Origin of the sequence: Rhizobium sp. SJZ105, from assembly GCF_007828365.1 — a bacterium.
Classification (GTDB): Bacteria; Pseudomonadota; Alphaproteobacteria; order Rhizobiales; family Rhizobiaceae; genus Agrobacterium; species Agrobacterium tumefaciens.
On the sequence record NZ_VIUP01000015.1, the window covers coordinates 1 to 54601 of the forward strand.

At 57.4% G+C, this 54601-nt stretch carries 64 protein-coding genes and 3 pseudogenes (1 of these 67 cut by a window edge); 36 read left to right on the forward strand and 31 right to left on the reverse strand.

Annotated features, from left to right (window positions below; all coding sequences use genetic code 11):
- The first annotated feature begins 276 nt into the window (after positions 1 to 276).
- Entirely contained in the window at positions 277 to 507 is a 231-nt protein-coding gene (gene vapB / locus FB593_RS24530) for a type II toxin-antitoxin system VapB family antitoxin (RefSeq protein WP_003519381.1), read from the forward strand.
- Complete coding sequence (vapC, locus tag FB593_RS24535; RefSeq protein ID WP_145167158.1) at positions 507 to 908, forward strand: type II toxin-antitoxin system tRNA(fMet)-specific endonuclease VapC; 402 nt, start codon at positions 507 to 509, stop codon at positions 906 to 908. Before vapB ends, vapC begins: the two co-directional genes overlap by 1 nt.
- A gap of 67 nt (positions 909 to 975) precedes the next feature.
- Here vapC and FB593_RS24540 read toward each other — a convergent pair whose 3' ends face one another.
- Complete coding sequence (locus FB593_RS24540; protein ID WP_145167159.1) at positions 976 to 2109, reverse strand: DUF4238 domain-containing protein; 1134 nt, start codon at positions 2107 to 2109, stop codon at positions 976 to 978.
- On the reverse strand, positions 2106 to 3014 hold the full coding sequence (locus FB593_RS24545) for a nucleotidyltransferase and HEPN domain-containing protein (protein WP_003519386.1): 909 nt from the start codon (positions 3012 to 3014) through the stop codon (positions 2106 to 2108). The genes FB593_RS24540 and FB593_RS24545 overlap by 4 nt, the downstream gene beginning before the upstream one ends.
- 235 nt (positions 3015 to 3249) lie before the next feature.
- On the opposite strand from FB593_RS24545, the gene FB593_RS24550 reads away from it, so the two are divergent.
- Positions 3250 to 4251 (forward strand): alpha/beta hydrolase, encoded by a 1002-nt coding sequence (locus FB593_RS24550; protein ID WP_244420546.1) that lies wholly within the window; start codon positions 3250 to 3252, stop codon positions 4249 to 4251.
- A 45-nt stretch (positions 4252 to 4296) separates the two neighbouring features.
- On the opposite strand, the gene FB593_RS24555 is transcribed toward FB593_RS24550, so the two are convergent.
- Entirely contained in the window at positions 4297 to 5106 is an 810-nt protein-coding gene (locus FB593_RS24555) for an SDR family NAD(P)-dependent oxidoreductase (RefSeq protein ID WP_111802017.1), read from the reverse strand.
- 46 nt (positions 5107 to 5152) lie between these two features.
- Here FB593_RS24555 and FB593_RS24560 point away from each other — a divergent pair, with 46 nt between their 5' ends.
- From FB593_RS24560 to FB593_RS24580, 5 genes are all read left to right on the forward strand, one after another.
- A complete protein-coding gene (locus FB593_RS24560) occupies positions 5153 to 5533 on the forward strand; it encodes a winged helix-turn-helix transcriptional regulator (protein WP_145167160.1) in 381 nt (126 codons plus the stop codon).
- A 159-nt stretch (positions 5534 to 5692) separates the two neighbouring features.
- Positions 5693 to 6226 (forward strand): TetR/AcrR family transcriptional regulator, encoded by a 534-nt coding sequence (locus FB593_RS24565; RefSeq protein ID WP_111802018.1) that lies wholly within the window; start codon positions 5693 to 5695, stop codon positions 6224 to 6226.
- An 80-nt stretch (positions 6227 to 6306) separates the two neighbouring features.
- A complete protein-coding gene (locus tag FB593_RS24570; protein WP_112154508.1) occupies positions 6307 to 7725 on the forward strand; it encodes an MFS transporter in 1419 nt (472 codons plus the stop codon).
- A gap of 88 nt (positions 7726 to 7813) precedes the next feature.
- Positions 7814 to 8569 carry an SDR family oxidoreductase gene (locus FB593_RS24575; RefSeq protein WP_111791020.1) on the forward strand — a complete coding sequence of 252 codons (756 nt, stop codon included), beginning with the start codon at positions 7814 to 7816 and terminating at the stop codon, positions 8567 to 8569.
- 268 nt (positions 8570 to 8837) lie between these two features.
- Positions 8838 to 9527, forward strand: a complete 690-nt coding sequence (locus tag FB593_RS24580) for an aspartate/glutamate racemase family protein (protein ID WP_111802020.1) — start codon at positions 8838 to 8840, stop codon at positions 9525 to 9527.
- A 51-nt stretch (positions 9528 to 9578) separates the two neighbouring features.
- On the opposite strand, the gene FB593_RS24585 is transcribed toward FB593_RS24580, so the two are convergent.
- Positions 9579 to 10490, reverse strand: a complete 912-nt coding sequence (locus tag FB593_RS24585) for an AraC family transcriptional regulator (protein ID WP_111795965.1) — start codon at positions 10488 to 10490, stop codon at positions 9579 to 9581.
- A gap of 93 nt (positions 10491 to 10583) precedes the next feature.
- On the opposite strand from FB593_RS24585, the gene FB593_RS24590 reads away from it, so the two are divergent.
- The 8 genes from FB593_RS24590 to FB593_RS24625 all read left to right on the forward strand — a co-directional run bounded on the left by FB593_RS24590 (position 10584) and on the right by FB593_RS24625 (position 15825).
- The gene (locus FB593_RS24590; RefSeq protein ID WP_111802412.1) at positions 10584 to 11411 is read left to right on the forward strand and encodes an oxidoreductase; all 828 of its coding nucleotides are present in this window, start codon (positions 10584 to 10586) and stop codon (positions 11409 to 11411) included.
- A gap of 55 nt (positions 11412 to 11466) precedes the next feature.
- Entirely contained in the window at positions 11467 to 12057 is a 591-nt protein-coding gene (locus tag FB593_RS24595; RefSeq protein ID WP_145167161.1) for a TetR/AcrR family transcriptional regulator, read from the forward strand.
- Positions 12058 to 12124: 67 nt separating this feature from the next.
- Positions 12125 to 12751 (forward strand): hypothetical protein, encoded by a 627-nt coding sequence (locus tag FB593_RS24600; protein ID WP_145167162.1) that lies wholly within the window; start codon positions 12125 to 12127, stop codon positions 12749 to 12751.
- A 108-nt stretch (positions 12752 to 12859) separates the two neighbouring features.
- A complete protein-coding gene (locus FB593_RS24605) occupies positions 12860 to 13714 on the forward strand; it encodes a cytochrome b/b6 domain-containing protein (RefSeq protein ID WP_145167163.1) in 855 nt (284 codons plus the stop codon).
- Positions 13711 to 14487, forward strand: coding sequence for a molybdopterin-binding protein (locus tag FB593_RS24610; protein WP_111802416.1), 777 nt, complete (start codon positions 13711 to 13713; stop codon positions 14485 to 14487). The genes FB593_RS24605 and FB593_RS24610 overlap by 4 nt, the downstream gene beginning before the upstream one ends.
- Before the next feature lie 34 nt (positions 14488 to 14521).
- Positions 14522 to 14851 carry a hypothetical protein gene (locus FB593_RS24615; protein WP_145167164.1) on the forward strand — a complete coding sequence of 110 codons (330 nt, stop codon included), beginning with the start codon at positions 14522 to 14524 and terminating at the stop codon, positions 14849 to 14851.
- Between the two features lie 51 nt (positions 14852 to 14902).
- A complete protein-coding gene (locus FB593_RS24620; protein ID WP_145167165.1) occupies positions 14903 to 15487 on the forward strand; it encodes a DUF308 domain-containing protein in 585 nt (194 codons plus the stop codon).
- 41 nt (positions 15488 to 15528) lie between these two features.
- A complete protein-coding gene (locus FB593_RS24625) occupies positions 15529 to 15825 on the forward strand; it encodes a chorismate mutase (RefSeq protein WP_111791012.1) in 297 nt (98 codons plus the stop codon).
- 67 nt (positions 15826 to 15892) lie between these two features.
- On the opposite strand, the gene FB593_RS24630 is transcribed toward FB593_RS24625, so the two are convergent.
- Positions 15893 to 16756: a LysR family transcriptional regulator gene (locus FB593_RS24630; protein WP_145167166.1), complete on the reverse strand. Its 864-nt coding sequence runs from the start codon at positions 16754 to 16756 to the stop codon at positions 15893 to 15895.
- A gap of 108 nt (positions 16757 to 16864) precedes the next feature.
- On the opposite strand from FB593_RS24630, the gene FB593_RS24635 reads away from it, so the two are divergent.
- The 7 genes from FB593_RS24635 to FB593_RS24665 all read left to right on the forward strand — a co-directional run bounded on the left by FB593_RS24635 (position 16865) and on the right by FB593_RS24665 (position 22325).
- On the forward strand, positions 16865 to 17689 hold the full coding sequence (locus tag FB593_RS24635) for an oxidoreductase (RefSeq protein WP_145167167.1): 825 nt from the start codon (positions 16865 to 16867) through the stop codon (positions 17687 to 17689).
- A 46-nt stretch (positions 17690 to 17735) separates the two neighbouring features.
- On the forward strand, positions 17736 to 18584 hold the full coding sequence (locus FB593_RS24640; RefSeq protein WP_145167168.1) for an alpha/beta fold hydrolase: 849 nt from the start codon (positions 17736 to 17738) through the stop codon (positions 18582 to 18584).
- 65 nt (positions 18585 to 18649) lie between these two features.
- Positions 18650 to 19180 (forward strand): VOC family protein, encoded by a 531-nt coding sequence (locus FB593_RS24645; protein ID WP_003519145.1) that lies wholly within the window; start codon positions 18650 to 18652, stop codon positions 19178 to 19180.
- Positions 19177 to 19911: a L,D-transpeptidase gene (locus FB593_RS24650; protein WP_414896267.1), complete on the forward strand. Its 735-nt coding sequence runs from the start codon at positions 19177 to 19179 to the stop codon at positions 19909 to 19911. The genes FB593_RS24645 and FB593_RS24650 overlap by 4 nt, the downstream gene beginning before the upstream one ends.
- A 107-nt stretch (positions 19912 to 20018) precedes the next feature.
- A complete protein-coding gene (locus FB593_RS24655; protein ID WP_145167169.1) occupies positions 20019 to 20777 on the forward strand; it encodes an alpha/beta fold hydrolase in 759 nt (252 codons plus the stop codon).
- A 386-nt stretch (positions 20778 to 21163) separates the two neighbouring features.
- The gene (locus FB593_RS24660) at positions 21164 to 21811 is read left to right on the forward strand and encodes a LysE family translocator (RefSeq protein ID WP_145167170.1); all 648 of its coding nucleotides are present in this window, start codon (positions 21164 to 21166) and stop codon (positions 21809 to 21811) included.
- Positions 21812 to 21896: 85 nt separating this feature from the next.
- Positions 21897 to 22325, forward strand: coding sequence for a RidA family protein (locus FB593_RS24665; RefSeq protein ID WP_035253014.1), 429 nt, complete (start codon positions 21897 to 21899; stop codon positions 22323 to 22325).
- Here FB593_RS24665 and FB593_RS24670 read toward each other — a convergent pair.
- From FB593_RS24670 to FB593_RS24685, 4 genes and pseudogenes are all read right to left on the reverse strand, one after another.
- A pseudogene (locus tag FB593_RS24670) lies at positions 22312 to 22563 on the reverse strand (sigma factor); the annotation flags it as partial. The gene FB593_RS24665 and the pseudogene FB593_RS24670 sit on opposite strands and share 14 nt — an antisense overlap.
- 630 nt (positions 22564 to 23193) lie before the next feature.
- Positions 23194 to 23508 carry an addiction module antidote protein gene (locus FB593_RS24675; RefSeq protein ID WP_003519136.1) on the reverse strand — a complete coding sequence of 105 codons (315 nt, stop codon included), beginning with the start codon at positions 23506 to 23508 and terminating at the stop codon, positions 23194 to 23196.
- A 4-nt stretch (positions 23509 to 23512) separates the two neighbouring features.
- Complete coding sequence (locus FB593_RS24680; RefSeq protein WP_003519134.1) at positions 23513 to 23809, reverse strand: type II toxin-antitoxin system RelE/ParE family toxin; 297 nt, start codon at positions 23807 to 23809, stop codon at positions 23513 to 23515.
- A 554-nt stretch (positions 23810 to 24363) separates the two neighbouring features.
- On the reverse strand, positions 24364 to 24795 hold the full coding sequence (locus FB593_RS24685) for a winged helix-turn-helix transcriptional regulator (protein WP_145167171.1): 432 nt from the start codon (positions 24793 to 24795) through the stop codon (positions 24364 to 24366).
- Positions 24796 to 24922: 127 nt separating this feature from the next.
- Here FB593_RS24685 and FB593_RS24690 point away from each other — a divergent pair, with 127 nt between their 5' ends.
- The 3 genes and pseudogenes from FB593_RS24690 (at position 24923) to FB593_RS24700 (ending at position 26962) form a co-directional block, all read left to right on the forward strand.
- Complete coding sequence (locus tag FB593_RS24690; RefSeq protein ID WP_003519127.1) at positions 24923 to 25219, forward strand: YciI family protein; 297 nt, start codon at positions 24923 to 24925, stop codon at positions 25217 to 25219.
- A 69-nt stretch (positions 25220 to 25288) separates the two neighbouring features.
- Positions 25289 to 26068, forward strand: coding sequence for an SDR family NAD(P)-dependent oxidoreductase (locus FB593_RS24695; RefSeq protein WP_003519125.1), 780 nt, complete (start codon positions 25289 to 25291; stop codon positions 26066 to 26068).
- Positions 26069 to 26147: 79 nt separating this feature from the next.
- Positions 26148 to 26962: pseudogene (locus FB593_RS24700) on the forward strand (oxidoreductase).
- Positions 26963 to 27310: 348 nt separating this feature from the next.
- On the opposite strand, the gene FB593_RS27730 reads toward FB593_RS24700, so the two are convergent.
- Positions 27311 to 27532, reverse strand: coding sequence for a hypothetical protein (locus FB593_RS27730; RefSeq protein WP_210246044.1), 222 nt, complete (start codon positions 27530 to 27532; stop codon positions 27311 to 27313).
- Between the two features lie 237 nt (positions 27533 to 27769).
- Positions 27770 to 27994, reverse strand: coding sequence for an NAD(P)-binding domain-containing protein (locus FB593_RS27735; RefSeq protein ID WP_210246045.1), 225 nt, complete (start codon positions 27992 to 27994; stop codon positions 27770 to 27772).
- Between the two features lie 256 nt (positions 27995 to 28250).
- Here FB593_RS27735 and FB593_RS24710 point away from each other — a divergent pair, with 256 nt between their 5' ends.
- Positions 28251 to 28562 carry a helix-turn-helix domain-containing protein gene (locus tag FB593_RS24710; protein WP_145167172.1) on the forward strand — a complete coding sequence of 104 codons (312 nt, stop codon included), beginning with the start codon at positions 28251 to 28253 and terminating at the stop codon, positions 28560 to 28562.
- Positions 28555 to 29808: a type II toxin-antitoxin system HipA family toxin gene (locus FB593_RS24715; protein WP_145167196.1), complete on the forward strand. Its 1254-nt coding sequence runs from the start codon at positions 28555 to 28557 to the stop codon at positions 29806 to 29808. Before FB593_RS24710 ends, FB593_RS24715 begins: the two co-directional genes overlap by 8 nt.
- Positions 29809 to 29936: 128 nt before the next feature.
- Here the strand turns inward: FB593_RS24715 and FB593_RS24720 are convergent, their stop codons facing one another.
- Positions 29937 to 30329: a winged helix-turn-helix transcriptional regulator gene (locus tag FB593_RS24720; RefSeq protein ID WP_145167173.1), complete on the reverse strand. Its 393-nt coding sequence runs from the start codon at positions 30327 to 30329 to the stop codon at positions 29937 to 29939.
- Between the two features lie 81 nt (positions 30330 to 30410).
- Between FB593_RS24720 and FB593_RS24725 the strand changes: the two genes are divergently transcribed.
- The gene (locus tag FB593_RS24725; RefSeq protein WP_145167174.1) at positions 30411 to 31142 is read left to right on the forward strand and encodes an SDR family NAD(P)-dependent oxidoreductase; all 732 of its coding nucleotides are present in this window, start codon (positions 30411 to 30413) and stop codon (positions 31140 to 31142) included.
- A gap of 131 nt (positions 31143 to 31273) precedes the next feature.
- On the opposite strand, the gene FB593_RS27945 is transcribed toward FB593_RS24725, so the two are convergent.
- Positions 31274 to 31741: an alpha/beta fold hydrolase gene (locus FB593_RS27945; RefSeq protein WP_414896268.1), complete on the reverse strand. Its 468-nt coding sequence runs from the start codon at positions 31739 to 31741 to the stop codon at positions 31274 to 31276.
- Between FB593_RS27945 and FB593_RS27950 the strand changes: the two genes are divergently transcribed.
- Positions 31732 to 31839, forward strand: coding sequence for a hypothetical protein (locus FB593_RS27950; protein WP_321186320.1), 108 nt, complete (start codon positions 31732 to 31734; stop codon positions 31837 to 31839). The two genes, FB593_RS27945 and FB593_RS27950, sit on opposite strands and share 10 nt — an antisense overlap.
- Positions 31840 to 31890: 51 nt before the next feature.
- Here the strand turns inward: FB593_RS27950 and FB593_RS24735 are convergent, their stop codons facing one another.
- From FB593_RS24735 to FB593_RS24780, 10 genes are all read right to left on the reverse strand, one after another.
- Positions 31891 to 32904 carry a nucleotidyl transferase AbiEii/AbiGii toxin family protein gene (locus tag FB593_RS24735; protein ID WP_145167175.1) on the reverse strand — a complete coding sequence of 338 codons (1014 nt, stop codon included), beginning with the start codon at positions 32902 to 32904 and terminating at the stop codon, positions 31891 to 31893.
- Entirely contained in the window at positions 32897 to 33490 is a 594-nt protein-coding gene (locus FB593_RS24740) for a DUF6088 family protein (RefSeq protein WP_038496305.1), read from the reverse strand. Before FB593_RS24740 ends, FB593_RS24735 begins: the two co-directional genes overlap by 8 nt.
- Before the next feature lie 192 nt (positions 33491 to 33682).
- The gene (locus FB593_RS24745; RefSeq protein WP_321186321.1) at positions 33683 to 34507 is read right to left on the reverse strand and encodes a Pnap_2097 family protein; all 825 of its coding nucleotides are present in this window, start codon (positions 34505 to 34507) and stop codon (positions 33683 to 33685) included.
- Positions 34504 to 35760, reverse strand: a complete 1257-nt coding sequence (locus FB593_RS24750; protein WP_145167176.1) for an MSMEG_0569 family flavin-dependent oxidoreductase — start codon at positions 35758 to 35760, stop codon at positions 34504 to 34506. The genes FB593_RS24745 and FB593_RS24750 overlap by 4 nt, the downstream gene beginning before the upstream one ends.
- Before the next feature lie 11 nt (positions 35761 to 35771).
- Positions 35772 to 36050, reverse strand: coding sequence for an MSMEG_0570 family nitrogen starvation response protein (locus tag FB593_RS24755; RefSeq protein WP_038496314.1), 279 nt, complete (start codon positions 36048 to 36050; stop codon positions 35772 to 35774).
- Positions 36043 to 37014, reverse strand: coding sequence for a sll0787 family AIR synthase-like protein (locus FB593_RS24760; protein WP_145167177.1), 972 nt, complete (start codon positions 37012 to 37014; stop codon positions 36043 to 36045). The genes FB593_RS24755 and FB593_RS24760 overlap by 8 nt, the downstream gene beginning before the upstream one ends.
- Positions 37014 to 37553: an MSMEG_0567/Sll0786 family nitrogen starvation N-acetyltransferase gene (locus FB593_RS24765; protein WP_145167178.1), complete on the reverse strand. Its 540-nt coding sequence runs from the start codon at positions 37551 to 37553 to the stop codon at positions 37014 to 37016. The genes FB593_RS24760 and FB593_RS24765 overlap by 1 nt, the downstream gene beginning before the upstream one ends.
- Positions 37550 to 38668 carry an MSMEG_0568 family radical SAM protein gene (locus tag FB593_RS24770; RefSeq protein WP_003519070.1) on the reverse strand — a complete coding sequence of 373 codons (1119 nt, stop codon included), beginning with the start codon at positions 38666 to 38668 and terminating at the stop codon, positions 37550 to 37552. The genes FB593_RS24765 and FB593_RS24770 overlap by 4 nt, the downstream gene beginning before the upstream one ends.
- Positions 38661 to 39650, reverse strand: a complete 990-nt coding sequence (locus FB593_RS24775) for a Nit6803 family nitrilase (RefSeq protein WP_145167179.1) — start codon at positions 39648 to 39650, stop codon at positions 38661 to 38663. Before FB593_RS24775 ends, FB593_RS24770 begins: the two co-directional genes overlap by 8 nt.
- A gap of 68 nt (positions 39651 to 39718) precedes the next feature.
- The gene (locus FB593_RS24780) at positions 39719 to 40201 is read right to left on the reverse strand and encodes an MSMEG_0572/Sll0783 family nitrogen starvation response protein (protein ID WP_145167180.1); all 483 of its coding nucleotides are present in this window, start codon (positions 40199 to 40201) and stop codon (positions 39719 to 39721) included.
- Between the two features lie 260 nt (positions 40202 to 40461).
- Between FB593_RS24780 and FB593_RS24785 the strand changes: the two genes are divergently transcribed.
- Entirely contained in the window at positions 40462 to 41832 is a 1371-nt protein-coding gene (locus FB593_RS24785; RefSeq protein WP_038496328.1) for a PLP-dependent aminotransferase family protein, read from the forward strand.
- 289 nt (positions 41833 to 42121) lie between these two features.
- On the opposite strand, the gene FB593_RS24790 is transcribed toward FB593_RS24785, so the two are convergent.
- A complete protein-coding gene (locus FB593_RS24790; protein WP_145167181.1) occupies positions 42122 to 42544 on the reverse strand; it encodes a VOC family protein in 423 nt (140 codons plus the stop codon).
- Between the two features lie 634 nt (positions 42545 to 43178).
- On the opposite strand from FB593_RS24790, the gene FB593_RS24795 reads away from it, so the two are divergent.
- The 3 genes from FB593_RS24795 to FB593_RS24805 all read left to right on the forward strand — a co-directional run bounded on the left by FB593_RS24795 (position 43179) and on the right by FB593_RS24805 (position 45114).
- Positions 43179 to 43643 carry a DUF1348 family protein gene (locus tag FB593_RS24795; protein ID WP_003519063.1) on the forward strand — a complete coding sequence of 155 codons (465 nt, stop codon included), beginning with the start codon at positions 43179 to 43181 and terminating at the stop codon, positions 43641 to 43643.
- Between the two features lie 2 nt (positions 43644 to 43645).
- Entirely contained in the window at positions 43646 to 44248 is a 603-nt protein-coding gene (locus FB593_RS24800; protein ID WP_145167182.1) for a TetR/AcrR family transcriptional regulator, read from the forward strand.
- 176 nt (positions 44249 to 44424) lie between these two features.
- On the forward strand, positions 44425 to 45114 hold the full coding sequence (locus FB593_RS24805; RefSeq protein ID WP_145167183.1) for an aspartate/glutamate racemase family protein: 690 nt from the start codon (positions 44425 to 44427) through the stop codon (positions 45112 to 45114).
- Positions 45115 to 45165: 51 nt separating this feature from the next.
- Here the strand turns inward: FB593_RS24805 and FB593_RS24810 are convergent.
- The 7 genes and pseudogenes from FB593_RS24810 to FB593_RS24840 all read right to left on the reverse strand — a co-directional run.
- A pseudogene (locus FB593_RS24810) lies at positions 45166 to 45417 on the reverse strand (helix-turn-helix domain-containing protein); the annotation flags it as partial.
- A 14-nt stretch (positions 45418 to 45431) separates the two neighbouring features.
- Positions 45432 to 46784 (reverse strand): cytosine deaminase, encoded by a 1353-nt coding sequence (locus FB593_RS24815; protein WP_145167184.1) that lies wholly within the window; start codon positions 46782 to 46784, stop codon positions 45432 to 45434.
- 31 nt (positions 46785 to 46815) lie between these two features.
- Positions 46816 to 47787 carry a LysR family transcriptional regulator gene (locus tag FB593_RS24820; protein WP_145167185.1) on the reverse strand — a complete coding sequence of 324 codons (972 nt, stop codon included), beginning with the start codon at positions 47785 to 47787 and terminating at the stop codon, positions 46816 to 46818.
- Between the two features lie 2 nt (positions 47788 to 47789).
- On the reverse strand, positions 47790 to 48785 hold the full coding sequence (locus FB593_RS24825; RefSeq protein ID WP_145167186.1) for an isopenicillin N synthase family dioxygenase: 996 nt from the start codon (positions 48783 to 48785) through the stop codon (positions 47790 to 47792).
- 86 nt (positions 48786 to 48871) lie between these two features.
- Positions 48872 to 49669 (reverse strand): ABC transporter permease, encoded by a 798-nt coding sequence (locus tag FB593_RS24830; RefSeq protein WP_145167198.1) that lies wholly within the window; start codon positions 49667 to 49669, stop codon positions 48872 to 48874.
- Between the two features lie 4 nt (positions 49670 to 49673).
- The gene (locus FB593_RS24835) at positions 49674 to 50447 is read right to left on the reverse strand and encodes an ABC transporter ATP-binding protein (RefSeq protein WP_145167187.1); all 774 of its coding nucleotides are present in this window, start codon (positions 50445 to 50447) and stop codon (positions 49674 to 49676) included.
- Between the two features lie 5 nt (positions 50448 to 50452).
- Positions 50453 to 51442, reverse strand: a complete 990-nt coding sequence (locus FB593_RS24840) for an ABC transporter substrate-binding protein (RefSeq protein WP_145167188.1) — start codon at positions 51440 to 51442, stop codon at positions 50453 to 50455.
- A 1198-nt stretch (positions 51443 to 52640) separates the two neighbouring features.
- Between FB593_RS24840 and FB593_RS24855 the strand changes: the two genes are divergently transcribed.
- Both FB593_RS24855 and FB593_RS24860 read left to right on the forward strand, forming a co-directional pair.
- Positions 52641 to 54197 (forward strand): ABC transporter substrate-binding protein, encoded by a 1557-nt coding sequence (locus tag FB593_RS24855; protein WP_145167191.1) that lies wholly within the window; start codon positions 52641 to 52643, stop codon positions 54195 to 54197.
- 150 nt (positions 54198 to 54347) lie between these two features.
- Positions 54348 to 54601: the beginning of an ABC transporter permease gene (locus FB593_RS24860; protein ID WP_162633831.1), read on the forward strand. It continues 718 nt past the right edge of the window; 254 of the gene's 972 nt are visible here — the first part of the coding sequence; it begins with the start codon at positions 54348 to 54350; the stop codon falls past the right edge of the window.

Consider the following 54601-nt stretch of genomic DNA (forward strand, 5'->3'; position numbering starts at 1 on the left):
CATCAAATTATCATTGGGATCACTCAGTCCCATCGAGTATCGCAGAAGTCTTGGCCTTAGCGTCTAAATCAGTCCAAGTTTTTATCCGCATCCCCGCCGGCTCAGTTCCGCATGGAAACCAACACTTACGGTTCGATTCCGTTCAAGGCGAAGACGACTGGTTGCAATGCTGATCGCATGTGCCTAAGCAGGCCCATAATGTATATCCCATTGACATATCCCAAGCAAAGAACTATATAGGCTACGCAGTTATTGATGCAATCCGGAGGGATGTAGATGGAGCAAGGTGCAGTATTCCAGAGCAATCGGAGCCAGGCAATACGTTTGCCAAAGGCGGTCGCATTGCCCGATGACGTAAAGCGTGTCGATATCGTTGCGGTGGGACGCACTCGCATCATCGCACCAGCCGGTGAGATCTGGGACAGTTGGTTTGAAGGGGCGGAGGTGACATCCGACTTTATGATTGAGCGTGACCAGGCAGCTCCGCAGGAGCGCGAGGCATTCTAATGCTAAAGTATATGCTGGATACCAACATCTGTATTTTTACGATCAAGAATCGACATCAGGAAGTGCGCGACGCGTTCAATCGCTCACATGATCAGCTTTGCATCAGCTCGGTCAGCCTAATGGAATTGATTTACGGAGCGGAAAAGTCAGCCAGTCCAGAAAAGAACCTTTCTGTTGTGGAGGGCTTCGCGGCGCGCCTCGAGGTGCTGCCATACGATGAATTAGCAGCAAGCCATACGGGTCAATTGCGGGCCGAACTGGCGCGCAGTGGCACTCCGATCGGTCCATATGATCAGTTGATTGCGGGGCACGCGCGCTCGCGCGGATTGGTTATGGTTACCAATAATCGTCGTGAATTTGATCGCGTACCCGGATTACGAGTGGAAGACTGGACTTCCTAGTTTCAAAAATGGATCACCTGACGGATCCCATAAGCATTCAACTACCGGGTCGTCGCACAATATCCCATTAAAGCGAAGACGCTGGCGAGGGGCAATTTCTACTCTCGAGCCAGTCCTTCATTATGTCGGGCGGATCACAGGGAATCCGTGATAATGAATCGATCTGCGCCTTCGAGCGTCCAGCGATAAGATATGCCTGCTTGGCCATGGCTTCGTTCATGCGCCTAACATCCATGGCCGTTAGGTGGTCTGTGTGCACACCCCGAGTATCGCAGTAGCCGACTGCCACGTCAGGCGCGATTGGCATGAACTGCACCCTACGTGCGCCCGTCATCTCGCCACGTGAACTAATCAATGCATCACCGCTCATATCGTCACCGAGAATGAACGATGTTTTAGGTGGTGCTACGTAGATGACCAATCCCAGGTTTCTGAACTCTTCCATCATTTCGTCAGGCATCGGATCAGCCTGCGCAGCGATGCGGGCGTTGTTCATCTCACGCAGAGTATTCTTTGGGTCAGTTTCCCAGGCTTTGATGTGCTCAAGCCACTGCTGTTCTGAAGCGATCTCTTTTATTACGGCCAGCAAGTCCTCTGGTTTAAGAAAGCGCTTGTGCCAAGCCACGGTGCGTTTCTGAGCATGGTAGACGTAGGTGTGCCATAGGTCCCAGTGGGTCCGATTCATGATCGGCGTCAAGCCATGGCGAACTATGTTTAGGAACTCCTGGATAAAGGGCGCCGCGAGGGTCTCCAGTCGACCGAACCAATGCTCAATTGAATGGTCGCGCGCACCGTTTTTGTCGATAATCGTATATAGGTGATCCTCAACGAAGAGGTTTGATGGCTTTGTGATCCGAACGTAGCCATTGTTCATACCCCGGCGCCAAAAGTACAGGCCTCCACTCTCATTTTTGAAGTTTCGTTGCACCATGCGTGGAACGTAGTGATGACGATGTGGCGCGTTGCCCGACATTTGCGTAAATCTCAAAAAGCTGGCCGCCACGATATTTCTACCCAAGAGAATAATAAAGAGGGGGCGGAATGGTTGCCGCTCACAATCGGTTACCCTCTGCCTTCCAAATGCATGTGGGGTGCGCAAACTGGGGCCCATCAATAACGGGTCGCGGATTATAATCCCATCAAGAGCGAAACAAAACCAGGCGGTTGTGCTACCCGGCACCCGTTGCATCACCGCCGTCATGACTTCGCTACCTGCTGCAGTTTGTTTATGTGCTCGCGGCAGAGCGCCTCGATCAGGGCGTGAAGTTCTGCCGTTCGGTCCTGAAGCCAGGCGAGTGCCTCTTCGGAAATTTCGAAACGCTTCGAATAGCGGGCTTTGACGTAGGCCTCATTGAGAATGTTGTACCATGCGGTAAACCGCTGATGGTCCCTCGGCCATATGTCGACCAAACGGCGGTCGCGATCCTCCGAAAGTCCGCGCAGAAATTTGAGATTGTGCGATGCGGGGGTGTAGTTGGTGAGCGTCAACAGATAACAGGAGTAGGCAGTTTCCACCGCTTGGTGAAGTATGAAAGCTGCGTGATTTGGTTGATCATCCGCTATTGCGTACCGTGCTAACTGAAGGAAGTAGCTCGCACTGCTGAATTGCTTTCCAAAATGCTCCTCCGCCACTCTTAGGGCATCGGCAGGGCTGAGAGGCTTGGGCTCGGCGAGCGGTCGGTCATCGAATTCGTAGAGAACTATGCCTTCCCGGGCGAGATCAACGAAGAAGGCTTGGCCATCATGCAAGAAGTTGCTGATCTCGCGGGCACCATGCATGATAAGACCAACGGGTGTTTCGATCTCCTTGTCCCACATCAGCCGGTCAATGGCTTTGTCCCAGTATTTGGGATCGGCCAGTTCCTTGTTGCTGACGATGACGAGGATGTCGAAATCTGATCGATAGCCTTTAGACGTGTGCGGCTCGTCCACCCAGGTGCCACGGGCATATGAACCGAACAGGATGATTTTATAAATCCGCCCATCTTTCTTGGCTTCGGACTTCGAGCGCTCGACAATGCCGGCGAACTCTTCGTGGATGATCCGGACGACCCTTTCCAGTTCGCGCTGCTTCGTCTGCGGAAGATGTCCGATATCCGTTTTCATAGCCTAACCATCGATTCTTCTGAACGGATATTCTAGCCGTGATCGGGTGGCGATTGCTACTCCACATTGTTGTAGGGGTTGAGGGGCTAGGACGCCATTTTTCGGTTTAGGATCGAGGTCTGTCGGAATAAGAATACATGAACTACCTCCTGGTGGTCCAAGTTTCGTCCGCATCCCACCCCGCCAGAACCGTCAATATTCCATGCCGAAACACAGACATGTCGATATTCGACCAATGACAGAGCAAGAAATGAGCGATTTCAAAGGCAGCGCAGCCATCCCTTCACGGACAATTCACCCCCCACAGTCCATCAGCGTCGAAGCGCAAGCGTCACTGTCGCGTCTGGTCGACAAGGACGGCAGTCCCATCAATGCGCAGTATGAAATGCCCTCTCCGGAGGACTTTTCCGGCTGGATTAATATAAAAGCCGCAGTAGATGCGCATTACGCCGCCGCGGCAAAAGATCTTGCCGGGAGTTTGCAGTCCACAGTCGAGACAATTGTAGTCGAACAAGCAACGATCCATGTCGCGACGCCGCACGGGCAATTTGATGCTCGTAGCGCACTGATCGACCTGCATGGCGGCGCATTGGTGTTCGGAGGCGGTGAGGCCTGCCGCGTCAGTGCGCGTCGCCAGGCGCACCAGCATGTCGTTCGATGCTACGGCGTCGATTACCGGATGCCGCCTGAGCATCCATATCCGGCCGCTCTTGATGACTGCTTGGCGACGTATCGCCATGTCTTGACTGGTCATTCCCCCGACAAGGTGGTCATCTTGGGTCGATCGGCAGGCGGCAATCTGGCGACCGCCATGCTGCTGCGGGCGAGAGATGAAGGCATGCCAATGCCCGGCAGATTAGTCTTGCTCTCGCCACAGGTTGACCTCACCGAATCGGGGGACAGTTTCCAAACAAACCAGATGATTGATCTCGTTCTGCCGCGCCCGCTCAGATCAAACAACCTGCTCTACGCCGGTGGTGCTGATCTTTCCAATCCCTATTTATCGCCGCTCTTCGGCGATTTGGCGGGCCTTCCGCCGACATTTTTGCAGACCGGCACGCGTGACCTGTTCCTATCGAACACGGTGAGGATGCATCGAGCCTTGCGAAAAGCTGGCGTGGAAACAGAATTGCACGTCTTTGAAGCCATGCCCCATGGTGGCTTCATGGGTGGGACACCGGAAGACCAGGAACTCGAAGCGGAGATCCACCGGTTCGTCATGGCAAACTGGAACTGAGGCGGGGAACCCACACAGGTTTGGCGCAGCCCCTCTGTTGTCCTGCTACATCCCTGGCCACATTCCTCCGTCAAGTCGGAGGTTTGCTCCTGTGATATAGCCGGCAAGGGGGCTCGAGAGAAACGCAATCGCATCCGCAATCTCCTCGAGGGTTCCGACCCTTCCAAGGGGCACGTGAGCAAACATTGGCAGGATTTCTCTCTCTATGTCATTCCAGGGGGCGTCAATGGCCATCCCCCTCTCAATGGCTTTCTTACGGAATGCGGTATCCAAACTGATGCTATGCACCGTTCCAGGCGAAACGGTGTTTGCGGTGATGCCGTGTGCAGCAACGTCTTTTGCGAGCGACGCCGTCATCGCGATCATGGCTGCTTTGGCGGCAGAGTAGTCCGGTCGACTTGCAGGCGGCATCAGGGCCGTCAGGCTTGAGATGTTTATGATCCGACCCCACCGCGACGCTTTCATTGCGGGCAGAACGAGCGAGATGATCCTCACAGATGCGAGCACGTTCCTGTCATAGACAGCGGCCCACGTTTCAGAGCTTGTCGAGGTCCAATCCTCCGCCGGGGCAGATCCGCCGGCATTGTTGACCAGGATGTCGATCGAGCCTGCTGCAGCCTTTGAATCACGAACCAGACGATCGACCTGATCCGGCACTGTCAGATCGCCGAATACCGCGAAAGCATGACCTCCAGAGGATATGATATCATGCGCGACCTCCTCTGTTTTCATTCTGTCGCGACCGTGGACAAGGATCGTTGCCCCTTCCTTTGCAAGGCCTCTGGCCACGCCCTCGCCAATCCCCTTACTACTTCCCGTGACCAGTGCAACCTTGTTTTGGAGTTGTAAGTCCATGATATTTCATCCGTGTTATCGTCTCCTGCAGATATGAGGTTCGTTGATGAAACAGGCAATTACGCACTTTAAAGTGCCTGTCGAGGACAGGGCGACATGCCTCGGAGCCGACGGATCTGTCTCTCATGTCAGTAGGGTGCTTCGGATGATCACAGGACGTTGGAAACTGCCGATCCTTTTCCGATTGTTCGCCGAACCATCATTGCGGGCATCGCAGTTCATGAGAGACATACCTGGGATATCCCAGAAGATGCTAACGCAACATCTCAGGGAACTGGAAAATGACTGCCTCATAAGCCGACACGACTTTCAAGAGCAGCCTCCTCGAGTCGAATACTCGCTGAGTTCAGCAGGCCACGGGCTTATGCCGATTTTGATGGCGGTCAGGGAATTCTCTCGGGATTATCCCGTCGATCGGCGTCTATAACTAACTTGGGTGCCGAACGCTTGGCGCAACATTCCGAAAATATCGCTTGTATTATGGACTGAATGGTTCCATATTGACTCCATGGTCAAGCGCACTCAAATATCCGCGTCCGTTGGTCGCCCTCGAGAATTTGAACTCGATGAAGCAGTTCGAAAAGCAATGCAGGTATTTTGGGATCGTGGATATCACGATGCATCACTTCCCGACCTGCTTGAGGGCATGGAGCTTTCCAGGGGCAGCTTTTATAAGGCTTTTGTCGACAAGCGAGGCGTCTATCTGCGTGCCCTCGACGCTTACATCGAGGACGCCGTTCGCTCGGTCGGTGAAACGCTGCATTCCAATCCGTCGCCCAAAGCCGCAATTCGAGACGCTTTTTCTCAACAAGTGGATCAAGCATCGGGAACGGAAGGTCTGCGTGGATGCTTTGTCGTCTTTGCAGCTGTTGAAATGCTGCCAGAGGATAAAGAGGTCGCACCACGTATTTCCCGGCTGTTCAGACGGTTGCAAGATCTTTATGCGGCGGCGATCATAAGGGCCCAGGCCTTGGGCGAAATCGATCCAGGGCTGGATGAACGAACGCTCGCCAGGTTCCTCGTGTGTCAGATTCAGGGCATGCGGGTCCTGGCCAAGGCAGGAGCGGATCGCGCTGAGACGAGGGCCATGGTCGCACTGGCACTGAAGGCACTTGGCTGAACCAAATTTGGAACCAAATAGTTCCAAATGCTTAACATTGCAAACCGTCGATCGATTTTTTGGTCGATGTGGAGACACTTATGAGAGACACCAGCAATCCCGATGACAAACTCGATCCACGTCGATGGATGGCACTGGTCATCCTTTTGACCGGCGCCTTTTTGCCACCGCTCGACTTCTTCATCGTCAATGTGGCGCTGCCCTCGATCCGGGAGGATTTCAGGGCCTCTGCGTCAACGATGCAGCTGATTATCTCCGGTTACGCCACCACCTATGCTGTGATGCTGATCACTGGGGGCAGGCTTGGAGATCTCTATGGTCGACGAAATGTCTTTCTGGCTGGAATGGTCGGGTTTGCAGCCGCATCTGCCTTATGCGGGTTTGCCTGGTCTCCAGCCGCGTTGGTCGCCGGCCGTATCCTTCAGGGGTTTGCAGCGGCAATTATGGCACCGCAAGCCTTGGCTTCCATCAATGCGATTTTCCCAGACCACGAAAAATCAAAAGCCCTCAGCTTTTATGCCCTGACATTCGGGGTGGCGTCGATGGTTGGTCTGTTTCTCGGTGGTGCGTTGATTGCGCTTGATATCCTTGGTCTTGGATGGAGAGCCATCTTCCTCATCAACCTGCCGGTTATCGCGGTCGCTGCGCCGTCCGCCTTCATCATGTTGCGGGAAACCCGATCTGAGCGCCCAAGCAAACTGGATCTTGGCGGAGCATTGTTGATCGCGATTGCGCTATCTGCGCTGATTGCGCCGCTGATCGAGGGGCGGGAGCAGGGGTGGCCGATCTGGCTAATCCTGATGCTTGCCACGTCCCTCCCGTTTTTCCTCCTGTTCTGGCGACATGAGAAACACCTGGAGTCGACGGGGAAAGATCCGATTCTTGCACCTAGCCTGCTGCAAAACCGTGGACTACTGCGCGGGCTGCTGGCTGCCTTGTTCTTCTACGCCCTTGCGGCCTTCTGGCTGATATTCTCGGTCTATCAGCAGGGTGGCCTTGGTCTGACGCCTTTCGAGGCCGGGCTGGCGATCCTTCCTGCGGCCGTCGGTTTCGTCCTTGGTCCTTTTGCAAGTGAGCGCATCCTCCGCGTCTTCGGAAGATTTTCCGCCGGCGCCGGCATGGTGCTGCAAGCTGCAGGGTTGTTTGGAACGGCGGCCTTGATTTCGAATGGCCTTCCGCAATTCCTCTTTGCTGCGCTTTTTCTTATCGGAGCGGGGCAGGGGATCGCCCTTCCAAACCTGGTGAAGAGCATCGTGCAAAGGGTGGACCGAACGCAGTCAGGATTGGCCTCTGGTCTGGTCAATTCGATGTTTCAGATTGGCGGTGCGTTGGCAGCCGCAATCGTTGGCGGATTGTTCTTCTCGATCTTGGGGTCGGCCACAGACGTTCAATCCATTGGCCGAGCATACAGCGTTGCAGCGGTTGCAATTGCCATTTGTCTTCTCATCGCGGGATGGCTTTCCGTCAGCCTGACATCGCCCCAACCGTTGCGTCGATGAGCGGCCCCATAGCAGCGCATTACCAGCCGATCGCGCTGAAACGGCGTGAAACTCCCGAGCAAAACAGAGACATTCAGAGGTACTCTCCATGAACAACATCTCCACACTACCTCTTTCCGGCAAGCGCGCGCTGGTCACCGGTGCGGCACGCGGTATCGGTGCGGCAATTGCGCTAAAACTGGCCGAGGATGGTGCCGACGTTGCGATCACCTATGAGAAGTCGGTCGAGAAAGCGGAAGCTCTCGTTGCCAAGATCCGCGCCATGGGTCGAAATGCGATCGCCATCCATGCCGATGCCGCGAGCATAGCAGCCGCGATGGCTACCGTCGAACAAACTGTCGCTGAGCTCGGCGGCCTTGATATTCTGGTCAATAATGCCGGTGTCCTTTTCGCAAGTGATTTCTCCACGCAGCCACTTGAGGAGATTGATCTTCAGCTGAACGTCAATGTTCGCGGCGTCTTTCTGATCACCCAGGCAGCGCTGAAATACATCCCCAACGGAGGTCGCATCATCAGTACCGGCAGCAATGCGGGTCTGGCTGTGCCGTTCGCGGGGATCGCGGTCTATGCCGCGACCAAGTCTGCGCTGGAAAGCTTCACGCGCGGTCTCGCACGTGAGCTGGGCTCTCGGGAAATTACCGTCAATCTGGTTCGACCAGGTCCGATTGATACTGACATGAACCCTGCCGATGGCGCGCTTGCAGCCGCTATTCTGCCAAACCTGTCGATTGCTCGATATGGTAAAACCAGAGAAGTCGCTGAGGCGGTCGCCTTTCTTGCGGGGCCCGGTGCAGCCTACATCACCGGCTCAGGCATTCTCGTCGATGGCGGCATCAGTGCCTGAGCATTGATACGAGGCGGTGCCTCGCCGCTCTGTCCTGTAGGTGTAACGCGGAATTTCGGCGCGCATGGACTGCGGAGTTCCCTCCGCTGCACTGTGCGCGTAAATTTGGCGAAGCGGGCGGCGGCCATCATCCAGGAATTTCTCCACTCCGTTGGTGGTGGTTTTCCTGAGTTGCAATCGTACCAAGGTAGCAAATATGGGTGGCCTGGTTTCTGCGCAAGCGCCCGTTGAGCGGTAACAGACCTAACGTATGAACATGGAGAAACATTTGAAGACCATCGGCATACTTGGCGGAATGTCCGCGACGTCAACCCAGATTTATTACCGAGAACTCTGCAGGCTTACCCGCGAGAGCCTGGGAGGACTTCATTCTCCCGAGCTTCTCATACGGTCTGTCGACTTCGACGAAATCGAAAAGTTGCAGGCCTCCTCCGATTGGGAAGCGGCGGGCCGAATCCTCAATGAACATGCTATCGCGCTGGAGCGCGGCGGCGCCGACCTCCTCATCCTTGCGACAAACACCATGCACAAGGTGGCGGACAAGATCGTGGGCGGGGTGTCGATCCCGTTTGTGCACATCGCGGACGCAACTGCAACCGCTATCCTCGACCGCGGTTTCCGGAGGCCGGGTTTGATGGCAACCGCCTTCACCATGGAGCAGACCTTCTACACCGACCGTCTCATCGCTCAGGGGCTGTCGCCAACGATCCCTGAAGCTGATGATCGAACAGAAACCCATCGTATTATCTATGAAGAGCTGTGCCGCGACATCGTTCGCGAGGAGAGCCGCTTGACCTATGAACGGATTGCACAGCGTCTGGTCGACAAAGGCTGCGACTGTCTTATCCTCGGCTGTACCGAGGTGGGTATGCTGTTAAACCAGGATAACGTAGGCGTTCCCGTCTTCGACACGACCCTCATTCATTGCAAAGCCGCCCTTCAAGCTGCTTTACAATGACATGTTGTGTTCTGACGGTCGATCGATCGTGAGAACGGTGAGGGGCAATGGTCAAACCTGTTCGCCCAGGTGATGCCGGACCCACTTCGCTTCTTCCGATGCGGTACGCCCGAAATGCCGTCTGAAGTCGCGGCTGAATTGCGCCGGGCTGACATAGCCCACTGACGCCGCCACCTCTGCAATTGTTCCAGTCTGGCGGGCGATCATCAGTCTCGCTTCATGGAGCCGCATCGCCTTCACGTATTGCATCGGACTTGAGCCTGTCAGCTCCTTGAAATGGACATGGTAGGAAGGAACGCTCATGCCCACCGCTCTGGCGAGGTCCGCGACGGTGATTTCAGCGCCGTAGTTTTTGCGCAGCCATGCCAGGCTCCCGACCAGTTTTCCCGACGTCCCTTTCCGCTGCAGGGCGGCGATCACTGCGCCGCCTTGCGGCCCTGACATGACCCGGTAATGCAACTCACGCAGGATGGAGCCGCCAAGGACGGCGACCTCAACCGGACTGCCGAGCACCGTCAGCAAGCGCAGCAGAACGTCTTCGATACTGCTATCCATCCTGCTCGAGAAGAGCCCTTTTGGCTTGACGCTTGCAGGACCGGCGAGTTTTTCGAGCTGCGTGGCGATCTCGGCCGCCATCTGCATATCGAACTCTAAATAGACCGCGAGCAGTGGCCGCCGTGCACTGGCTGTAGATGTCATCCTAAAGGGAACGGGCACCGAAATGGCAAGATAGTGGTGCTCGTCGTAGAGGTAGATTTCCCCGTCCAGAATGCCGTGTTTGCTCCCCTGCAATACGAACACGGCGCCCGGCTTATAAAGAACCGGAATGTCATTCAGCACTGCTTCCGTGCGTAGGACACGGATGCAACCGAGCCTGGTCTGGTTGTAGCCAAGACGAGGAGCGAGTTGTCCGGCCAAGGCGGCAGACTGGTCATGTGTAGAGGGCGGCATTTTACCGTTCATAGGAATTGGCAAAAATCTAAGAGGATTTGCAATCGAACCCGCGTTGTCTCCAGATTATCTGTCACATCAACGGGTAATCAAGGAGTTTCAGAAATGTCGAGCAAAACGTTTTTCATAACAGGGGCGAACTCGGGTTTTGGGCTGGCGATAGCCACTGCTGCAATCGAAGCCGGTCATACCGTCATCGGGACCGTCCGCTCCGAATCCTCGCGCGAAGCGCTGGCAAAGACCCTCCCGGAACTGCGCCCGGTCCTCTGCGACGTCACCGATTTTGATCGTATTCCGGTCGCGGTGCAGCAAGCGGAGGAAGAGCATGGCCCGGTCGATGTGCTGATCAACAATGCCGGATATGGGCACGAGGGTGTGCTTGAGGAATCGCCGATCGAGGAGATGCGCCGCCAGTTCGACGTGAACGTGTTTGGCGCCGTTGCAGTCGCCAAGGCGTTTCTCCCAAGGTTCCGTGAGCGCCGAAGCGGCTTTATCGTCAACGTCACGTCGATGGGCGGCATGATCACCATGCCCGGCATCGCCTATTACTGCGGCAGCAAGTTCGCGTTGCAGGGTATTTCAGAGGTCATGCGTTTGGAAATGGCGCCGTTCGGTGTGCACGTAACAACCCTTTGCCCCGGCTCGTTTCGGACGGACTGGGCAGGCCGTTCCATGGTCCGCACAGAGCGTTCCATTGCTGACTATGATACCCTGTTTGATCCGATCCGCGAGGCGCGTCAGGCAGTGAGCGGCAAGCAGCTTGGAAATCCGCAAAAGCTCGCCGACGCGGTGCTGGCCCTCATCGAATCTGACAATCCCCCGCCGCAACTTCTCCTTGGCAGCGATGCGCTTAAACATGTAACGGCGCGGATCGAACGCCTGACCCAGGAAATCGAAGCTTGGAAGGGCGTGACTGTCTCCACGGACGGCTGACGCAAACCCAAAATTTGTTGTTGACGATCTGCCTACTAGAAGGTAGACAGGCTGCATGAGCAATCTTTCGACCACTTCGGACCACATTCTGGCGTCCACCCGAAACCTTCTGATAAGCGGCGGCTACAATGGCTTCAGCTACGCCGATATCTCGGAGATTGTCGGTATCCGCAAAGCAAGCATTCATCATCATTTTCCCAGCAAGGTCGATCTGGTGCGTGAGCTGGTCAAGCGTTATCGGGAGGATGGCCAGACGAGCGTGGCAGTCCTTGAGCAGAAGGTTCCGAATGCTCTGGACATCCTCAAGGCTTATGCAAACCACTGGGCTGCATGCATTGAGGATGCCAGCAGACCCTACTGTGTCTGTGCTATGCTTGCCAGTGAACTGCCATCCCTCCCCACGGAAGTCGCAACCGAGGTGACGAACTTTTTTCGCTTCATCTCCTCGTGGCTGGCTTCGGTCATGGAGCGCGGTTCCAAGCAGGGCGAACTGACCCTTACCAGTGCGCCGCATGTTGAAGCCGAAACATTTCTGGCAACCGTCTACGGGGCAATGCTTTCGGCGAGAGCCAATGGGAAGCCGGAAGTGTTCTCAATGATACTCGAACCTGCCCTCAATCGTCTCACGCCGACGGTGTCTCACTAATCCTGCGTGGCAACGCTACTCGGGTCAATCGCGTCCATCGAAACTACCAACTAGTAGGAAGATAAAAATGAGAAATACTTTCCCAGCCTTGGCCCTCGGGCTGACCAGCATCCTTTCTGTAACTGTCCTTTCAGCACCCGCATCTGCCGAAGATAAGAAAGCCGCGCCGATCCATGTCCGCGGCAGCATCGTCGACTACCAGGCGTCAACGCTCAAAGTGAAGACCCGCGAAGGTGAGATCGTCGACGTCGCCCTTGCCAACGACTGGAAAGTCGCCAGCGTTGCCAACGCAAAGGTCACCGACATCAAGCCGGGCGATTTTGTGGGTATCGCATCATTGCCAAAGGCCGACGGCGGTGATGGTGCGCTTGAGGTCCTCATTTTCCCGCCGGCAATGAAAGGCACAGGCGAGGGGAGCTACGGTTGGGATCTGAAGCCCGACAGCAGCATGACCAATGCGACGGTCGCGGATGCCGTTAAAGGTGTCGATGGCCGCACTGTCACCGTGACCTGTCATGGCAAGGAAAAAAAGATCGCCATTCCGGATGGGACACCGGTCGTGACCATCGCCGCGGCCACCAAGGATGATCTCGTTCCTGGCGCCGTTGTGTTCATCACCGCCGAAAACACTGCAACAGGCCCTATCGCCCATCAGGTGGTCGTCGGCAAGAATGGCGTGGTTTCACCCATGTGAAGACCACGCCGTCACTGGCCGGAGCAGCCGCCTTACTGCTTCGGCCAGTGACTACAGATCGACGCTGCTTGGTGTGCAGCCGCTAATGCACAGATGAAAGACGCTGAGATGAGCGCAGACGCTTCCAATGACAATGTTCAATACCCTCGGACGATCTTTATCCGCCGCCACTCCGTTGTGACTCGGCTTACGCACTGGCTGAACGTGCTTTGCCTGGGCTTCCTTCTTTTGAGCGGGCTTCAGATCTTCAATGCCCACCCGGAGCTTTATTGGGGTCATTATGGCGCGAACGGCGACCCCGCCATCCTGACAATCGGCTCAGATGATGGCGGTGGTCAGCCGCGCGGTTTCGTTCGTATTGCCGGACTGGAGATCCCCACGACGGGCGTGCTTGGCGTTTCTCAGGCTGACGGCGAACAAGTCTCACGCGCTTTTCCCTCCTGGGCAACCATCCCTTCATTCCAGGATCTTGCGGCCGGACGTCGCTGGCATTTCTTCTTCGCCTGGCTGTTTGTGATCAACGGCATTGTCTATCTCGGCTTCAGCGTGCTGAGCGGACATTTCCGCAAAGACCTCGCGCCAAAGCCCCATGAGATCTCGCCGCGCCACCTCGGCCGCGAAATCCTCGACCACGCTCGGCTCCGCTTTCCGGAAGGGGAGGAGGCCAAACACTACAATGCGCTTCAAAAGCTCACCTATCTGGCGGTCATTGTCGTTCTGCTGCCGCTGATGGTGCTGACAGGTTTGACAATGTCGCCGGGCGTCGATGCCGCTCTGCCGTCCCTTGTCGATATTTTCGGCGGACGCCAGTCCGCGCGCACGATCCATTTCATCACAGCGTCGGCGCTTGTCATCTTCGTCATCGTGCACGTGGCAATGGTGCTCCCGTCCGGGACCTGGAACAACATCCGCTCGATGATCACCGGACGCTATGCGATCCAGGAGAAAGGCCCGAAATCATGAGCAAGCTTTTCACCCGACGCCGCTTTCTCATCGGCGGCACGCTCGGGGCCAGCGCCCTTACTCTCTCGGGTTGCGACCTCTTGGACCAGAACGCAGACGTCGCAAAAGTCCTTCGCTCAGCTGAGCATCTGACCATGAAAGCCCAGAGACTGCTTCAGGGGCGCGATTCACTGGCGCGCGAGTTTGACGAAAAGGACATTTCCCCCTCCTTCCGTGTCAATGGAACGAGTGCTCCCGACAGCGATGAATATGCGGAACTGTTGGAAGGTCACTTCACGAACTGGCGACTGAAGATCGACGGTCTTGTTGATCGGCCTCGAGAGATTTCGCTCATAGATCTGAAGGCGCTTCCTTCCCGCACCCAGATCACCCGCCATGACTGCGTCGAAGGCTGGAGCGCCATCGCCAAGTGGAGAGGCGTTCCGCTCGCCCATCTGTTGCGCCTTACCGGCGTCAAGACGACGGCGCGATATGTCGTCCTGCATTGTGCCGACGAACTCGAAAAGACGCTCGACGGAAGCGGCCGCTATTACGAGAGCATCGATCTCATCGACGCGGTTCATCCGCAAACCATCCTCGCCTACGAGATGAACGGCGAGGACCTTAGCGTCGGTCACGGCGCGCCCTTGCGTCTCAGGGTCGAGCGGCAACTGGGGTACAAACAGGCCAAGTACATCATGCGCATCGAACTGGTCGACAGCTTCGCCGGCCTGTGGGGCGGGAACGGCGGCTATTGGGAAGATCGCGGCTACGAATGGTACGCCGGCATCTAAGGCCAACAAATGGCGAACCACAGGAAAACAATCCATGAGCCGACGCAAAGTCCAGAAAGTGATGCCGATTTCATCAATTGCACCTTCACGACAGGTCGAAATCAACCAAACCAGTTCGATCCTCTCGGATCCTGACGGCCGATGGGCGGCGAGGCGCCGAGAGGCGATCAGCGATGCCTTCGAGAAAAGCATGCGCATCAAGGGTTCCCACGGCGGCGGGGTAAAGGTTTCCTCTCAAGGCGGCTCGCATGACCTCGATAGTTCCGAGAGGTCAGCCGGGAAACTCTCCGGCGAAAGCGATCGGATCGGCCGTACTGAATGGGACGAGAACACCCTCTTCGGCAAGCATGTCGTCTTCATCTGACGACGCTGGCGCGAACCATCAATCAACCAGTTCAGAAAGTGGAAGAAAACAATGTCGAACAACCAGACCTCCCGTGCCCCGCGCGGCAACGACCAGTGGCTCAAGCAGTATTACTTTACCAGAGCGGCCTTCTCAGTGCTGTGGGTTGCGGCTGCGTTGACTGCCGGACAGCATTCCTTTGCGGTGGCTGCCGCACTGCTGATCATCTATCCCGCTTGGGATGCAATCGCGAACGTTATCGACGCCGCAAGGAGCGGTGGTCTTGCCGCCAACCGGAGTCAAGCGATCAACGTCGCAGCGAGCTCGGTTATGACGATAGCCGTGATCCTGGCGTTGACAATGAACATGAACTGGGTTCTCGGCGCTTTCGGTCTATGGGCGATTTTTTCGGGGCTGTTGCAGCTTGGAACTGCCGTGCGGCGTTGGAGAACGAGTGGAGGTCAGTGGGCGATGATTTTGAGCGGTGGCCAATCCTCTTTGGTCGGCGCACTCTTCATCTTTCAAGCGCAAATGCCGCAGGAACCTTCTATCTCAACGGTTGCGGGCTACGCTGGCGTCGGGGCATTCTACTTTCTGGTTTCGGCAATTTGGCTGTCGATCGCCCTGTCGCGTCGCAGTACGCAACCCATCTCGTAAGCGCTACCTCGCGCCAATGAAACCGCTTGGAAGATATTCAAATGATGACAGATGATGCGGCAGGGCAACTTGCTTCCTATCGCAGGACCATCGACAACCTGGATTCAGCTCTCCTCTATATCCTGGCCGAACGCTTTCGCTGTACCGAGCAAGTCGGCCACTTGAAAGCTAAGCAGGCGTTGCCGGCAATCGATAATGAGCGAGAGCGACGCCAATTGGATCGACTGATGAGCATCGCTAGTGATGTTGGCCTCAGTGGGCACTTTGTCGAAGGGCTGATGACAATGATCGTGGGTGCTGTGGTGGAGCGGCATAGGGAGATTGCGGCCAAGAAGTAAGTTGTCTGTCGCGCCTGTGCTACCGCAGCCGTGGATCGGCGGGGAAAATTGATCTTCTTCGGGCGGCTTACCATGCAGCGGTATTTGTGAGGTGGTCCGAGACGGTCGCGATAAACGCCCGAAGACGCTGAAGACGTCGCAGGTCCCGGTGATATCCCATCCAGATGTCTCGCGCCGGCGGCGGCTTAGGTAGTTCCAGTCTGCGGATACCCGGGATCTGATTGCCCACGACGCGGGGCAGGACGGCGATCCCAACGCCCTGCTTGCACATTCGTGCCTGGACGTTTCGGTTGTTTGATCGCAGCACGGGTCTCGCGTTCGGGAAACTCTCGGTGAGCCAGGCTATGTCGGGGAATTGCCCTGTCGAAGTATCGTGGGTGATCAGCCGGAAACCTGTCCCGTCGCCATATTTAGGGTCAGGCGACTCCTCGGCGATGTAGACGTCGTATTCGAGCCTGAAGAGCCGCCGTTGAATGACATCTGCAGTGCCGAACGGAACGATGCGAAAGGCGACGTCGGCCTCCCTTTGGGCGAGGTTGAACAGGCGAGTGCCGGTCAGGATTTCGACGTCTACATTGGGGTAGGCATTCGAGAAATCTGCCAAAATGGGAGGCAGGACATAAGCCCCGAACCAGTCTGCTGATGAGATGCGCAGATTGCCTTTGAGATTTTGCTCCTGCCCGGCGAGCCGGCGCTCCATGGCAAGCGCGCCTTCTTCCATCTGCTCGGCCAGGGCGATGATCCCATGGCCCTCCTCGGTCAGCACGAGACCGTCCGCGGTCCGCTGGAAGAGCGTGTGGCCGATCGCCTCCTCAAGGGCACGCAGCCGTCTGCCGACGGTGGGATGGCTTGTATGAAGAGCACGTGCAGCGCCGCCGAGCGTTCCGGATCGCGCAATCGCAAGGAAGATCTTTACGTCGCTCCATTCCACGGCCAAGCCCTTACAAAAATGAACATTGAAGATACAAAACTGTCACTTCAAGTACAAATCTAAACATATAGATTCAAGTCAAATTTCGAAAACAAGCGGAGAAACGTCATGAGAGCTTGGTTCATCACAGGCTGCTCGAGCGGCTTTGGACAACGGCTCGCGATCGCTGCAGCACAGCGGGGCGATCAGGTTGTCGCTACTGCCCGAAACGTCAACTCGATCGAAGAAATGGCTCGGCCATTCGACGGCCGTATGATCACCTTGCCGCTCGACGTGACAGATGCGGCGGAGGCCAATACCGCGGTCGCAAAGGCCGTCGAGACATTTGGGGGTTTTGACGTGCTGGTGAACAATGCCGGCTACGGACTGTTTGGGGCGCTCGAGGAGGGCACGCCCGAAGAATATCGACCGATGTTCGAGGTGAACGTTTTCGGTCTTATCGAAACCACCAGGGCAGCCTTGCCTGCACTGCGACGTTCGGGCGGAGTGATCGTCAACATGTCTTCTGGCGCAGGGATCGCGGGCAGTGGCGGCGCAGCATATTACAATGCAGCCAAGTTTGCGGTTGAAGGGGTTTCCGAAGCACTCTCCGGCGAGCTGAAGCCGTTCGGCATCCGAGTGCTGATCGTCGAGCCTGGGCCATTTCGGACCGACTTCCTTGGACGTTCGATCACGATGGCGGCCAAGGAGATGCCGGAATATGCCGCAAGTTCGCGCAGGCATTATCGCGAAACCAATAACGGCAAGCAGGCAGGCGATCCCGACAAGGCGGTTGCAGCGATCCTGAAGGCGGTCGATGCGGATGACGCTCCGCTTCATCTGCCGCTCGGCCCGGTCGCGCATTCGATCGCTGAGCGGAAGTTGGTTTCGTTTCGCCGTGATATCGACACCTGGCGCGACATCTCGATCGCGACCGATTTCGATCAGCCCTGAGCTGATCGTTAGCTCTCTTTAACATCAACATCGACGGGAAAGAGTTATGATCCCAACATTGGAAGGGTTTGCCCAGCAGCTGGTGCCGGTCAATGGCATCAAGATCAATGCCGTCACGGGGGGCTCCGGCCCGCCGATCCTTCTGCTTCACGGTTGGCCGGAAACCTGGTGGGAATGGCACCACGTCATGCCGCTGCTGGTCGAACATTTTAGCGTGGTGGCGATTGATCTGCGCGGTGCGGGTTTTTCTGACTGCCCGCTTGACGGCTATGACAAGGCGACGATGGCGCGCGATGCGCACGAAGTAATGCTCGCCCTTGGACATAATCGCTATGCCGTGTGTGGCCATGACATTGGCGGAATGGTCGCATTGCCGCAGGCCGCAATCTATCGAGATTCGGTTACTCACCTTGCTGTCCTCGATGTTCCGCTTCCTGGCTGGAGCCAGTGGGAGGCGACGACGGCAAAGATCTGGCACTTCGCGTTCCATGCTAATCGGGATCTGCCGGAACGCCTGATTTATGGCCGCGAATATGACTATGTTTCGGCCTTCATGGCGGAGCGGTTTTACGATCACAGCACCTTTAATCCTGAAGACATCGACATCTATGCGAAAGGCATGGCCCTCCCTGGTCGCACGCGCGGTGGATTGGAATGGTATCGCACACTGACCGCCGACCATGCGGCCGCGCTGGAATACAAGAAGCGACCGCTCCGGATTCCGGTTTTAGGTCTCGGCGGGGAGCAGCGTTTCGGTGCTCATATGGTCCCGATGCTCAGTGAGTTCGCCACAGATGTTACGGGCGGCTCGATTGCCCGCTGTAGTCACTATGTGGCGGACGAGCGCCCGGGTGAAGTGGCCGCTGCTCTCATCGATTTCCTCAAGGCCAAGTGAACTCTGCGATCCGGGCACATTGAGCCCGATCGCGTTCATCGATTCAACGAGAAAGGAAAACTGTCATGACTGCACCTCAAATTCGCGGCGTCAATCACATCGGCATCACAGTGCCCGATATCGAGGCAGCAAAATCGTTCCTGGTGGGAGCTTTTGGCGGCCAGGTGATCTACCAATCGTTCGGGCCGCAGGATCCGGCCAGGCAGGGACCCGAGTTCGAGCGGGCCACTGGTGCTTACCCCGGAACGGTCGTGCGCGCGCAGGCGATGGTCAAGATCGGTACCGGGCCAGATATTGAGCTCTTCGAAATGTACGGCCCCAAACAAGCGCAGGCGGTTACACCGAGCGACTTCGGCATTACGCATTTTGGTGTCTATACCCACGACATCGACGCATCGGTTGAGCGCTTTGAGAAAGCCGGCGGAACAGCCCTTACGGCGCCACGCGCTATTCCCTACGCAACCGAACAAGGTCCTGGAAACAAGGTCTGCTATTGCCGCACGCCGTGGGGAACGATGATTGAGTTTATCACTACGCCTGATCGCATGGCCTATCATGACCAGACGGATCTGCGCAGGTGGCAGGACGAGGATTGAGCGTGAGCTTTGATACCTCGTTATCCCGCCGCAGCCTCCTGTCGCTTTCGGCGATCGCTGCGGGCTCGGCCCTGGCAGGGTGCGCCTCCACCGCTGGCACGGGCCGGATGGTGGGGCGACAGTCGACGCCTCTCAAGGATCCGATCGGCCCTGTCCACATCGCACCTGCACCGACAGATTCCGAATTGGCCGTCATGTACGGTCCTACCGAGGATGGCGGCTTTCTGATCCCGGCGGTTCCCTACAAGCAGATCGATCCGCGCTACTATCGTCAGCAGGTCCTCGACCCGACTGGCGAAGCGCCCGGAACGATCGTTGTCGATACCCCCTCGCGCTTCCTCTATCTGATTCAGCCGGGAGGAACCGCAATGCGCTATGGGGTCGGCATTGGGCGCGACGGCTTTGCCTGGCAGGGCAACGGCGTCATTCAGTGGCGTCAGAAATGGCCGCGTTGGAAACCGCCGAACGAAATGGTCGCGCGTCAGCCGGAGCTCGCCAAATACTCGATCGAGAACGGCGGCATGGAGCAGGGCCTGAAAAATCCGCTCGGTGCGCGAGCGCTCTACATCTTCGCCGGCGGCCGGGACACGCTCTATCGTCTGCACGGCAATCCGCAATGGCGTTCGATTGGCAAGGCCGTTTCGTCCGGCTGTGTGCGCCTGCTCAACCAGGACATTATCGACCTCTATGAACGGGTGCCGATCAAGGCGCCAATTGTCGTCAAGCAGTAAGCGCAAGCGATCACGACCGTCTCTCCTTGGATAGAGGAGAGACATGTCCTTCAGGCGATTTCAAAGCCTCAGTTAATCCAAGCACAAAACTCAAGGAACTACCGACCATGTCGAACTTCAGTAAAGTGGCCGTTGGCCTCATTGCCGCGCTTTTGTCTTCCGTTGCCGTAACACCCCCAGCCTTAGCGGATGCGCGCAACATCGTGCTTGTTCATGGCGCGCTCGTGGATGGTTCGGGCTGGCGCAGCGTCTATGACATCCTGGCCCGCGACGGCTACAATGTCAGCATTGTCCAGCAGCCACTGACAAGCCTGGATGAGGACGTTGCAGCCACGAAGAGCGTGATTGATCAGCAGGACGGGGACGTCGTTCTCGTCGGCCACAGCTATGGGGGCACGATCATCACGGCGGCAGGTGATGATGCCAAGGTCAAGGCACTTGTCTATGTTGCGGCACTGCAGCCAGAAAAGGGCGAAAGCACCGCAGAACTGCTCCAATCGATGCCGTCACCCACCAACGATATCAAGCCGACAAAGGACGGCTTCCTGCTCATCGACCCGGCAAAGTTCGCTGCGGATTTCGGGGCGGATCTGCCCAAGGATCTGGGTGAGTTCATGGCCCGGTCTCAGATGCCTGTTGCCGTTGCTGCCACTGGTGCGCTGGTGCCTGTTGCCGCCTGGCACGACAAGCCCAGCTACGGGATTGTTGCGAAAGACGACATGACGATCAATCCGGACCTTGAGCGCTGGATGTACAAGCGTGCCGGTTCAACGGTGACGGAGATCGACGGTAGTCACGCTATTTATATCTCGCAGGCGGCTGCAGTTGCGAAGGTGATCGAGGAGGCCGCGGAAGCTGTCGACTGACAGAAAAGGACCGCGGTAACTCTGCAAATTCACTAGCTGCAGCGTTTGCGAGTTTGAACTCGTGCCTTGGCAGTGACGTGATCGCTGCACCAAGGACAAACGTTGTCATCAGAGGGGTTCCCGCGATCCAACATCGCGCTTTAAAGCCTGATGTCGTCGCGGGCCTTCAATGCAGATCGCCATGGAAGGTACAGCAGGAGCGCACTCCGATGATTGTAGAATGTCTCAACTTTTCAGCCTCGTTGAAACGGTGGTCTGCATATCTGTTGCCCGGGAGCACCGTGCCCGATAACTTTGTCTCGACCCGAATTCCTTCGTATGATCAAGGCCGGAAAACGGCCGGATTCAGTACGCTCTAATTGTGCCCAAACCGCAAGGTCGTTGCCATGTCCATCCCTCTGCATCAGTACTTCATATTCATCTCTATCGTTACCATGATCGTGGTGACACCGGGACCCAACCTTGCTTTGCTCCTAGCCAATTCGCCGAGTAACACGAAGCTGACCGGCTTCGGGATGGTATTCGGGTTCGCCGCAGCCATCGTTTCTCATGCCACGTTGGCACTTGTTGGAGTGGGGGCGGTGATCGCAGCTTCGGCAATCTTGTTCACAGTGATGAAACTGTTGGGCGCAGCCTATCTCATCTGGCTGGGGATTAAATCTCTCTTGTCGCTGCGCGGTCTGGATGCATCTGTCATAATTCCAAGCCGGGTTCCAACGAGCCTGACAGCTCCGAAAGCCTTCGTTCGCGGATATCTCAGCAACTTCCTCAATCCGAAACCGGCGATCTTTTACGTTGCGGTCTTCCCCCAATTCTTGGAGGGCCACCAACAGGACGTGCTTGTAAATGGCGCCGCGCTTGCACTCACACATGCCTTGATCGCTCTAGGTTTCTACGGCGTAGTTGTCCTCCTTATCGGCAGCGTCACCGGTTTTCTCAATCGCCCGCACATCGCCAAAAGGATCAAAACCATCTCCGGAACGGCTTTGATTTTGCTAGGCGGTCGCTTGTTATTGGCAAAGAGCCCTGCCTGATCGTCTCAATCTAATTCCGGGTAAGGCGGTCAACACAATGACCGCCCCGCATCAGTGCGCTCACTTCGCTAATTTGGTTTAGCCTATGCAGACGAAGAAAGGATCATTAGTGAATCGCGAAATTATCGTGCCGCTGGCAATGAAGGCCATTGTGGAGCGGGCAGGCTATGTCCCTGCAGTACGCGTCGAAAACCTCCTTTTCTGCGCGGGCCAGGTTGGACGCGATGCCAACATGAATGTCATCAACGACCCAGAGAAGCAATTCGAAGCGTGTTGGGAAAACTTAGCTACCGTTTTGTCGGCGGCAGGTGGCAGTTTCGAAGATGTTGTCGAATTGACTACATACCATGTCGGGTTACAGCAGCACATGCATACGTTTCGCAAGGTAAAGGACCGGATTTTCCCCCGCGGAACATGCGCTTGGACTTGCATCGGCGTCTCTGAACTTGCCCATCCCGGTCTTCTTGTGGAAATCAAGGGCGTGGCAGCTATACCTTCGCACCCGTTGGAATAGAGCGCTGTCGTGCCAAGGCTGATCGGTAGCGGTCGACATGCGTGTTGTGCAGGATGGACAGGAGCCAGTGACGCAGGTTTCCATCGCTTTTGAAAGAGCGTTGCCGTTCGTATGCTTTGACAAGCGCGTCCTGTACGAGGTCGTCTGCATCGTTGGAGTTCCGCACGAGTGAACGAGCAAAACGCTGCAAGCTCGATCGCTGTCCAATAACGTCAAACGGTCGGTTCTTCGGGTCCATGATTTAGTATACGGAACTCAAGGCGCTTTTATTCCAAAAGCACTGAAGAAAATTGGATGGCCCTGTTTCGATGATGTCTGCTGAGGGAGGATACTGTTGAGAAACTCCCCTGAGCATCGGAAAGGGCGCGCCTTGCCCGGATCGTCAGGTATAGTTTTCTGACGGTGCGGGAGAGGTGAAACCACTTTGCGTTTGACGTGTTGGCGGAGCTCGATATGCGCAATATTGTTTCAGTGAGCCCGAACGAAATGCTGCCTGCTGGAGTTTTTAACAGTATCGGAGCAAAGCAGACTGCCCTGCCGTGAATCGAGGAAGTTAAAGCCAAAGGGGCAAATGACCCGCCGCCCCTTCCTACCCTCACAATTCGGCCCAGCCGCTCCAGCCGGGGGCTAAATTGCTGGAGCAAGGGTCGCGTGTTGAAGAGGCAAGTAGAAGAGGTTGGTCATTTTGACTTTGCAAAATCCCGACATTTCAGTGTTGCGGCGCCACTGACGTATTTTCATACAATTAAGCCGTATGACCAACCCAGTCGCCGGTTCGGTTCTTTTCAAGAGCTTAAACCATGAGAAATCGGCTACCTCGGTCTGTCTCGAGCCCAAAAAGCGTTTAGAAAACGTTCGAATGTGCCGTTCACTTCGCCGCGGCGTTCGAACCGCTGCTGGATTTCAAAACAAGATTTAGCCTGTAACCAAGGGCGTCAGCTACCTTCGCAATCGTCCCAAACTCTGGGTTGCCATCGCCACTTAATGCTCGGTAGAGAGCAGGTCGTGTAAGTCCGGTATTCCGAGAGAGATCCGACATGCCGCGCGCGCGCGCGACAACACCAAGAGCGCGAGCGATATGGTTTGCGTCTCCATCTTCGCTAGCAGCTAAAAGATATTCAGCGATCGCTTCCTCACTCTCAAGGAATTCGGCGGAGTCGTACTCAAATGTCTCAAGTGGCATGCGATTACTCCTTTAATTGCTGTGCTAGTTTTTTAGCTAATCGAATGTCTTTGTCCTGGGTACCCTTGTCGCCACCGCAAAGAAGAACATAAACGACCGACCCGTCCCGGACAAAATAGACACGATAACCAGGCCCATAATTAATGCGGAGTTCGCTCACGCCTTCGCCGACTGGCTTTACATCCCCAGGATTTCCCGCAGCGAGACGGTCAATGCGGTCGGCAATTCGAGCTTGAGCACGAAAGTCTTTTAGCGTTTTGATCCAGTCCGCATAATCACGGGTGCGCCTAATCGTGAACATGAGTTTATGTAACCCATAGGGGACATAAACTCAAGGCGGTGGCGCTCTGGGGGGCTGGATGTTTTGATCTTTTTATCACAAATGTCAGCCATATGATTGCCGCGGGTCCAATCTTCATCAAATCCGAATGGCCTGTTTTTCCTGTTGCGGCTGTCCATAGCGTTTTGCCCGCTTTGCGTGGCCTAAGACCGAGCACTCCGAGCGCAAATTGATGCAAATACAAGTGACCCAAGCGACGGGGTCGCCGGTATCTCATCAAGGCGTTCGGAACTGGAAATGGCCACTACGCGGAAATAATTTCCGTTTCCGGCGGGTGCACGGGTTCACATCCTGTCGCACGACAGTTTACCGGACGACCATCATTATTACTCAACAGCGAAGTCGGTCGACACCGAGACGGTGCGCTATTCGGAGAGAATGGCAGGGCTTCTGTCGGTCGCAGCCCTCGTGTCCACGATACTGCTCTCGACCGACGTGCTTGTGAGGGCCGCCGTGCGCTCAACCAAGCGGTGACATGCGGAAACACCAAGTGAAAAGATCGCCATAGATCGACGTCAGCCAGGCATCACGATCTTGATGGGACGCGTCCCGATGAGTTCGCCCGTGGTTCTATCGATCATCACCGGCTCGATTTCCGTGCCCAAGCCTTCATCGAAGAAGCGGGTGAACTCGCCACCGCCGCGATGCTTTCCGCCCCAGGCCGCTAGCGCGAAAAGGACCGGGAAAAAGTCCCGCCCTGCATCGGTGAGGACATACTCGTCGCGAGGTGGGCGTTCCGAGTAGCGGCGCTTTTCGAGAAGTCCTTCTTCCGTCATGGCAGCCAAACGTGTCGCCAGCGGTGTCGGCGCAATTCCGAGGTTTTTGCGAAACTCGTCGAACCGCGTGGACCCGGCGTGGGCGTCGCGCATGATCAGCATGCTCCATGCATCGCCTACGAGAGCAAGGCTCCGGGCAATGAGGCATGGCTGGTTCGAAAGATTTTTCATGTGGATCTCATTTTGATAGTGACTTACTCCTAAAATGATAGTAACCCTTTATCCATCGACATTCCAGCGTAAATTTCTGTTGGCCGTCGAAAACAGCCAGTGCCCAGTCCCCATCAGGAAGACGACGATGAAGTTCTATCTCTGCAAATACATACCCCCGCGCCCGGATTTCCTCGCCACGATGACGACCGACGAAAAGACCTGGATGGGCCAGCACGGCACTTATCTCGACAGGCTTCTCGGGGAAGGTAAAATCGTGGCGCACGGGCCTGTCATGGACCCCGCTGGCGGTTACGGCGTCTCGCTTTATCAGATTGAAGACGACGAAAATATCGAGGCGCTGACCTCGCTTGACCCGATCGTGCAAAACGGCGCTGGCCACTACGAGCATTATCCCATGCTTCACATCAAGCATCGCGGCTGAGCCCGCAAACCCCATGTCTCCTCATGCCACCAATTATCGGCCGTCACGCGACCGACGGAAGGAACCTCTATGACCATCGCACTCATTACCGGAGCGTCCAGCGGTATCGGCGCCGTCTACGCACGACGGCTAGCCGCTCGGGGACATGACCTCGTTCTCGTCGCCCGGGCGACCGATCGCCTCGAAACGCTGGCCGCCGAACTTAGCCTGGCATATGGCATCGCCGTCGAGAACATCACGGCCGACCTTACAGACCCGACGCAACTCGGCACGGTCGCCGAACGCTTGAAGGCAGAGCCGTCTATCGACATTCTCGTCAACAACGCCGGGGCAGGATTGCTCGGCGGATTCACGTCGGCCGATCCTGCGGCGATGGAAACACTGCTTCGTCTCAACGTCGTCGCTCCGACGCTACTGGCTTCCGCGGTAATCGCGGGCATGGTGGAGCGGGGCAGCGGGTCGATCGTCAACATCGCCTCGGTGCTGGCGCTTTTACCCGAATATTCCCACGGCATCTATGCCGCCACCAAGTCCTATGTGCTGACCATGTCGCAGAGCCTAGCCGCAGAAGTCTCTTCCAAGGGCGTATACGTCCAGGCTGTCCTGCCCGCCGCGACACGTACGGAAATCTTCGAGCGGGCAGGAGGTGACATCAACCGTGTCCAGAACCTGATGGAAGTGGAAGACCTCGTCGACGCGGCGCTGATCGGGTTTGACCGGAAGGAGCTGGTGACGATCCCGCCCGTGCCCGACGTCGCCGCATGGGATGCCTTCGAGCAGGCGCGTGGCGTCTTGGCCGCAGGCTTTAGCAACTCCGAACCCGCCGCGCGATACCGCTCCAACTCATGACACTTCGACCTCGCGGGGACCCCTTGCAACTCCCGCGCCATCAACACCGCCCTGTATCGGGCGAACGAAAGGAATTGAAATGAACACGAACAATCGTAGCGTCGCCGTCGTCACTGGCGCGGCATCCGGGATCGGTCTTGCCGCGGCCAAGGCTCTGGTGTCGGCCGGCTACCAGGTCTTTGGAACAAGTCGGAAGGCGAGGACGGGGACGGTCGCGGGGATCACGATGCTTGAATGCGACGTGACCGACAGCGCTTCGGTGGCTGCAATGGTCGCCGAAGTCGTCAGCCGCACTGGCCGTATCGACATCTTCGTTAACAACGCGGGCGGGGCCCTCATCGGTGGCGCCGAGGAATCATCCGTTGAACAGGCGCAGGCTATTTTCGATCTCAACGTCTTCGGGATCGTCCGGACGACTAACGAGGTCCTACCGATCATGCGCAGGCAGCGTAGCGGGCGCATCATAAACATCAGTTCGGTGGTTGGCTTCATTCCCAGGCCGTTCAGCGCGCTTTACACCGCCACGAAACATGCCGTCGAGGTTACTCGGAGTCTCTCGATCACGAAGTCAGATCGCTCGGTATCAGGGTCCTCCTGGTCGAGCCTGCCTTTACGAACACGGCGCTTGACCACAACGCGAAACAGCCCGACCGCATGACGAGCGTCTACGATGCGGGCCGCAAGACAACGGAAGCCGTGTGGAACAGTGCCATCAAGGCAGGCGATGCGCCGGAGCTTGTCGCGGAAGCCGTCGTGAAGGCGGCGACAGTAAAGTCGCCGAAGTTGCGCTACCCCGCCACCAAGGCGGCGCGGCAACTGCATTTCCTGCGACGCTTCGTACCCGCAAGCGCGTTCGACAAGAGCCTGCGCAAGCAGATGAAGCTGCCTGCCTGACGACGGTGGCACTCGGGAAGACGCCTCCTGACGATGGAAACGTCTTCAACTCAGCGACGATAGTGGATATCCGAGGGCGTTGTGGGCAGCGAGATCTGTCGGTTGATCCATGGCTATCGGCGGAACTGGGCCGGGTTGCTATGAGCGAAGCCGCATAAGCAGAAGTTGATGGAGCGTTTTCGCCGGGGTAGTCGGTCCCGCCTTCCGCGATGCGGCGCTTCTCTAATCGGCGGGTTGAGGTCAAGCGCTTTCGCGCTTACTTAAAGCGAAACGAGTTCGAGCAAAGTCCAATTTCGCCCATATCGGACAAAGAGTGCACCTAACATTTTCACTCCGAAGATCGCGAATTCAAGTGGCGGCCTCTTCGTTGAGCCGCCCCTTGTCGGGCTGTCGCCTCCACGACCCCTCTGGGGGTTCCTTATCCCGTTCCGCCGCAGCGAGTGCCGCAATGACACCGTCCTTGTCGAGCGGGATGCAGTAAGCGGGCTTGGCCCGCTCAAAACGCCAGCTATCAGCGAGGGGGCCGACGTCTACAGTATCGAACCCGAAGTCCGCTTGTAGGGTGGTCACAATCACCTTGTTGGCGGCATCGTCACCCCCAATCGGCAAGGCACACTTGGCTCTGTTTGGAAGTGCAACAGGATCGAGGAGGTCTTCTCCAGAATGGCCTTGAACGCCTTGATGATCGTCGCCGCTTGGAAATGGTTTGCGATCAGTTGCGACGTTTTCGTCTCGCGCCGGTCGAGCGCATCGATACTTCCATCCCTATCCGGGTAGTACTTGTTCGCATCGATGACGATCTTGCCATCAAGGAACTGCGGTGCAAGCTGCGAACGGCAGTGTGAGAACCATCACATCGCTGGACGAGGGCACGTCGGATACAACAGCGGCCTGACAACCAATTTCGGCCGCTGCCTCGCGCAGGGGTTCTGGTCCGCGCGAATTGTTGAGCGTCGCGGTATGTCCGTTCGCGACTGCAAGCCGGGCCAGTGCCTTACTGATGTGCTCGGCCCCGATGAAGCCAATCCTCATGCCTTGTCTTCCTGCTAGGCAGGCATGTTGCCAGGCGGATAGGAGCGGACTTTTAAACAAGGGTGTATTGCGGGGGTGCTTCCAGTTTCCGCGCCCAGATTGCCTAACGTCCTATCGGTAGAGGAAACAAAATTGATCTGTAAGAAGATCTTTTAGTCTGATATGATCCCTATTAGCGGCATTTAGTTTGACTGAGCAGATGCTGTGAGATACGTAAACATATCATACTGAGAAAGATGAATTGTTAAGGTATCATATGAAGTCGGATTCGGAGGCTCTTCAGGCGATAGGGCGGCTGCTCAAGACATCACGCAAGGCTTTGGGCCTCACACAGGAGAAGGTTGCGGATATGGCGGGTCTATCGCGTCCGCGGTACCGCGAGATTGAGGCCGGAGCCAGCGCTGCCCGTACGACCACACTGATCAACATCGGTCGTGCGCTTGGTCTGGAACTGATGCTCATCCCGCAGGCGATGGTCCCGGCGGTTGAAGCTTTGCTGCAGCCAGGTGGCGCCGAAGATGACCTTCCTGCTTTCATCGCCAGTCCTGATGGTGATGGCAATGTCTGATGCGCCTCTTGATCCAAGATCTGTAACCTCGCTGGACGTGCTGCTGAATGACCTGAAGGTAGGCATGATCGTGAGGACGCCGGGAGACTTCAACGCGTTCAGCTTTGAGGAGAGCTATCGACAGACGGGTGGTTTCCCAGTGCTCAGTCTGTCATTTCGCGCGGCACATGGGGGGTTGCGGAAGGACCCGAAGCCTGTCGCGAGGGCTTTGCCACCGTTCTTTGCGAACCTTCTTCCAGAGGATAAACTGCGCGAGGCGATGGAGAAGCACCATTCAGGTAGCGTGCGGGCAGGAAATGATTTCGATTTGCTTGCAGCACTCGGATCGGATCTGCCGGGGGCTGTCCGAATTGTGCCGAGCGAAGGCACCGTTGTTCGTAATGAGGGTTTGACACCCCCGAGACCAAAGGCCCGGTTTTCGCTCGCCGGTGTGCAGATGAAACTTTCTGTCATCAAGAACACAGGAAAGGGTGGCGGTCTGACGATCCCCTTAGGCGACGAGCAGGGTTCATATATCGCCAAATTTCCATCGACATCATTCCCCGCTGTCCCGGAAAACGAACTTGCAAATCTCGCATTGGCCGAAGCGATTGGAATGGAAGTGCCGGAACGCGAGCTCGTGGAGCAATCGCAGTTCGAGGGTATTCCGGCGGAGTTTGAGACGCTGTCCGACGGCAAAGTACTTCTCGTCAAACGTTTCGATCGGGTAGCCGGTGGTGAGCGCGTCCATATCGAAGATTTCGCTCAGGTATTCGGCGTCTATCCTTCTCGAAAATATGAGGGTGCCGCCTATCATGATATCGCTGTGGCTCTTGGGGTCGCCGTTTCCTCAGCGGCAGCCCTCGAGTTCGTCCGACGACTGGCTTTGGCTGTGCTGACAGGAAATGGCGACATGCACCTCAAGAATTGGTCGCTGATTTATCATGGGAAGGGCGACAAGCCTGCACTCGCCCCAGTCTATGATGTGCTATCGACCGTCCCATACATTCCGTCGGATGCCATGGCACTGTCGCTGGCCGGTGAAAGGCCGTTCAAGGCAATGAACACCCAGCGATGGAAAGTCTTCGCTCATCGTGCGCGAATGCCGGAAGCCGCTGTGCTGAAGGCTGTTATGGAGACGGTGGAGCGCGTCAACCAGTCTTGGTGGTCTCTGCCTGAACGAGCTGTTCTCCCCAATAAAGTATTGGAACGGGTTGATGCCCACATCAAGCTGATGTCGCCGATCCTCGGGACCTGCGCGGATTAGCAATTGGCGTTTCTGCGTAAAGCGTTAGCAGTTTCGTGGCTCACCAATGCCGATAGGGTCGCTGGTTCGAATCCCGTCAAGGCAGAGGCTACGGAAGCTTCGCGCAGGAAGCGGACAAAGGAATGCCGTCAGCGACGATCTCCAGTGGTGTCATAGCTCCGCGTGGCGGCCTCGACCTTGCCGCCGTTGGCCTCTGCCCATAAGCATAAAGCTTCGAACGGCTCCCGTAGTGAATGGCCTAGTGGAGTAATTGCATATTCCACGCCAATCGGCTGCGTCGGGAGTACCGTTCTCGTGACAAGACCGTTCCGCTCAAGTCTCTTCAGGGCATCGGCCAGAGCCTTGTGCGTGATCCCATCGAGACGCCGCTTGAGTTCGTTGAAACGCGCAGGTCTCGGACAGATTACTGTCAGGATCAAGATGGTCCATTTATCAGCGATCTTGTCGAGCACCGGGCGAACCTGCGCCATGTCGCAAAGCGCACGATGAGAGAGGGCGTCCAGGTCAGTATACTCGTCCATATCTAGGCTATTCCAGGTGCGTAATTGATATCAGGTTTACGACATATATCATGACGAGACCATTTAGTGAAAGGATTTACGATGGCTCGAATGAATAACAAAGCGGCCTTGGTTGTCGGGGGCGCAAAGGGTATCGGCCTGGCGATTGCTGAACGTCTCTCTGCCGAAGGCGCAAACGTCTTCATCACCAGTCGTAGAGGTGAAGATGCTGAACAGGCCGCCAAAGGCATCGGCAATGGCGCGGTTGGTATTACTGCTGACGCCAGCACTCCGGAAGACATGGTGGTTGCTGTCGGAAAAGTCCGAGAAGGATACGGTCGTATCGACGCGCTTGTTTTGAATGCAGGTCTTTCCGAGCCTTCTCAGATCGCCGAGATTACGCCGGAGCACTTCGACCGCCACTTCGACATCAACGTCCGGGGGATGGTGTTCGGCCTCCAGGCAGCGCTCCCCGCGATGAGAAAAGGCGGCTCAGTCGTCCTCATCGGGTCCATAGCCGGGAACGCGGGCTATGCGGCTTATGGAACCTACTGCGCAACCAAAGCAGCTGTCCGATCCTATGCCAGAACCTGGACGGCAGAACTCGCACCCAAAGGTATTCGGATCAACGTCGTTGCACCCGGCCCAACGGATACGGATATGATGGCCGCTGTCGCGGAAGACACACGCGCGGCAATTGTCGCTCCGATTCCAATGGGTCGTATGGCACGGCCTTCGGAAGTGGCTGCAGCCGCCCTGTTCTTGTTGAGCGATGATGCGAGCTACATCGCCGGCGCGGAACTGTGCGTTGACGGCGGCTTGCGGCAAGTCTAGGGAGCCACCGAAACGCTGTACCCGATCTTAAGTAGGTCGGGTACAGCAACACGCGCTCGGTAACAGGGACTTTAAATCAAAGCCGTTCTACACCGTGGTTTGCCTGTCGTCACTGTACCGAACTGACAGCCTCAAAGAATGACATCCGCGGTTCCCTGCGGGTGGGACATGTAGACCATATGACTTGACTTCACTTCCGTCACCCTCGTGTCCGTGCGCTGATACATCCACCGCAGAAAGTCGGGTGAGAGGACCTTGTCTTCGGTGGTCACGATGCCGAACGAAGGCTTGTCATGCCAGGCAGCATTCTGGAACCGCATCTGGAATGTATCCACCCGCATCGGTTTGGCCGACGCAGCCATGAAATCGGTGACGTCGCGCGGAAGGTACGCGCCGATCATCTCATGATAGCTCGCTGGATTGGGAACGAACCTCTTATCATCAAGTATCTTCGAATCGATGCCCATGGGAAAGCGGCTGCTGATCTCCGCCAGACTTTCGCCCTTATCGGGTTGAAGGGCAGCGACGTATACTATCTGACGGATTGGCGTCTTGCGCTGGGCAGGTGCAACTGCGTTCAGGCCGGAGCGTGAAAACAGTTGCCGCTGCTGTCGGGTTTGGTAGCGCCGAGGCCTTTTCCAGATCGTTTACGCATAAATACGGCTATCCACCGAGCCAAGAGAGGATAGCGCCTTAGCGCGCCAGCGCCAAAACACTGCGCGCTTTGCCAGCACCAGCGACGCCTCAATCAGCCGCCAGCATTGGCCTTATCTTGAATTTTCTCGCATCGAGCGAGGAGTTCATCGAAAGTCTCGGCCTCATCGAGAAGAAGGCCGTCTTCAAGCATCCGGGCGTAGTCCTGTTCGAGAGCTGCCTTTCCTTCGCCGGAAGGAGTAAGCCGCAGCCCACCGTCCACGGCCGCTTCATAGTCGATCGGCGTTCTATCGGCCGCTTTCTCGGCGAAAAACATGGATTTGTGTTGCGCCACCGATTTGGTTGGGTCGCGAGCAGCGATTGCGCTGTTGGTGATGCCGATATCGTCAAGACGAACGATATCGTGCCAGTGGCGTGAAAAGCGCTCCCCGCGCAGCCGTTCCTGCAGGCAGAAGACGTGGATCGCCGTCGCCTTTTCCCAGAAGGTGCGTTCGGCATGCATGACCCGAGGTTTCGCGGTGGGAAATTCGATGCCATCCACAAGGCCTGCAGCATCGCATGCAATGTCGCGAACGCTTGCCGGTTCTCCCGTAGATCGAGCCCCGAACTCCAGCATGACGCTTGGAGCGACGTAGCCGGATCCGCCGGCAACTGCTTCATAGTCGATGAAGAGCTTGTCGGCCTCGACACGGACGATGGCCGGAAGCGACTGTGCGTTGATCGCATCGACAATGAGTGGGCTGACAGTCTCATATACCCAGACGGGCAAACGTTTGCGGACTTCGCTCGTCCAGCGCTTTTCCTCGCTTCTGGTTTTCGGTAACGCCTCATCATTCTCGCCCACGAGATCATGAGCGAGCTCACGAATATCGTAGGTCAGGTCGACATCCTCCGAAAACCTGCGGATGGCCTTGTATGCTTTAGAGAGGGACGTGCCACCTTTGAAAACGAGGTGCTCGCCGAGCGTCGTCCCATAGAGGGTCTGCAGAGCCCAGACGACCCATGCGTCCTTTTCCAGGAGGTGTATCGGACGCCCGACTTTCTCCGCGGCGATCGCAAGAACGTCTCTCCGATCGTCTCGGGAGAGTTGCAAAAACTGTTCAGCCATAAGCGGCCTTTCCTACACTGCGGGCAAGCCAGCTGGGAAACTGAGGGGCGGCGGCAACGAGTTCGCCGAACGCCTCGGCGGAAAGCGTCCGCTTGATGCTCGGAAGTGCTTCTTCGGCCTTTTCCGGACCAAGCCAGGCCAGCGCGCGCACAGCTAGGCCGGCAGGCTTGTTCCCCAGGGCGAGTTGCCAGCGTGGTACATGCTTCAACTCGACCGTCTGGCCGCCGACAGTCATGGTTCTGCTGCGGCCGGATGTAAAAAAGACGGACCGGATCGGCACCTGAGTGGACAGTCCCAGCGAGTTTGCAGCGGCAGCACCATTCGAAACGATCACCTCACCACGCTGGTGCGCAACAGCTTCTACGGCCTGCTCGACCGTCGGCGGTCGGATTCCGAAGCGGCTTTTGATCGCCTTCAGATAGACCCCACGACCTGCCCGAACGAGCTCGCCGCGTTCATGCAGACGTGACAATGCTTGGTCTACCGCCGCACGGTTTCCCAGATGCAGGAAGACCTTCGCCGAAAGCGCCGTTCCTTCGGGCAGCTGTTCCGCATGGGCCATGATCTGTGTTGTCAGTCGTAGCATGGTCATTCTCCTGTCAGAAATATATGCAGTTTTCTGACAGTTTGCAATGAAAGACCCTCCAGCCGCAGTCGTTAGAAGAAAATATCAATATATCAGTCGGTTGGGACTTTACGGCTGCGGGTCGTAGGTGCAGATCCTTTTCAAGGCGAGATGTTGCCCGCTTGCTACCCGGCCTTCGAGGGGAAGGTCGATCTATCTGTTGTGACGAAAACGGACCCGCATCAGAGCGAGTGGTCTTTCGTCCGAGCCGAACAGAGCGACATCATGACCCAACGGTAGCCTTCGAAAACTAATATCTGTCCACTCTCCCGGCTCCACATTGCCAAGATAGATTACATGTCGTGACGCAAGCATACCGATCTGCGTCTCGCCCGCTTGAAACAACGCTCGATCTGCCAAAGCGCTGAAGCTTGGGAAATAGAGAAGGCCGGCAGCATTGAAATCCGTCGCCGGGCACGGGAGAACACGCTGCCTTTCCGGCAGGCTGGCACGCATGAAGGCTTGGTTACGGATGTCGCGCGCTACGACTGACGAATGCTCCGCAACGCGGCGAATTGCGAGAGGGGCCTCTGGCGGCATCGCCAGCGCTCGTGGGCTCCGGCGGACGACCGAGCGATTAACGCCCGGTTCTGTGCGCCCTACGAACATCGAGACTAAAACCATCCGCCCCACCTCGACGCCATCTGCGCTGATTGTGAGAAGGGACGATAAGCGCCCATGACCGACGCGGTAGAGGTCTGCAGATAGGGTCAACTGCCCGCCGAGACGAGGTAGCTCGGGCCTTGCGAGTTTGACGCTGGTTGCGCAGAAAGCCGCATAAAGCGGCTCGCCATCTGAGCAGGTAAAGACAGCCTCCCGCTGCCCCATGGCTCGTGCGATGAGCTGCCAGTGCAAATCGCCGGCCCGTCGCTTCAACCATTGCTCCGACAGGCCGCGATAGCCCATTTCCGCCATTCCGAGGACATGTCTTTCTTCAAGACCGGACGTCTGAGAGCGTGAGACAGTAAGGGTGCTCATGCCGCCAGCTTGTTCTTCTGATGGCCAACGATCTGCTCGCACAGATAGCGACTGTCCTCATCAATGCCCAGAAAGCGTCCAGATCCCCAGGTGTTCAGCCACCCAAGACCGATGAAGTACAGGCCGGGCACTTTAGTGACCCCGCGATTGAAAAGCGGTTTGCCGCGTTCGTCGAGACAATCGACCTTCAGCCAGGAATAATCAGGCCGGAATCCGATCGCCCAGATGATCGACGTTACGCCTGCCTCCGCCAGATCAACTTCGGTGATTTCTTGAGCGGGGCGCCAGACCTTTTCAAACGGGGGCTCCTCTGGAACCTCGATTGCCTGCGCGGCGATCCAGGCGTCGATCTGTTTGCGAATGCCCAGATAGCTCCGGTCAGCGTCATCGAGGTTCTTTTCGAGGTCCGGCAGGAACGTCATCATTGTGCCCGAAGCACCCGCGACAGATCCGTATAGGCGCACGCCCTCCAGCGCATATTTGCGCAGATCGATCTCCTTCCCGCCATCGCGCCCGGACATGTAATGGTTTGTCTGGGTCAAGGCTTTGATCGGATCTGGATGTCGATCGATCGTGACCGCGTAGGTGCCGGCTTCGTACAGCCAGTCGGTTGCGTCCCGACCTCGGTATTTGCGCGGGCTGCGCGGGGCCGGACCGACAGCGAGGTGAACGGGCCGACCCTCAAGATGAAAATCGTCCATAATCTGAACGCCGGATTGCCCTGTTCCCACAATCAGTGTCCCGCCGTCCGGTAGTTGAGAGGGGCGCCGGTAATCGCGCGAATGCATCTGCAGAATGGAGGGATCCAGATCGCCTGCGTAGGGAGGCACAATAGGGTTGTCGTAACCTCCCGTTGCAACAACCACCTGGTCTGCGGTCATGTTGCCGGAGCTGGTCTCGACTGAGTAACCACCACCGTCGCGAGGCGAGACATGCGTGACGTCCACGCCTTCGCGCAGAGGTGGGCTGAAGCTTTCTGCAAAGCCATCCAGATAGTCTACGATTTCATTCTTAAGCATGAAGCCGTAAGGATCCGCGCCTTTATAGTGCCAGCCGGGCAACCGGCACTGCCAATTCGGCGTGACCAGGCAGAAGCTGTCCCAGCGATTATTGCGCCAACTCTCGAACCGTTGATGGCGCTCAAGAATGACATGCTCGATACCTTCCTGCATGAGATACCAACTGACCGAAAGGCCAGCCTGGCCGCCTCCGATGATGAGAACTGGTGTGTGTGGTACGGTGTCGTCGGTCATAACAAACCCTTTCATGACATCGAGAGACAGGTGACTTGAGAATCGGCAGGCTGGTTGTTGGCCGTGGCTTCGATCTGTGCGAGCTGATCGAGTGCTGAGGAGCAGGCGAAGCCGAATTTCGCTGCGACGCGGTCCGATGCCTCGTTCAGACCGGTGCGGGCACGTTCGACAAATTCGGTCAGGGGATAGGTGCATCCGGCTTCGAGATGGCGCGTAATGGCGGTCGAAGGCGAGTAGCAGCTCTCCTCCGTCCCATCAGGCCATCGAATGGTGAAGCGTACTTCAGGCATGGGCGATCTCCTTTGCGAGCGCGATGTAGGGGGCTGCCGCGTAGTCCCAGAACGATGCCCGGGTGCCATCGCTCGTTAGATCGATCCGAGAGCTGTCTGTTGCATGACCGATGGCAGCTGCGCTGATGCCGCGCGCCGCAAACACGCCGCAGACCTCGTCTGCCAGTTCCGGCCGGACCGAAAGGAGAAAGCCGAAGCTCGGAAAGCTGCGCAGCCAGCGGTCGACTGCAACACCTTCCGGAAGCGGGATGTCAGCCAACTCGATCTCGAAACCGCAACGGGAAGATTCCGCCAGCATAAGTGCCGTGCCTACGATCCCGCCTTGGCTGATGTCCTTTCCGGCATCGACAAGACCTGCATCAGCCAACTCCGGCAGAAGCTCATAGTCGCCGCGCAATCTCTCGTGAGGTGCATCGAGGGCCGCGCACCAGTTATCGAAGCGTGGCCGGTATTGTCCCCGATGATCGATCGCGGCAATGAGTGCATCCCCTGGCATAGCTGCAAAGCTCGAGATAAGCCGGTTCGCGCGACCCGTGACGGAGACTGCAAGATTGAGTTCGGGGCTGCGTAGATTGGTGTGCCCGCCGACGATCGGCACGCCGTAGGCCATGGCTGCATCCCTTAGGCCGCTAAGCAGGGGCTCGGCAGACGCCGCGTCCGGTGCCCAAACGGCATCGAGCAGCGCGGTCGCACGCCCTCCCATGGCTGCGATGTCCGAGAGGTTCACCATCACGCCGCACCACCCGGCGAACCACGGATCGTCTTGCACGAACTGCGGCATAAAACCTTCCCCTGCCAGCAAATCCCAAGTGCCGTCCAGGGCTGGAATTGCCGCGGCGTCGTCGCCAGGCATTCCAGGTGTTCCGGAGGATAGCGAAAGCGCACGTGTCGTCGCCGCGATGTCGAGTTTGCTGCGAATAGACGGGTGGGCTGCCAGTGCTGCCGCCAAGGCATAAAGGTCCATCATGACCTCCGCGCTCTGGCGGACCAACCGACGGTCGGGTCGAATGTCGGGGGATAGTGCGAGAGGGAGGCCAGCATGTGCATGTGGCGCACGCCATGCAGGTCGATTTCTCCTTGCGGCTCCCAATGCAGGCGCCGAAATAGGGGTACATTCTGAAGCTGGACATGGGCGTGAAACTCACTGCACCCGAGGCCATTCGCGGTACTCACCGCAAGCCGGATCAGCTCCGCACCCAACCTTCCGACCTTGCGATATGCGGGATCGACCGCAAGGCGCGATCCCCACCAGATGCGGGGTGCTGGTTCATGGATCCTGACAGTGCCCACGACCTCCGCAGGCTCGGCCGCCAATGTGGAGATTGCCACAAGCGGGATCGCTGTCTTGTCGATTTCGTCGCGGTCATCGCCGACAAAAATGCGCTGCTCGTCGACAAACACTCGGTAACGGAGACGAGATACACCCTGAAATTCCCAAGGCTCGGATGCTGCCCGGATCAGGAACTCCGGGCTTATGAAGGCGGAGTGATCCATCAGGCTCATGCGGGGATCCTCAGTTTCTCATAGGTCGAGAGGGCGGAACAGGCGCCGCACTTGCCGCAGCCCGCCTTGATGTCGGACGCCTTCAGCCCACCGTCGATGACGATCTGAGACAAGGGCGAGAGAATGGAGGCCATGAAATCGGCCTTTGGTGCGGGATGGCTCTCGAGGGGTGTGCCGGAGATGGGCACGAAGGGGACGACGAACGGATAGACGCCCATGGCCACAAGCCGCGTCGACATGTTGAGGATTGCTTCACGCGTATCACCCAGTCCCGCGAGGATATAGGTGGAGACCTGTCCTCGCCCGAACACCTTGACTGCAGCCTCGAAGCTGGAGAAGTATTTTTCAAGCGGAACGCTGGCTTTGCCCGGCATGATCCGCTCCCGAACCTCCGGCGTCACCGCTTCGAGGTGCATTCCCAACGCATCCGCGCCAGCAACCTTCATCCGCTCGTGCCATGCGTCGTCTTCCGGAGGCTCGCACTGAACCTGTATGGGAAGATCCACGACCGCCTTCACGGCGCGGGCACTCTCCGCCAGCACGGCGGCGCCACGATCTTTGCCCGGCGGGGTGCCGGTGGTCATCACCATGTGCTTGACGCCATCCAGTTCGACGGCCGCCTTCGCCACTTCCGCAAGCTGTGCTGGCGTCTTGTGCGCGACGGTCCGACCGGCTGCCAAGCTTTGGCCGATCGAACAGAACTGACAGGTCTTCTTGCGGCTTTCGTAACGGATGCAGGTTTGCAGGATTGTGGTTGCAAGCACGTCACGAGAATGAAGAACCGCGATCTTGTTGTAGGGGATGCCATCACTCGTCGTCAGATCGTAAAATCGCGGACGATTGGGGAACCGAATTCGTGCGATTTCGGAGCCTTCCCTGGTGATGCGCGCCCGGCCGTCGGCATCAGGTGCCTCCACCAGATAGGGGCTGTCGAATGCAGGTGCGGTATGGACCGGCACCATGACGGTTGTATCGCCGAAATTGACTGCCTTATGATCTGAGGGGCCTGCGCCGCCGCGCCTACTCTCGTGGCCAGCGCGCGGATCGACGAGGCGCATTCCACGTGTCTGGAGATCGTTGATGAGTTCCGGATCTATGGATTGTAATTCACGCATCCTGAGCCTCCTCAAATGGCTTGCTTTGCTCTGCGTTGGAAAAATCGTCTGAAAGGCCGATCTGCTCGCGTGGGCGTGCAGGCCTCGTGTCATGGACAAGGTGCAGCAGTTCGGGCCGTGCGTAGTGTCCGACCGAATCCATCATCCGCTTGCGCTTGGTAATGAGCCGCATGTCCAGATCGCCTATCAGGATGCCTTCGCCGGAGGTCAGCGGCGGCACGACATGGCGGCCTTCAGGCGTAATGATGCAGGTCATGCAGCCATCGCGCAGACCCTTCTGCAAGGCGGGATCCAGATGAATGGAGGCGATCTGCTCTTCGCTCAGCCAGCCGGTGGCATTGACGACGAAACAACCTGATTCCAGCGCGTGGTGGCGCATGGTGACTTCGATCTGCTCGCCGAATATTGGGCCCACAAGTGAGCCTGGGAAATGAGAAGCGTGAATTTCCTCATGCTGGGCCATCAACGTATAGCGTGCGAGAGGATTGTAATGCTCCCAGCAAGCCAGGGCGCCCACGCGACCGACGGCAGTATCAACGACCTTCAGGCCGGCGCCGTCCCCTTGGCCCCAGATCATCCGCTCGTGATAGGTCGGCGTGATCTTGCGGCGCTTGAGTTTCAGGCTGCCATCCGCGTCGAAGATGAGTTGGGTATTGTAGAGGGAGCCGTGGTCGCGTTCGTTCACGCCAAGGACGACGACTGCATTGCGCTTGCGCGCGGCGTCAGCGACAGCCCGTGTTTCCGCAGATGGCACCGTGACCGCTTCCTCATAAAGCCGCAGGTGCTCCGGACCCTGCTGAACAGGTGGCAGAACGAAGCTGAAATAGGGATACCAGGGCACGAACGTCTCGGGAAATACGATCAGCTCCGCGCCTTTGTCTGCGGCTTCGGCGATCGCATTCAGGACCCGCTCGACAGTGCCGGCGCGCGAGGTTAGGTCGGGCGCGATCTGGACGGCGGCGGCACGTACTGTTTTGGGCATGACTGGCTCCTTCGCATTACCTGGAACGAAGCACCCCGTTCGCTGCGGAACGGGGTGCCGAGGTCAAATCAGACGGTCCATGTGTCGATGATCAGGGCGTTGGCTTTCTTGTGCAGAAGCACGCAGTCCAGCACGTCCTGGGGCAGGATTGGGATGATGCCGGGGATCAGAGCCGGTTCGCCGTGCCCATAGAGTGCCTGAAGTGCGAAGCGACATGCGTAGACCTTGCCGCCTTCCTTCATGAAGCGCTCGAGGTTCTTGTTGAAGTTCAGGTGACCGGGAAAGGCTTCGTCTCCGAGCTTGGGAAAGCCTCGCTGGATCCCCAGTGTCACGCCCGGACCGTAGAGAAGGATCGAAGTCTCGTAGCCTTTCCGCTGCAAGCGAATGGCATTGAGAATGTTCACAAGCCCGATGGAGCCTTCGAACGCCACCGTGTGGAAGGTTACGAGCGCCTTCTCACCGAGTTCGGCCTTAACATCCTCGAAAACCTTGGACTCGTAATCGACAAAGAAGTCACCATCCTTATGTGGCGGCTGCGTTACTTCAGGCATATCTGCATCTCCTTACGCGGGGTTGATGCAGAAACGATACGAACGAAATTGTATGAATCAATAAGCAGTTCATTATGCATACAATATTTCTTTGATGAAACGTAATTCTGCACAACGAACATACGTTTTGCCCAAATAATAGCTCGAAAATCAGCGTTTATGCTCAACTTATGATCGAGGATGCGTCGTCAAATCAACACTTGAATACGCCTCGAGTTATCCATACAATGTGAAACAATAAATATTTGAGGTCATCTAAAATGTTAAAGTGGCTCCCTGAACTTCGTGCTGACGGAAAGCCTCGCTATCTTCAGATTGCGGATGCGATCGAACTGGCGATCAAGCGAGGCGATATCGCCGCTGGTGATCGATTGCCGCCACAACGCAGGCTCGCCGAGCGTCTCAAGATCGACTTTACGACAGTCAGCCGCGCCTACACCGAGGCGCATGCCAGACGTCTCGTGGAGAGCCACGTCGGAAGAGGTACCTTTGCACTCGGCCGCCCGAAAGAGGAGCATCGTCTCGATCCTCGCCGCGCCGGGGACGAGGATCTGTCGATGAACATGCCTCCCGAGCCGCAGGACCCGGATCTCGTGGCGAGAATGCAAGAAGGGCTGCAGACTGTTTCAGCAAACCTTATTTCCCTTCTCCGCTACCAGTCGACGACCGGCGGAGAGCAGGATAAGGCCGCGGCATCTTCATGGCTGTCGAAGAGGGGGATGGTGCCAAGTCTCGAGCGGATCGCGATCACCCCGGGAGCGCACGCGACGATGACAGCGCTTCTTTCGACGATGACCAGGCCGGGCGATGTCATCCTGTGCGAGGCGGTGACGTATCCCGGTTTGCGGGCGATCGCAGCCCGCATGGGATTGCAACTCGTCGGAATTGCGATGGACGCTTCCGGCGTTCTGCCCGATGCGCTTGACGCGGCTATTCATTTACATCAACCGAAAGCGTTGTATCTCAATCCTACGGTCCATAATCCAACGACGCTGACCATTCCACGCGAGCGGCGAATGGAGATCGCCGAGGTTATCCTGCGGCATAGACTGCCTTTGATAGAGGATGATGCATACGGCTTCATTCCCGCAACGGCGCCCGTACCTTTTGCTACGCTTGCTCCCGACCTCACCTGGCATATCGGCGGCCTCGCGAAATGCCTCGGCGCAGGTCTGCGCCTCGCCTACACGGTTTCCCCTAACGCCAGAGCCTCTTATTCTCTCGCCCAGGCATTACGGGCCAGCGCTGTCATGCCGTCGCCAATTTGCATGGCGCTGGCGACACGGTGGATCGAGGACGGGACGGCAGATGCCATTCGCCGGTTTGTCCGTGCGGAAAGCGCTGTTCGTCACGAGATCGCGATCGATACTCTTTTGGGGCTGGACATCGAAGGTGAGCCGGAGGCCTTCAACATTTGGCTGAAGCTGCCAAAGGGGGCGAGCAGAGCAGAACTGATGGGGCGTATGGCAGGGCGCCATATTGGCTTGATGCCGTCGGATGCATTTACCGTTCTCGGCACACCTGACGAGCATGTCCGGGTATGCCTCGGCGGCGTTATCAATCGCGAACAACTGCGCGCCGGGCTTCTTTTTATGGCGAATTCGCTTTCCGGCTCCGGCTGGATGGGCTGACGGTGCACGTCAGCCTCCTTCAATTTGAGCCCATTGGTGGAAAATGTTCGTTTCGGCCTGAATAATCGTAGGTTCACGTCCAAAAACTGGCGCGACCGCAATTGGGCCAGCGAACGTGGGATGCGGGGCCTCCAGCAGGTATTCCGCTTTCAACCCACTCGACCACGCATTGCACCGGCTTGCCCGCGTGGCTGTTGCGAGATGCCAGATGCGTGGTCCGATTAACAACCGAGATCAGGCTCGCCAGGTTTTTCGGATCGACGAAGACCCGATCATGGAAAATCATGGGTCACCGCGGATCCCAAGAAAACTCCATCCGACAACCGCCCGGTTCATAGATCATGAAGTGGATTTTTGGCCCGGCACCAGACGGCTCTGGACCAAATTCAGTACTAACATTGGGCCACTCTCTTGTCTTGTCATAGGGCAGATGAAGGTCCTCGAGGGTCCGCACCTTCAGCGCAAGATGATGAAGCCCAACATTTTGGTGACGGTCGAAACCTTGGCAGTGAGATTGATCTCTAACCTGCCAAAGTGTCACTTTGAGGTGGCCGTCTGTAACGAACGCTGCTGGATAGTCAGGCTTTTCGCCGAATAACCTCCAACCGAGGCAGTTCGTGAAGAAAGCGAGGGAAGCGCTCAAGTTGATAACGGTTAGCCCGATGTGATCTACGCCGGTTGTTATGCTTACTGTTGGACTGACATCGCCCATCTAAAATCTCCTTTTGCTGGCAGCGTTATCATGAGTACTTAGGAACTAGGCTTCGGACCAGGTGGGTTTAGTCTCCCGATGTGGTGGTCTGGACACTTCGGCAAATCCTCGGATCATCGTTTGGGCCCTCAGCCCATTGATCACTAATCCGGATAGCATCTGGATTTCTAGAAGCTATCTCTCCTGATTTCGCGGCCCGAAGAGCACCATGACCATATCGGTGGTTAGCGACGCGCTTAGGCGCGATGGGCCTCGGCAGATCATGGAGCGACGCTACTCGGTTGGATACAATCCGCAGCGACGCGGAGTCAGTCGCCATCTACCTTCCCACATCTCGTGTTCGAGGGAGGCCCAATTTCGCAGAAATGTGGTGACCGCACGGACAGTGTCTTTCTGGGTTTTCACCCCTTTCGCCACGAAAACCATCACCCAGGGCGCGGCCGCACGCTTTGCCGGCACTGGTCTGGCCAGTTTGAACGCCGGCGCCGTCGGTTCGCGACCAGAAAAGTCCGCCGGAAAAAATTCGCAACGCCTTAAAAAAATCGTTGACACCCAAAATCGCTGTAGCTACTGTACCAATCAGTCAAGAGTTTACCAAGCAGTACAAAGCAACGATTTACAAAGGAAAACCAACATGTCACGTCCTCCGCTCCCCCCTTTCACACGCGAAACCGCAATCGAAAAAGTCCGTCTGGCCGAAGACGGCTGGAACAGCCGCGATGCCGCCAAGGTCGCCTTGGCCTACACATTGGACACCCGCTGGCGGAACCGCGTCGAATTCGCCACCAACCGCGAAGAAGCCCAGGCATTTCTGGAGCGCAAGTGGAACAAAGAGCATGAATACCGCCTCATCAAGGAGCTCTGGGCTTTCACCGGCAACCGCATCGCTGTACGTTACGCCTATGAATATCGCGACGACAGCGGCCAGTGGTTCCGCGCGTATGGTAACGAGAACTGGGAATTCGCAGAGGACGGCCTGATGGCGCACCGGCACGCATGCATCAACGAAATGCCGATTTCTGAAAGCGATCGCTTGTTTCATTGGCCGCTCGGCCGTCGTCCGGACGACCACGCAAGCCTCAGCGATCTGGGCCTCTGATCATGGCCCGCATGGTCGCTGAAAAATCCGACGCCGTCGCCTCCCTGGCCGAAGTATTTCGCGAGCATGGATACGAAGGTGCGAGCCTTGCCCTGATCGGCAAGGCCACCGGCCTGGGCAAGGGCAGCCTGTACCACTTCTTCCCGAATGGGAAGGAGGAAATGGTGCAGGCTGTGCTCGTCGAAATCGAGCAATGGTTTGAAGATTCCGTCTATTCTCCATTGCGAGACGGAGACGATGCCAACGCCGCGATCACGGCTATGCTCGATGAAACCGCGAAATACTTCAGGTCGGGCAGGCGCGTCTGTCTCGTCGGCGCTTTGGCTGTTACCAACACCCGAGACCTATTCGCTCAAGCTATCCGGCGTTACTTCGTCGCTTGGGTGGACGCTCTGCAAGCAGCGCTCGTCCGGCAAGGCCGTGACGCTGAGCAGGCGCGCCTCCTCTCGGAGGACGCCGTTCTCTCTATCCAAGGCGCGATCGTCCTCTCCCGGGCGCTCGACGATCCCGCCATCTTCCAACGCGCAATCGATCAACTTCATTCTCGATTGGCAGCCGATAGAAAGACGCTCGACAGTAATGCTTCGGGTAGCGGGTCGCTTTGATCTCTCGCTGCTCCCTGGCCTGAGGTATTGTATCCGCAGCCTCACCGCTATGGTGGGCATGCGGGCTGCGGACGTATTGCATTTCGGGAATCCATCGTCGTCTTATGGGTGGCCTGGTTTCTGCTCAAGCGCCCGTTGAGCGGTAACAGACCTAACGTATGAACATGGAGAAACATTTGAAGACCATCGGCATACTTGGCGGAATGTCCGCGACGTCAACCCAGATTTATTACCGAGAACTCTGCAGGCTTACCCGCGAGAGCTTGGGGGGACTTCATTCTCCCGAGCTTCTCATACGGTCTGTCGACTTCGACGAAATCGAAAAGTTGCAGGCATCCTCCGATTGGGAAGCGGCGGGCCGCATCCACAATCAACATGCTATCGCGCTGGAGCGCGGCGGTGCCGACCTCCTCATCCTGGCGACAAATACCATGCACAAGGTGGCGGACAAGATCGTGGGCGGGGTGTCGGTTCCCTTCGTGCACATCGCGGACGCAACTGCAACCGCTATCGTTGACCGCGGTTTCCGGAGGCCGGGTTTGATGGCAACGGCCTTCACCATGGAGCAGACCTTCTACACCGACCGCCTCATCGCTCAGGGGCTGTCGCCAACGATCCCTGAAGCTGATGATCGAACAGAAACCCATCGTATTATCTATGAAGAGCTGTGCCGCGACATCGTTCGCGAGGAGAGCCGCTTGACCTATGAACGGATTGCGCAGCACCTGGCCGACAAAGGCTGCGACTGTCTTATCCTCGGCTGTACCGAGGTGGGTATGCTGTTAAACCAGGATAACGTAGGCGTTCCCGTCTTCGACACGACCCTCATTCGTTGCAAGGCCGCCCTTCAAGCTGCTTTACAATGACGTGTTGTGTTCTGACGGTCGATCGATTGTGAGAACGATGAGGGGCAATGGTCAAACCTGTTCGCCCAGGTGATGCCGGACCCACTTCGCTTCTTCCGATGCGGTACGCCCGAAATGCCGTCTGAAGTCGCGGCTGAATTGCGCCGGGCTGACATAGCCCACTGACGCCGCCACCTCTGCAATTGTTCCAGTCTGGCGGGCGATCATCAGTCTCGCTTCATGGAGCCGCATCGCCTTCACATATTGCATGGGACTTGAGCCTGTCAGCTCCTTGAAATGGACATGGTAGGAAGGAAAAAGCATGAGCAGCGCCCGACTTACACCGTTTGAAAATCGGACAGCATACTATAGGAGGGCAATGTCCTGTTGGTGAGAATCCCCTTGCGGAGAATGATGCGATCGGCGTGTGGGCGGGCGATCACCTGATCGAGACTCCAGGCCTCCAGGATCATCAGGTCCGCCGGGCGCCCCACGCTGATCGTGCCGGCGTCAATGCCCATGATGCGGGCCGGTGCGGGGCCGGCAAGCGCGGCTGCATCCGCGTAAGGGTGGTCGAGATGAAGGATACGTAGAGCCTGCCGCCAGGTATCCAGCATGTCATGGTCGCCATAGGCAAAGAAGGGATCACGACAATTATCTCCGGCCGCAGCCACCGGAATGCCCGCCGCCCGCAGTTCCTGTACCGGCGTGACCCCGCGCCAGCGCGGGGTGCGACCGTCTATGCGGTCCTGAAGATACATGTTGACGGTTGGCAGCGTGATGATCGAAATGCCGGCATCCGCGATCAGCGCGATCGTGTCGCGTAGTTCCTGCTCGCCCAGAAGCGCAAGCGAGCAGCAGTGGCCGCAGGTCACGCGCCCCTCGTAGCCATGGCGGATGGAAGCACGCGCCACATGCGGTAAAGCGTCGGCTTGCGCGGCCTCATCGACATGCAGGTCGACATTCAGTTCCCGCTCCTTCGCCAGCAAGAACAGCCGATCAAGCAGCAGGTCGATATCATCGAGGCCTGCCCCATGCGTTCCGCCGGAGGCACGGGTGACGCCACCCAGTAGGCCGCCGTGGTCGGCAACGATATCGGCAAGACGCGCGCCATAATCGTCGCTGTAGGCATCAAGTGGCACGAGGCCGGCGGCTTGCAGGGTGATGCGGCCTTTCCAGCGCTCGCGCACCTTTGCAAAAGCATTCCAGGTGATTTCCGCCTGTCCCTCGTGGCTGTCGAGATGGGTGCGGATGGCTGCAACGCCGTGGGCGTCAGCCGTCGCAAGGCCGAATTCCATCCGCCGCAGAAGGTCATCGGTGTCCCAGTGGGCGAGACGGTCCGCCGTGGTTGCCGCGCGCGCGCCAGGATGCGTTCCTCCGGAATCGGGCGCTCGGCCCAAGGTGTGGCCCTTGTCGATATGGGCATGCGCGTCAATCAGCAGCGGCCAGACATGGCGGCCGTCGAGTGCGACTGTATCTTCATCACTGTCGAGAAAGGTGGGCATTATGGCCGCAATCCTGCCGTTCTCGATCAGCATGTCGACGAGCGCCGAGCCGTCCCGGTCCACCTCGGCAAAATCAGGCACGTCATCGGCAAGCAGGGCGACCGGCACGCGCGCTTTTGCCAGACGAAGGCGCTCGGGTCTCGCCAAACGGGCGGCAAGGCTGGGAAACAGGGAAATATCGTTCATGGCGGGTCTCTATCGGGTGGGTGCCGGGCAGTCAGCTCTCGTCGAATGAGGCAAGCAGACGCTCCTGCGCAAATTGCATGAAATGGCTGCCGGCAGGCGAGAGCGAGCCGCGGGCGCGGTGGAGGATATTGAGCCGTTGCAACGAGCCGGTTCCGGTCAGCGGGATGAAAACCAGTTCGCCGGTCGCAGTCTCGCGATCCACATCGAGTCTGTTGAGGAACGTGATGTGAGGCGCTGTCCGGGCAAGGCGTTTCATCAGTTCCATCGAATTGGTCTCTACAACGGGAACGAGGGTGGACCGCGCCGGGGCTGTCGCCTCGACGACCTCGCGGAGCGACAATGATCGATCCGCCAGAACCAGCGGATAGAGCAGGCAATCGGACATGCGCACGGTGCTGCGGATTGCGAGCGGATGGGTGGGAGCGACGACCGCGCCCAGCGCGTGACGGAATTCCGCGGCGCGTTGCAGCCGGGTATCGTCGGGCAGGTTGTAGGCGATGGCGAGATCGGCCTGGCCGAGCGCCACCATCTCTGCGACAGTCGTCCGGTCGCCCACCATGATCCGCAGGCTGACCTGCGGATGTTTTTCACGGTAGGCCGCAACGATCTCGGCGATCCGGCCGGCAGCAAGTGTCGCCATCGTCGCAATCACCACCTCGCCGCGATTCAATCCCTTGAGCGACTGGATTTGCGCACGCATTCGCTGATGAGCCTGCAGGGTTTCGCGAATATGCTGGATGAGGATTTCACCGGAGCTGGTCAGTTTCAATCCGCGTGGCAGACGCTCGAAAATCGGCGCTTGCAGCTCTTCTTCAATTTCCAGGATATAGCGGTTCACCGCAGAGGCGGCGACATGTAATGTCTTCGCCGCCTTGCGGATGGAGCCCTGTCGGGCAACTTCGTCGATATAGCGCAGCGCGCGTCCATGAAGCATGATGGGTCCGTTGCCTGACGGGAATCGGATTGACTGTTCCACGATGTCACCGCACCGGACCATCTTCAACGTCACTTCTTGGCGAAATTGGCGTTGATGCGGCGGGTCAGGTACTCGCCGGCGGTGATCGGCTCGTATTTACCGAGCGGACCCTGCATTACCGCATCGCGGTTTGCCTGGCAGAAGAAAGGCAGCGACAGGCGCCGCCCCATGTATTCGCCCTCACGCGGCATGCGTACCCGATGCAACGTCGATTGCAGCTGATCGTCCGACCAGCGCATCAGCATGTCGCCGATGTTGCAGGTGATGTAACCCTTGCGCGGCGGAACGTCGGTCCATTGCTTCAGTTCCGCATCCTTGCCCGGGCATACCTGCAGCCCGCCTTCGCCTTCCTTCTGGTGAAGGATCGTCAGGCAATCGAAGTCCGAATGCGCACCGGCTCGCCAGGACTGGAAATCTTCCGGTTTGGCGTCTTCCATCGACATGTAGTGGATCAGCCGCAATGTCGACTGGTATTCTTCCGATGACGGATCATGTGCCTTGGTGAAGAAATCCTCGGCAAAGTCCATCTTCAGCGCAAAGCAGGAGAGGATGCGCATACCCAGCTCCCAGTTCTGTCTCTCGAAACGGAGCATCTTTTCTCGAAAGCCTGGAAGATCTTCTTCGCTCGGCCAGAGATTGAGGCGGATCATATCTGGACGGGTGAGCTGGAAGCTCTCCTTGTTGTCCGGTGTGCCGGTTGAGGGACGAACCTGCGCCTTGAATTCCCAGCCGGCATTGATGCCCTTCGGCATCGGGGTTTTTGCCTTCACCTCCGCCGGCAGTTCAAAGAACGTCCATGCCGTGTCGAAGGCCGCGTCGATGTCTTCCTGAGCGATGCCGTGGTTGTATACCTGGAAGAAGCCGATATCGATCGAGGCCTGCCAGAGTGCATCGGCGATCTCATGCTTGCGGTTATCGAAGTCGGAAAGGTCGATGACGGGGATTTCCCGATCAACGGTCGTGCCCATGTCGCCGATGGTTGCTTCCTTGGCGAGTTCTGCAAGTGTGTCGGTCTGGATATTCATACCATTCTCCTTAGGTGAATGCCGGCGAGCCGGCGGTTGAGGAGCAATGTCCGGGCAGGGCCCGACTGCTTCTACTCCGGATGGGATCAGCTGCTCTTCGGCAGGCTCCAGGGAAAGAAAAGCTTCTGCGTCAGCACTACGGCCTGAAACAGCAGCAGCGAGATAGTGGCCAGCACCAACAGACCGGCCCAGGCCTGCGGCAGCTTGAACAGCGAGGTCGAAAGCTGGATGAAGTAACCGACGCCCACTTCCGAGGCGCAGAATTCCGCGACGACGGCACCTATGACGGCGAGCGTGATCGAGATTTTCAAGGCCGAGAAGATGTAAGGCACCGCAAAGGGCAGGCGAATCTGGGTGATTTCGCGAAAGCCCGAGGCGCGCAGGCTTCGCGATAGTTCAATCAGCTCCGGCGGCGTCGCCGCAAGGCCCGTTGCGGTTGAGACGACAAGCGGAAAGAAGGTGATGAGACAGGTGATGACGATGCGTGGTGCATCGCCGGCCCCGAGCACCACGATGATGATCGGCGCGATCGCCACCACTGGCGTCGATTGCACGACGACGAGCAGCGGATAGAGCGTTCGCGACAGGAACGGCGAGCGCATCATGACGACCGCGAGCGGAATGGCGATGACGATGGACATCGCGTAGCCGATCAGCGCCACCCGCAGCGTTGCGACGATGTGGCCCATCCAGCGTTCGAGGCCAATAGAAGAGAACGAGCCGAGGATCGCACTCGGTGGTGGAAGTAGATAGGTGGGGATCGACAGGAGCCGCGCCGCCGCTTCCCACAGAAGCACGGCGCCGATCAGAGCCGCAGCGGTCATGATGCCCGGCCACGCGAGCACCTGCTTGAGTAAAGCAAATGGTGATGTGCGGGTCTGCATGACCTCAAGCCGCGTGGCGGGTGAGGAGGAGATCGCGGAGGTGGTTGGAGAGGTCATGGATCGCCTTGTCCTTTGTAGTTTCAGGGCCACGCGGCCGGCCCACGGGAACGGTAACTTCGGTCAGGATCGAACCCGGTCTGCCGGTCATCACCAATACCCGGTCGGACAGTAGGGCAGCCTCGCTGACCGAATGCGTGATGAAGACCACGGTCTTCGGGCGCTCGGAAAAGATACGCAGAAGGTCGAAGCCCATCACCTCGCGCGTCAGCGCATCCAGGGCTGAGAAGGGTTCGTCCATGAGCAGGATATCTGGATCCATCAGCAGTGCGCGGGCGATACCGACGCGCTGCTGCATGCCGCCAGACAACTCGTCCGGCAGGCGTTTCTCGAACCCGGAGAGCCCGACCATCTTCAGGAGTTCACACGCGCGCTCGCGCTCCTGTGCGGTGACCCGGCCGGTCTTGTGGCGGACGGGAAACACGACATTGTCTTCGACGGTGGCCCAAGGAAGCAGCGTCGGTTTCTGAAAAACGATGCCGATATCGTCACGCGGAGCCTCTACCGGCAGCCCGAAAACCTCCACCGAGCCAGATGTCGGCTTCAGCAGGCCGGCGATCATGCGCAGCAAGGTCGATTTCCCACACCCTGAAGGACCGAGGATCGAGACGAACTCATGCCGTGCCACATCGAAACTGACGTCGCGCAGAGCTTCAGTGCGTCCGGATCGGGTCTCGAAAACCTGTCCCAGCCTCTCGAAGCGAATAGCGGGCATCGCCATGAAGGTTACTCCGATATCATGAAGGTGCGGTTGATCATGGTTTCCGGATCGAGCTTGGCCGGGTCAATGTTCTGCGCTTGGGAAACACGCCGCCAGGTTTCGGCGAGGCGAGCGGTTTCGAAGGCACCAAGGCCGTCCTTGTCCGTCACTTCGTTGAAGATCAGCGGCAGCATATCCTTGAGGGAACCCTGGACATCTTCCGAACCGAGTTCCGGTACGAGGGCGGTAACGGCCGCCGCAGCCTTCTCCGGGTTGCTTCTGGCAAACTCGACGGATTTCCTGTAGGCCGCGACGAAGCGCGCGGCGACCTGCGGGCGCTTGGCCAGGAAATCGTCGCTGGCGATCAGCGAGGCGGAATAGAGCTCAAGTCCGGCTGCGGACCAAGGCAGGGCGACGATCTCCTTGCCGGCTTCCTTGCCCTGATTGTTGTAGCGCGTCAGGTCCGTCATCCAGGCGATGATGCCGTCGGCATTGCCCGCCATCAACATCGGGCCGAGTGCGCCGGGATCGGCCTTGATGAGCTTGATGTCCGCCATCTCGATACCGGCATCCTTGAGGACCAGCGGCAGATAGACGTTAGACGAAGTAAAGGGTGAAGTCGCGATCGTCTTGCCCTTGACGTCGGCGACGCTTGTGATCGAACCACCCTTGGCGACGTAGAAGGCATGCGGACCCTTGTTGAACAACGACATGACGGCGGTCACCTTCACGCCCTCATTGGCGCGGGCGGCCATCAGGGCGCCGATATCCGAAACGCCGATGTCGGAGGACGCTGCGGCAAGGCGCGAGATGGCGTCGGTCGAGCCGCGACCGGAAGCGATCTCGACTTCAAGGCCGGCATCCGAGCAGAAGCCTTCCTGGAGACAGACATAGATCGGCGCCTTGTCGCCGCCCGGCAACCAGTCGAGCTGAAAGATCACCTTGTCAGCGGCGGATGCCGCGCTGGCGGCAAGGGTGGCGGCAAGGGCATATGAGGCAAGCTTGGTGCGGCACATAGGTCGACCTTTCACAACTAGTGTTCGGTTTTTAAGGACGGATAGGGAGCGGTGATGCGGTCCGGATGGAATCCATCCGCAAGGAGCCTGGCAATGGCGCAATTGCGTTTTTCAGGAAGCTCGCTGCTCAGGCATGCAAAACACCGATGCGCATGAAGATCATAAGCTCCATCGTCGATCTCTGCAGAATTTGGGATAAGGTTACTGACTTTACACGGCATTTAGACATCTCCCCGACAGATTTACCCGTCGAGCAATGTCCAGAACCGAGGCTCAGACCGCTTCTACTCGCAGGTCATTTGTCTCACGAGCAAGCCGACTTTAGCAAGAGCTTCGATGAAATCTTATGCTTGCAAAAAATTTAGGCAAATCATGTTTTTGCCTGACGGAACATTGATCAACGATTTCGTAAGATTCTGAATTCAAGAAGAAATTCTTATTGAGAGGAGTTCCGCAGTTGCCCAAGAAATTCGCGTCCTAATAATTAGAACGAATAGAGCGGAAATCTCTTCTTGGCGGTTGTCGAAATTCGCCGCTCCTTGCGGTGGACATAATGCCGGGTTGGTCAGTTGGCCCAAGAGCATGGATTTAGGGTTATAAATTGGTGTTTGAAGGTCCGGGTTGGTTCGAGAGCTGGCCGTACATGCCTCTTGCGAATCCATAGCTCGCAGTGCAATCAGTGGCAAAGCAGTTCTCGCTGGATCAGTGGATCTAATCACTGAAACTCTGGCGATGTTTGCAGCATCGCCAGCCTAATTGTCTTCAAGCTGCTTCCCACACCTGGTTCAGTATTTTTGCCGCAAGTGCTGCCTTGTCTTGTGGAAGGAAACGCCCGTAATGCTGCTGAACTGTTGGTTTCCGCGCAGAACTGAGCCGGTTAGGCGCATAATTTCCATTGAGAATTGAGCCATGTGAACCTTCCCCCCAACGCGGAAACCAACAGGGGCATCCACTCCACCTGTTCTCAGTGGCATTCAACATCCTGCTCAAATCCCGGTCGAGCGTTATCGCTAGCCATGACTGTGCACGGCGATCGTTTCTGTGCGAGAGGTTATCAACAAGCCAATGGCTAGCAGCGTTATTCATTTGGAGAATGATGATCACTAAAAACATTCATTTGTTAAATTTTATCGGCCGTTGATAATCAAAAAAAACAGGCATGACACCTTTCGTCAGCCGAAACGCGGGAACCAAAAAAATGATAAAATATGTAATTGTCTTAGCTGGCATCGCGAGCGTTGTCGCTTGCCCCGTCCTTGCCAAGGACCTCACGATTGGCCTCAGTGGCACTGTCACGTCCATCGATCCGCATTTTTACAACGCGTCGCCCAACAATTCGATTGCTATGCAAATTTTTGATAGGCTGACTGAGCGCACTGCCGACGGTCAGTTGGTCGAAGGTCTGGCGACGAAGTGGGAATCTGTTTCTGAGACCAAATGGCGCTTTACCCTTCGCGAGGGTGTGAAGTGGCACGATGGCAAACCCTTCACATCAGATGATGTGGTTTTCACGCTGGGTCGCGCTGGAAGCGTGCCGAACAGCCCGGGCGGCTTCGGCGGTTTCATGCGTAATATCTCCAGTGTCGAGGTGGACGGCGACACCGCCGTCATTATCAACACTAAGGCACCAGCACCGACGCTTCCTGGTGATCTCGCGAATATCGCCATCATTTCTCGCCATGCAGGCGAAGGCGCTGACACTGCCGACTATAATTCCGGCAAGGCGGCGATCGGCACTGGAGCATTTCGTTTTACGACATTCAAACAGGGCATTGAGGTGGCGCTTGAGCGCAATTCCGACTGGTGGGGCAAGAAAGTGACATGGGACCATGCGACGTATCGTATGATTTCCAGTGCAAGTGCTCGCACCACCGCAGCTCTGGCAGGTGATGTCGATGTGATAGATGCGCCGGCTGCAACTGACATCGCTCGATTTAAAACCACCACCAATCTCTCCTTTGTCAGCACTCCGGGCCTGCGGGTCATATACCTGGCGCCATCGACATCAGGTGATGCCTGGAAGGCCAACGTGAAGGGGCCGAAGGGAGAAGCGCTGGAGAAAAATCCCTTGGCGGATCCGCGCGTGCGTAACGCACTTTCCGAGGCGATCAATCGCGAAGGTATTGTCGACAAGATCATGGAAGGTACCGCAACGGCGTCCGGCCAATGGCTTCCCAAGGGCTCTTTCTCCTACACGCCCGACATCCAGCCGCCCAAGCCTGATCCTGCGGGCGTAAAAAAGCTCCTCGCCGATGCCGGATATCCCGAAGGCTTCCAGCTTACGGTCCACGTACCGAACGATCGATACCCCAATGCGCCCGCCGTGGTTCAGGCGATTGCGCAGATGTGGACGAGAATTGGCGTGAAGACGAACGTGGAAGCTCTTCCCTGGACAACGTTCTCCGCACGAAAATCGGAATTTGCGATGAAGCTTCTGGGTCTTGGTAACGCGACTTACGACGCCAGTTCCATGCTGGTTAATGTGATCGGGACTGTCGATCCGAAGCGCGGGCTGGGTGCCGCCAATGATAGCGGTTACTCCAATCCGGCCCTTGACGATCTGGTTTCCAAGGCAATGACGATCTACGATGACAAGGCGCGTGAAACGGCCCTTATCGAAGCCGTCAAGGTTGCCGTGGCAGATGGAGCCATTATTCCGCTATATCAGCAGAGCAATGCCTGGGTAATGCGCAAGGGTATGTCCTATGCCCCTCGTATCGATGAGCGCACCCTTGCGAAGGACATTTCCGAGTAGACTGCAAGACAAGCGGCTGGTGCCACGGCGCCAGCCTGCTTTTATGGCGATCACGATGGCCAAGTCGTCTCGGCAAATGTCGGCTATAATACGCTCGCACTACCATGCCGACATCGGATGGTTGGTATTTCATCAATAAAAGAGGGTATCATGACCCTATGGATTATCCAGCGCCTGTTGCAAGCGATCCTGGTCGCTCTGGCAATGGCCCTGATTGTATTTGTCGGTCTTCACCTTATCGGCAGCCCGATAGAAACCTTGCTCCCACCTGAAGCGACGCATGACGATCGCCTGAGATTGATCGCGGATCTCGGTCTCGACCGTCCTCTTCACGAGCAGTTCTTTCTCTTCCTCAAAGGGCTTGTGCAGGGCAATCTCGGTGTCAGCTATGTCTATAAGGAGCC

Coding starts and splice junctions, on each gene's coding strand:
- vapB (WP_003519381.1), top strand. CDS start 277: ATGGAGCAAGGTGCAGTATTCCAGAGCAATCGGAGCCAGGCAATACGT.
- vapC (WP_145167158.1), top strand. CDS start 507: ATGCTAAAGTATATGCTGGATACCAACATCTGTATTTTTACGATCAAG.
- FB593_RS24540 (WP_145167159.1), bottom strand. CDS start 2,109: ATGACGGCGGTGATGCAACGGGTGCCGGGTAGCACAACCGCCTGGTTT.
- FB593_RS24545 (WP_003519386.1), bottom strand. CDS start 3,014: ATGAAAACGGATATCGGACATCTTCCGCAGACGAAGCAGCGCGAACTG.
- FB593_RS24550 (WP_244420546.1), top strand. CDS start 3,250: ATGACAGAGCAAGAAATGAGCGATTTCAAAGGCAGCGCAGCCATCCCT.
- FB593_RS24555 (WP_111802017.1), bottom strand. CDS start 5,106: ATGGACTTACAACTCCAAAACAAGGTTGCACTGGTCACGGGAAGTAGT.
- FB593_RS24560 (WP_145167160.1), top strand. CDS start 5,153: ATGAAACAGGCAATTACGCACTTTAAAGTGCCTGTCGAGGACAGGGCG.
- FB593_RS24565 (WP_111802018.1), top strand. CDS start 5,693: ATGCAGGTATTTTGGGATCGTGGATATCACGATGCATCACTTCCCGAC.
- FB593_RS24570 (WP_112154508.1), top strand. CDS start 6,307: ATGAGAGACACCAGCAATCCCGATGACAAACTCGATCCACGTCGATGG.
- FB593_RS24575 (WP_111791020.1), top strand. CDS start 7,814: ATGAACAACATCTCCACACTACCTCTTTCCGGCAAGCGCGCGCTGGTC.
- FB593_RS24585 (WP_111795965.1), bottom strand. CDS start 10,490: ATGAACGGTAAAATGCCGCCCTCTACACATGACCAGTCTGCCGCCTTG.
- FB593_RS24590 (WP_111802412.1), top strand. CDS start 10,584: ATGTCGAGCAAAACGTTTTTCATAACAGGGGCGAACTCGGGTTTTGGG.
- FB593_RS24595 (WP_145167161.1), top strand. CDS start 11,467: ATGAGCAATCTTTCGACCACTTCGGACCACATTCTGGCGTCCACCCGA.
- FB593_RS24600 (WP_145167162.1), top strand. CDS start 12,125: ATGAGAAATACTTTCCCAGCCTTGGCCCTCGGGCTGACCAGCATCCTT.
- FB593_RS24605 (WP_145167163.1), top strand. CDS start 12,860: ATGAGCGCAGACGCTTCCAATGACAATGTTCAATACCCTCGGACGATC.
- FB593_RS24610 (WP_111802416.1), top strand. CDS start 13,711: ATGAGCAAGCTTTTCACCCGACGCCGCTTTCTCATCGGCGGCACGCTC.
- FB593_RS24615 (WP_145167164.1), top strand. CDS start 14,522: ATGAGCCGACGCAAAGTCCAGAAAGTGATGCCGATTTCATCAATTGCA.
- FB593_RS24620 (WP_145167165.1), top strand. CDS start 14,903: ATGTCGAACAACCAGACCTCCCGTGCCCCGCGCGGCAACGACCAGTGG.
- FB593_RS24625 (WP_111791012.1), top strand. CDS start 15,529: ATGATGACAGATGATGCGGCAGGGCAACTTGCTTCCTATCGCAGGACC.
- FB593_RS24635 (WP_145167167.1), top strand. CDS start 16,865: ATGAGAGCTTGGTTCATCACAGGCTGCTCGAGCGGCTTTGGACAACGG.
- FB593_RS24640 (WP_145167168.1), top strand. CDS start 17,736: ATGATCCCAACATTGGAAGGGTTTGCCCAGCAGCTGGTGCCGGTCAAT.
- FB593_RS24645 (WP_003519145.1), top strand. CDS start 18,650: ATGACTGCACCTCAAATTCGCGGCGTCAATCACATCGGCATCACAGTG.
- FB593_RS24655 (WP_145167169.1), top strand. CDS start 20,019: ATGTCGAACTTCAGTAAAGTGGCCGTTGGCCTCATTGCCGCGCTTTTG.
- FB593_RS24660 (WP_145167170.1), top strand. CDS start 21,164: ATGTCCATCCCTCTGCATCAGTACTTCATATTCATCTCTATCGTTACC.
- FB593_RS24665 (WP_035253014.1), top strand. CDS start 21,897: ATGCAGACGAAGAAAGGATCATTAGTGAATCGCGAAATTATCGTGCCG.
- FB593_RS24675 (WP_003519136.1), bottom strand. CDS start 23,508: ATGCCACTTGAGACATTTGAGTACGACTCCGCCGAATTCCTTGAGAGT.
- FB593_RS24680 (WP_003519134.1), bottom strand. CDS start 23,809: ATGTTCACGATTAGGCGCACCCGTGATTATGCGGACTGGATCAAAACG.
- FB593_RS24685 (WP_145167171.1), bottom strand. CDS start 24,795: ATGAAAAATCTTTCGAACCAGCCATGCCTCATTGCCCGGAGCCTTGCT.
- FB593_RS24690 (WP_003519127.1), top strand. CDS start 24,923: ATGAAGTTCTATCTCTGCAAATACATACCCCCGCGCCCGGATTTCCTC.
- FB593_RS24695 (WP_003519125.1), top strand. CDS start 25,289: ATGACCATCGCACTCATTACCGGAGCGTCCAGCGGTATCGGCGCCGTC.
- FB593_RS27735 (WP_210246045.1), bottom strand. CDS start 27,994: ATGAGGATTGGCTTCATCGGGGCCGAGCACATCAGTAAGGCACTGGCC.
- FB593_RS24710 (WP_145167172.1), top strand. CDS start 28,251: ATGAAGTCGGATTCGGAGGCTCTTCAGGCGATAGGGCGGCTGCTCAAG.
- FB593_RS24715 (WP_145167196.1), top strand. CDS start 28,555: ATGTCTGATGCGCCTCTTGATCCAAGATCTGTAACCTCGCTGGACGTG.
- FB593_RS24720 (WP_145167173.1), bottom strand. CDS start 30,329: ATGGACGAGTATACTGACCTGGACGCCCTCTCTCATCGTGCGCTTTGC.
- FB593_RS24725 (WP_145167174.1), top strand. CDS start 30,411: ATGGCTCGAATGAATAACAAAGCGGCCTTGGTTGTCGGGGGCGCAAAG.
- FB593_RS24735 (WP_145167175.1), bottom strand. CDS start 32,904: ATGGCTGAACAGTTTTTGCAACTCTCCCGAGACGATCGGAGAGACGTT.
- FB593_RS24740 (WP_038496305.1), bottom strand. CDS start 33,490: ATGCTACGACTGACAACACAGATCATGGCCCATGCGGAACAGCTGCCC.
- FB593_RS24745 (WP_321186321.1), bottom strand. CDS start 34,507: ATGAGCACCCTTACTGTCTCACGCTCTCAGACGTCCGGTCTTGAAGAA.
- FB593_RS24750 (WP_145167176.1), bottom strand. CDS start 35,760: ATGACCGACGACACCGTACCACACACACCAGTTCTCATCATCGGAGGC.
- FB593_RS24755 (WP_038496314.1), bottom strand. CDS start 36,050: ATGCCTGAAGTACGCTTCACCATTCGATGGCCTGATGGGACGGAGGAG.
- FB593_RS24760 (WP_145167177.1), bottom strand. CDS start 37,014: ATGGACCTTTATGCCTTGGCGGCAGCACTGGCAGCCCACCCGTCTATT.
- FB593_RS24765 (WP_145167178.1), bottom strand. CDS start 37,553: ATGAGCCTGATGGATCACTCCGCCTTCATAAGCCCGGAGTTCCTGATC.
- FB593_RS24770 (WP_003519070.1), bottom strand. CDS start 38,668: ATGCGTGAATTACAATCCATAGATCCGGAACTCATCAACGATCTCCAG.
- FB593_RS24775 (WP_145167179.1), bottom strand. CDS start 39,650: ATGCCCAAAACAGTACGTGCCGCCGCCGTCCAGATCGCGCCCGACCTA.
- FB593_RS24780 (WP_145167180.1), bottom strand. CDS start 40,201: ATGCCTGAAGTAACGCAGCCGCCACATAAGGATGGTGACTTCTTTGTC.
- FB593_RS24785 (WP_038496328.1), top strand. CDS start 40,462: ATGTTAAAGTGGCTCCCTGAACTTCGTGCTGACGGAAAGCCTCGCTAT.
- FB593_RS24790 (WP_145167181.1), bottom strand. CDS start 42,544: ATGGGCGATGTCAGTCCAACAGTAAGCATAACAACCGGCGTAGATCAC.
- FB593_RS24795 (WP_003519063.1), top strand. CDS start 43,179: ATGTCACGTCCTCCGCTCCCCCCTTTCACACGCGAAACCGCAATCGAA.
- FB593_RS24800 (WP_145167182.1), top strand. CDS start 43,646: ATGGCCCGCATGGTCGCTGAAAAATCCGACGCCGTCGCCTCCCTGGCC.
- FB593_RS24815 (WP_145167184.1), bottom strand. CDS start 46,784: ATGAACGATATTTCCCTGTTTCCCAGCCTTGCCGCCCGTTTGGCGAGA.
- FB593_RS24825 (WP_145167186.1), bottom strand. CDS start 48,785: ATGAATATCCAGACCGACACACTTGCAGAACTCGCCAAGGAAGCAACC.
- FB593_RS24830 (WP_145167198.1), bottom strand. CDS start 49,669: ATGCAGACCCGCACATCACCATTTGCTTTACTCAAGCAGGTGCTCGCG.
- FB593_RS24835 (WP_145167187.1), bottom strand. CDS start 50,447: ATGGCGATGCCCGCTATTCGCTTCGAGAGGCTGGGACAGGTTTTCGAG.
- FB593_RS24840 (WP_145167188.1), bottom strand. CDS start 51,442: ATGTGCCGCACCAAGCTTGCCTCATATGCCCTTGCCGCCACCCTTGCC.
- FB593_RS24855 (WP_145167191.1), top strand. CDS start 52,641: ATGATAAAATATGTAATTGTCTTAGCTGGCATCGCGAGCGTTGTCGCT.